Source organism: Natronospira proteinivora (assembly GCF_024170465.1).
GTDB classification, from domain to species: Bacteria; Pseudomonadota; Gammaproteobacteria; order Natronospirales; family Natronospiraceae; genus Natronospira; species Natronospira proteinivora.
This window is the reverse complement of record NZ_JALJYF010000002.1, coordinates 573,522-630,900: the sequence shown is the minus strand read 5'-3', so window position 1 is coordinate 630,900 and position 57,379 is coordinate 573,522. Positions and strand designations below refer to the sequence as shown.

Here is a 57,379-nt window from a genome sequence, read left to right as displayed (position 1 = left end):
TTTCCCCGGGCTTTGCCGATGTGGAAGCTCGGATCCGAAAGCTCGGGGTGCTGGAAAGCAAGATGGCCCTGGGCAGCAGCCGGGGCGGGGTGCGCTCACTGGTGCTCACCGAGGACGGCATGCAAAAGCCCATGCTGGGTCGTTACGAAATAGAGAAGGAGCTGGGCCGGGGTGCCATGGGGGTGGTTTATCTGGGCCGCGATCCCCGGATTGGCCGTACCGTGGCGGTGAAGACCGTGGCCCTGTCGGAAGAGTTTGAAGGCGAGCAGTTGGAGAAGGTTACCGACCGTTTCTTCCGGGAAGCGGAGACCGCGGGCCGTCTGAACCATCCCAGCATTGTCACCATTTACGATGTGGGCGAGGAAGCCGATCTGGCCTACATCGCCATGGATTACCTGGACGGCAGCAGTCTGCAACGTTACACCCGTCCGGGCAAGCTGCTGCCCGTGCCCACGGTGTTCGACATCATCGCCCAGGTGGCCGACGCCCTGCATTACGCCCATGGCCATCATGTGGTTCACCGGGATGTGAAGCCGGGTAACATGATCTATGACCGGCGTACCCGCCGAATCAAGGTGACCGATTTCGGCGTCGCCTGCCTTACCGATGCCAGCAAGACCAAGACCGGCACCATTCTGGGGACACCCTCGTATATGTCACCGGAGCAGGTGCTGGGCAAGAAGGTGGATGGCCGTTCCGATATCTTCTCCCTTGGCGTCACCTTCTATCAGATGCTGCGCGGCGAGTTGCCTTTTGATGGCCAGCCCCTGGCGACGCTGATGTACAAGATCGCCAATGAAAAGCATCCGGATGTCCGCCACCTGCGCCTGGATTTGCCCCCCTGTGTCGGTACCATCATGGACAAGGCCCTGGCCAAGAGGCCGGAAGAGCGTTTCCAGACCGGCGCCGAGATGGCCAAGGCCCTGCGTCAATGCCGCAAACAGCTGGCTGCCAAATCCACTCGGGGCCAGGACAGCAAGGCAGACGGAAGCCGTTGAGTTCTCCGTCCCGCGAAGCCTCTGGTTTTAAGTCTCTCGTAAGATTCAGTCGTGAAGTTAAAACAGAAATCTACATCCTCAGCTGGCTGTAGTTGGAGTGGCCCGGGTATTCGCTAAGAAGCCATGCCCTGAATCTGCCCAATTCCAACATTGATTAGTGTTTCAATGGCTGAACGCCACAATGCAATCCGATCAAAACCCTACGCGGCGATTCAGGCTTTGCCAGCCAGAGGGGGGTGGGCTTCTTTCAAGACTTCACGGCTCGAGCACAGGGTGGAACTGTCCAGGGACGCATGGACCCATCCCTGGGGCTCTGGGCGCGACATCCTTGGCGAGTGGCCTAGCCCTGGCCAGTCCCACCCTGCACTCGATCCTCCTGAATTAAAGCAGTGGAGGGGATGAGCTGGCTTCGGCTTCGTTCGAACTGCTCAAGGTTTAAGGACTGCCCTTAGCCTTCCTTCTCCTCCTCCCGCAAGCGGGCAAAGTAATCCCGGGCGGCTTCCATGACACGGGGTGCCAGCAGGAGCGTTGCGGTCATGGTGGGAATGGCCATCAGGGCATACATGCTGTCGATCAGGCCGAATACCGCCTCCAGCGAGACCACTGCCCCCAGCACCACCAGCAGGGTGTAAAAGTACTTGTAGTAATGCTGGCGTTCAGCTCCGATAAGAAAGCCCAGGCACTTGGCGCCGTAATACCAGAAGGTGAACATGGTGCTGGAAGCGAAAATCAGCACCACAAAGGCAATGATATAGGCGCCCAGGCCATAGGGCAGAACCTCGCCGAAGGCCTGAGCGGTCATGCTCGCCCCGCCCAGGCCTTCCTCTTGCCAGACGCCGGTGACCAGGATCACCAGGGCGGTACAGGTGCAGACGATCAGGGTATCGATCACCGGACCCATCATGGCCACCAGGCCTTCCCGAACCGGTTCACGGGTCTTGGCCGCCCCGTGGGCCATCACCTCGGTGCCGATGCCGGCCTCGTTGGAAAAGGCCCCTCGCATCACCCCGATGGTGATCATGCCCAGCACGCCCCCGCCGATGGATTGGGCGGTGAAGGCGTCCGTGACGATGAAGGCCAGATGGCCGGGCAGTTCCGGCAGATGGGCCGCCAGGACAACGGCGGTCAGCAACAGGTAAACGGCCACCATGGCCGGCACTAGCCGGGCAGCCACATAGCCCACCCGCTTGATGCCGCCGAAGATCACCGAGGCCACAATGGCCGCCACGGTGATGCCGAAGATCAAATCAAAGAGGAAATGGTCATCCGGGTCCACCAGTTCCGCAGGGATAAAGACAACCTCCCGCAGGGTCTCGGTGAGCTGATTGACCTGCACAATGGGTAGGGTGCCGAACAGACCCACCACGCAGAAGAATACTGCCAGCCAATGCCAGCGGGATCCCAGGCCTTCCCGGATGATGTACATGGGGCCGCCCTGGAGCTGACCACGACTGTCTCGGCCCCGGTACATGATGGACAGGGAGCAGGTAAAGAATTTGGTGGCCACCCCCACCACCGCGGTGACCCACATCCAGAACACGGCACCGGGCCCGCCGGTGCCGATGGCCACTGCCACCCCGGCGATATTGCCCAGGCCGAGGGTGCCGGACAGTGCCGCCGACAGGGCCTGGAGATGACTGATGTCGCCGGGATCATCGACGTCGTCGTATTTGCCCCGCAAGATGGCAATGGCATGACCAAAATAGCGATAAGGCCCCATGCGGCTATAGATCAGAAAGAACAGGCCGCCACCCACCACCAGGACGATCAGCGGCGGCCCCCACAGAAAGCCCGCCAAGGATTGCAGTGCCTCACCAAGGGCGTCCATAGCAACGTCTCTCTATCAGTCGGCAAAGCCTTACAGCATAGCATCCAGCCTCGGAGGCTCGTGGTATCTTGGGAGGGTCAGTGAAAAGGATATGCAACGATGCCCGTGATTGACCTGAGAAGCGATACCGTTACCCGCCCGACGCCTGCCATGCGCCGCGCCATGGCCGAGGCCGAGGTGGGGGATGATGTCTACGGCGAGGACCCCACGGTCAGCCGCCTGGAAGCCCTGTCTGCGGAGCGGGCCGGGATGGAGGCCGCGCTCTACCTGCCCTCCGGCACCCAGAGCAATCTGGCCGCCCTGCTGGCCCATTGTGGGCGGGGCGATGAATATATCGTCGGTCACAATGCCCATACCTATCAGTTCGAGGGCGGTGGTGCGGCGGTGTTGGGCGGTATCCAGCCCCAGCCCCTACCTCTGGATGAGCGGGGCTGCCTGGACCTGGAGGCGGTGTCAGCCACTATCAAGCCGGACGATGCCCATTTTGCCCGCAGCCGCCTGCTGTGCCTGGAAAACACCTGGTGGGGCAGGGCTTTGCCCATGGACTACCTGGAGCAGGCGGCCGACAGGGCACGTCAACATGACTTGGCCCTGCACCTGGACGGGGCCCGGGTTTTCAACGCCGCCGTGTACCACAGAGTCTCGCTGGCCGATGTCACCGCCCGCTTCGACAGTGTCTCCATCTGTCTCTCCAAGGGCCTGGGGGCGCCGGTGGGTTCGGTGCTCTGCGGGCACCGTGATTTGATCCGGGATGCCCGGCGGTGGCGAAAGGTATTGGGGGGTGGTATGCGCCAGGCCGGTATCATTGCCGCGGCCGGCATTCACGCCCTCAATCACCACGTGGAACGGCTGGCAGATGACCATGCCCGTGCCGATCGGCTGGCGAAGGCCCTGTCCGCCTATCAGGATCAGCTCCAGGTGCGGGCTACCGGGACCAACATGCTCATGGTCCGCCCCTTGACCATCAGTGGTCCGGCGCTGGCCGAGGCCCTGGCCGCCGAGGGGATTCGAGTCAATCCGGGGCCGGAATTGCGCTTGGTGACGCATCTGGATATTGATGACGATGCGGTTCGCTACGTCCTGGCGGCCTTCGACAAGATCCTGGGCCGGGCGGGCGCCGCGGCATCGGAGGCCTGAATGGTCCCAATGGATTTGCCGCCGGTGGATGATGCCAGCCGCCTGTTCTGCGTGGGACGGAATTTTGCCGACCACGCCCGGGAGATGGGGGCCGAGCGGCCCCGGCATCCGGTGATTTTCCTCAAGCCCGGCTCTGCCCGGGTACCGCCGGGCCCCGTGCGTTTGCCATGCGGCCTGGGCCGGGTGGATTTTGAAGGCGAGCTGACATTGCTGCTGAGCGGGCGGGAAGCGCAGCCCTTCGCGGGGGTGGGATTGGGCGTGGATCTGACCCTGCGCGAGGCTCAATCCCGCCTCAAGCAGGACCGTCTGCCCTGGACAGTGGCCAAGGCCTTCGACGGCAGTGCCCTGTTGGGCCCCTTTATGCCCTGGCCCGCCGACTTGTCAGCCGACCTGAGCAATCTTTGTTTCGAAACCCGTGTCAATGGTGAAAGTCGCCAACAGGGTTACGGCCATGACATGCTGTTTACCCCGGCCGAGTTGATCTCGGCGCTGAGCCGATTCTGGTGTCTCCGGGCGGGGGATGTGCTGTTCACCGGCACCCCGGCCGGCGTTGGCCCCCTGCACCCCGGGGATGTGATAGAACTGGCAATCCGGCAGCCCGAGATGGGCGGAGCGGCCGCAAGCTGGCAGATGGAGAAAGCCTGATGACACCATTGAAAGCCGGGGCCGGTCTGCTGGCCTTTTTGATCCTGTGTTTTTCCGCCGCCGCCTTTGGCAGCCTGTTCCCCCCGGGGGAATGGTACGCGGGCCTGGACAAACCGGTATGGAACCCGCCGGCCTGGTTATTCGGTCCGGTCTGGACCCTGCTCTATACCATGATGGCGGTGGCCGCCTGGCGGGTCTGGTGGCGACGCGGTCTGAAAGCGGCCCGCCTGCCCCTGGCGGTGTTTCTATTTCAGTTGGTGCTGAATGCCCTGTGGTCGGCCATTTTCTTCGGTTTGCAAATGATGGGCTGGGCCTTTTTCCATATCCTGCTGCTGCTGGCCGCCATTACCCTGACCATCCGGTTGTTTTATCGTGAGGATCGCCTGTCCATCTGGCTGCTATTGCCTTACTGGGCGTGGGTGGCCTTTGCCTCCGTACTCAATTTCACGCTCTGGATCATGAACTAGGAGCCAGCCTTGTCTCGACGGGATATTCAATTTGCAGCCAAGGACCAACCCCTGCGGGACGATGTCAGCGAGCTGGGCGCACTGGTGGGAGCCATGCTCAGAGAGCAGGGCGGGGTGGACCTCTATGAGCAAGTGGAAGAGGCGCGCCGGCGTGCCATCCGTCGCCGGGAAGGACATCGGGCGGCCGCCGAACAGCTGGCGGATTCGGTCAGCACCATTGCACCGGACCAGGCGGCGGAACTGATCCGGGCCTTTTCCACCTATTTCCAGACGGTGAACCTGGCCGAACGGGTTCACCGCATCCGTCGCCGCCGGGATTATGAGCGCGAAGACCTGCCCCAGCCCGAGGGGCTTAGGGACAGTCTGGAAAAGTTGCAGGCCGCCGGGGTGGGGCGGGAGGAGATTATCCACGCCCTGGACCGGGTTCAGTTCGTGCCGGTATTTACGGCCCATCCCACCGAATCCATGCGCCGTTCCCTGCTGGAGAAACAGCAGCGGCTGGCCCGGCTGCTGGTAGGGCGGATGGATCCGGAGATGACACCCCGGGAAGACCGTGCCACCAGGGAGAGAATGCGGATGGAGATTACCTCGGCCTGGCAGACCGAGGAGCATCCCAGTGAACGCCCCTCCGTGGCCGATGAAATGGAGCATGTGCTGTTCTATTTCACCGATGTCCTTTACCGCGTCATTCCGCCCTTTTATGAGGCCATGGAGGAAGCGCTCAAGGCGGTCTGGCCCGATGCCTCCCTGCCCGAGCGTCTGCCGCCCCTGGTCCGTTTCGGCTCCTGGGTGGGCGGGGACATGGATGGCAATCCAAACGTCAACGCGGATACGGTGCGAAGCACCCTGGCGGAACATCGGCAGTTGGTGATCCAGTGCTATCAGGGCGAGCTGGACAGCCTCTATCGCCGCCTCAGCCAGAGTGTTTCCCGGGTTGGTGTGGCCGAGCCCTTGAGCAAGCGCGTGGCGGACTACCAAGCCCGTTTTCCCCAGGTGGTGGAGGCCATGCCCGCCCGTCACCGCAGCATGCCCTATCGCGCCATGATCCGCTTCATGCAGGCTCGCCTGGCGGCCAGCGCCCGGGACGAGAGCGGGGCCTATGGAGACCCCGCTGCCTTTGTGGATGACATCCTGCTCATGGTGGACAGCCTGGCGGCCAATCGGGGCGCCCATGCCGGCCTGTTTTCCGTTCGCCGTCTGTATCGCCGGGCCAGTACCTTCGGCTTTCACATGGCGGCGTTGGATATCCGCCAGGATTCCGAGGTGCACCGGCAGGCGGTGGGGGAATACCTGGGCATTGCCGACTGGTCCCAATGGACCCCGGAAAAGCGGGCCAATCACATGCGCCGGTTGATGAGCGAAGGCCTGCCAGCGACGGCTGGCGAGGGGGAGGTCCTCACCCGAACCCTGGCGGTTTTCGAAGCCATTGCCGAAAGCCGCCGCCGTTTTGGCCCCGAAGCCATCGGCACCTACATCATCAGCATGGCGCGTGGACCGGAGGATCTGCTGGCGGCACTGTTTCTGGCCCGTGCCGCCGGTCTGGGCGAGGCCTCCGGTAACGTGCCTCTGGACATCGTGCCCTTGCTGGAAACGGTGCCGGACCTGGAGCGGGGACCGGACATCCTTGCCTCGGTGCTGGGCGACCCGGTTTACGGGGAGCACCTTGCGGCACGGGGGCAGGCTCAGGAAATCATGGTGGGCTATTCCGACAGCAACAAGGAATCGGGGATCGCTGCTTCCCGTTGGGCGGTCCAGAAGGCTCAGGCCCAGCTGGTGGCGGCCGCCGATGCTGCTCAAGTGGAACCGCGCATCTTCCATGGCCGCGGGGGCAGCACCAGCCGGGGCGGGGGCAAAACACCTCAAGCGGTGCTGGCTACACCAGCGGGCAGTGTGCGTGGTCGGCTGCGCGTGACCGAACAGGGCGAGGTGATTAGTGCCAAGTACGGGTTGCGCTCCATTGCCATGCGCACCCTGGAGCAGAATGTGGGCGCTACTCTACGGGCCTCCATTCCCGGTCAGACCCAGGCGGCCAGCAAAAAACAATCTGCCGTCATGGACACCATCGCCTCGGCCAGTCGCAGTGCTTTTCGGGAACTGGTCTATGAGACCCCGGCATTCGAGACCTTCTTTGCTGAAATGACCCCCATTGATGTCATTCAGCGCATGTCCATGGGTTCCCGGCCGGCCAGCCGACGCAAGGGTCAGGGGATTGAGGATCTGCGGGCCATTCCCTGGGTGTTTGCCTGGACCCAGTGCCGGGCCTTGTTGCCCGGCTGGTATGGTCTGGGTGCCGGACTGGCTGCTGCCGAGGCCGAACATGGACAGGACACACTGAACCATATGGTGGCGGAATGGCCCTTTCTTCGAGTGTTGCTATCGGATGTGGAAATGGTCTTGGCCAAGTCCGACATGGCCATTGCCGAGCACTATTCAGCCCTGGTGGATCCGGCACGTCGGCATTTCTTTCAGCGTATTCAGGACGCTCATGCCCAGACCGTGGCCGCTCTGCTCCGGGCCAAGGGTCGCGAGGAATTGCTGGAGGACGACCCGGTTCTGGCCAGGACCATTCGCTTGCGCAATCCTTATGTGGATCCCATGAGCCTGTTGCAAGTGGATCTGCTCAAGCGCTGGCGCGCCGGTGGCCGGGAAGACGAAGGATTGCTGCATGCCCTGATCGCATCGGTGAACGGCATTGCCCAGGGTTTGCAGAATACGGGATGATAGGCCCCATGGCTTTGGGGAAATGCCGGAATAGTACCCGGCCCACGGACGATATTGGAGGCATCATGAATCGAGCAGGACTGGTTTTACTGAGTATGTGTTGCATTTTTCTCTCCGCCTGCGCGGCTGGAGAAGGCAATGGACAGGCAGAGGAAAACGCCATGCAGAATGGTAGCTATGAAATCGAAGAACTGGCCCGCGGTAGCCAGAGCCGGGAATCGGCCGAGCGCATGATGGTGGTGCGTGATGCGGATACTTTTGAGCGAATCTGGGACCTTAGTGATCAACGTGGTGAGCGGCCGGCGGTGGACTTTGACCAGTCCATGGTGGTGGCAATATTCATGGGGGAGCGAAGGACCGGGGGCTATAGCGTCCAGGTGGATGAAGTCAGACAGGACGGTGATGACATCATGGTCCAGGTGATCATGGAAGAGCCCGGTGAAGGGTGTATGACCACACAGGCCATTACACGACCGTTTCAGCTGGTTCTTCTGCCGCAGCTGGACGGCGAGGTCCGCTTTCAAACACAGCAGCAAGCCCTGGATTGCTGAATACACTAAATAGCAACGAGCCGGATGGAGTAAACCCATGGTTCAGAAAGGCGCTTGTCCCGCTTGCGAGGTTGTGCCCAAGGGGCCCAGTGGCAAGGGCAATCTTTATGTCTCACCCCCGGTCCCTCATACGCGGAAGAAGATTATGGTGGCAGCAAAAGCCGCCAGCCTGAGCATGGATGAAAGCATGCCGGGTGTATTGGGCATTCATTTGGATGCCCGCCAATTGGATGATTTGTTACGGCACCTGAATGGAACATTGAGCCGGCCGGAACGGGAGGAATGCAATGCCCTGTTTCTGAATGAGGGCGAAGAGTTGACCCTGTCCGGCTTGCTTCAGGCCCGCCCCCTGGCGGTGATGACGGCCCGTATGGAGGGGGAGTGGCTGGTGCAGCTGATGGAGGACGATCAGCTGTTTGCCCATTTTCATCCCATTGTGGAAATGAACGACCCGGACCGGGTGTTTGCCCATGAGTGCCTATTGCGTGCCAGGGATGATAAAGGCGGCTTGATTTCCCCCGCCAAGATCTTTGCTGCCGCTAACGAAGCCGACCTGATGTTCCATCTGGATCGGGCCGCACGGCTGACGGCCATACGTGATGCCGTACGTTATGATCTGGCAGGCAAGATCTTTATCAACTTCAACCCCACCGCTATCTATGATCCTGCCTTTTGCCTTCAAACCACGGTAAGGGCCACACAGGACGCCGGTATCGATCCCAGCCGATTGGTCTTTGAAGTGATTGAGAGTGAAGAGGTGAGGGATGTGGATCACCTGACCTCCATCCTGGATTTTTATCGCAAGGCGGGTTTCGGTGTTGCCCTGGATGATCTGGGCTCTGGCTATGCTTCATTGAACCTCCTGTCTTCCCTGCGTCCCGACTACGTTAAATTCGACCGGGAGCTGGTGCGGGATATTGATATCAATCCCTACAAACAGAAGGTGTTCATCAAGCTGGCGGAAATGGCTCAGGATTTGGGGGTTTTGACCGTGGCGGAGGGCATTGAATCGGAAACCGAATGGGCATTTCTCCAGGCCCACAATGTGGATTTCGCCCAGGGCTTTCTCTTCTGTAAGCCCGATGCGCCCCCGCAGAAACCCTACAATCCCGCCAGCTGATCTTATTCCCCTGAAAAGCCTGAGGAGACAAGACCTTGAAGGGTGTATTTCTCGATTTCGATACCGTGTCCCATGAGGGCGATATTCAAACCACCGAGCTGGATGCAGTGCTGAGTGATTTTCAGCAGTATCCAGTGAGTACGCCGGAGCAGATTCCAGATCGTATCCAGGATGTGGAGGTGCTTCTGACCAACAAGGTCAAAGTCACCGCTGCCGTCATGGATGCCGCGCCTCGATTGAAGCTGGTCTGCCTGGCAGCCACCGGCTTTGATAATGTGGATATCGACGCGGCCCGGGAACGGGGTATTGCCGTCTGTAATATCGCCGGTTACTGCACCCAGGCGGTGGCCCAGCATGTCTTTGCCTTGATCCTCACCCTGAATCAGAAGCTGGATGGTTACCGACAGCGCATGCGCGCTGGCAACTGGCAGGAGTCGCCCCACTTCACCATGCTGGACTATCCCATCAGTGAACTGTCCGGAAAGTCTTTGGGTATCATTGGTTACGGGGAGTTGGGTGGTGGCGTGGCCCGGATTGCAGAAGCCTTCGGCATGGAGGTGCTGCTGGCCGAACGTCCCGGTCGGGAGGGCCCGCTTCGGCAAGGCCGCCTGCCAGTGGATGATGTGCTTGTACAGTCCGACATTGTCAGCCTGCACTGCCCCCTGACCGAGCATACCCGGAATCTTCTGAATGCCCAGGCCTTTGAGCGCATGCCCCGGCATGCATTGCTGATCAATACCGCCCGGGGCGCAGTGGTGGATGAACAGGCCCTGGCGGATGCCCTGCGCGCCGGGGAGATTGCCGGGGCGGGGGTGGATGTGCTCAGTCAGGAGCCGCCGGTGGATGGCAGTCCTCTGTTGGCGGATGATATCCCCAATCTCATTCTCACGCCCCATGTGGCCTGGGCTGCGGTGGAGGCCCGTCAGCGTGCCCTGGATGAGATGGCCATGAACATCCGCGCCTTTCAGGAAGGCGAATGTCGTAACCGGGTGGTCTAGGGGGGGGGCTTCGCGGTGCCCTAGATCACGTCCTCGGTCTCTTCCAGCAGTGCCTTGACCGTTGTCAGGTTGGCCCGCTTCATGGGGCGGCCGTCGATGGGGCTGCGGGGGGCGTGGCCTTTCTCGTGCATGGCGAATACGGTGATATCCAGGCTGATGTCACCGGCCAGGAAACGGTAAACTGGATACTGATCGTGTTTGCCGTTGGATTGTCGTAATCGACGTTCGTCGATATCGGCGGGAATGCCGCTGTCTATCAGGTGCATATAGACTGCTTCGGGCATCTCGGCGAAGACGTGCAGGCAGACATCCGCATGCAGGGTCGCGCTGCCATCCAGTACCCCGCCCACCAATCGCGGCGAGAAATCCCGCAGCAGATGCATGGCTTCCACGGCTGCGGCACGGAGTTCCCGCAGGCGTTCCGGCTGGGTATCGCCGTGGAAGAGACGAAGGTGTTCATTCAGCGCCGATTCGATCTCCACATTGGTGGGCATGATGCGACGCTGCTGGGCCCGGTCCAGCCCCAACCGTTCCGAGGCTTTGCGCTTGGCCATGAGATAGTCGCGGACCCCTTCCTCGGCCAGGATGCGCGCTGCTTCCTGGGCCATGCGATGGCGAAGTTCCTCGCCCCGTCGGTCAAAACTCGCTTTGGGCATGATTGCCTCTCCATTGCCAAAGGGCCGCTGGCCCTTGTCAATCCGATGGAAGCCCGATTCGGGCGGCCGGATGGCCGATGCAGGTTTTGAAGGGTTTCGACGGTGTTAATGTTTCTCCGCTTTGGACGCTAGGAGAAGGTTTACACTAAACAGGGAGGATGACAATGACCGGGCCCTGATGGGCCCGGCATTGGGTCATTAAGGCTAGAACAGATCTTCGGTACTGACCTCTTCATCATTGTCACTGTCTTCCCGTTCCGGTAACTGATCTTCCGGGAAGAGTTCAAACATGCCATTGGGGTGGTCTGCGCCCACCATCAGGCCGGTTTCCCGGGAAATCCGCACCGATACCAGGCCCGGGGGCTGTTCCCAGCTGGTCTCCGGTTCGCCCAGCAGGGCCAAGCTCATGAATTCCCGCCAGATGGGTAGTGCCGTGCGCCCCCCCGACTCCTGGGGCCCCATGGGCTGGGAACGGTCAAAACCCACCCAGGCGGTGGCCACCAGGTTGCGGTTATAACCACTGAACCAGGCATCCCGGTATTCGTTGGCGGTGCCGGTCTTGCCGGCCAGGTCCGAGCGTCCCAGCTGGCGGGCGCCCCGCCCCGTGCCCTGGCGAATGACATCCTGCAACATGCTGTTGATGAGAAAGGCGTTCTGGGGGGTGATCACCCGTTCCGCCAGCTGCAGCGGTTCCTGCGGCTGGAGCTCGTCATCGAACAGCGAGGGTCGCCAGGTCTCATCCGCCTCCGTGCTGTCATGATCCTGGCTGCCGTTTGCCGCGGTGTTGACCTCGCAGTCCGGGCAGACGGTCTTGGGTTGTGCCTGGTAGATCGTTTCTCCATGGCGGTCATGAATGCTTTCAATAAACCAGGGCTCTACCCGATAGCCGCCGTTGGCGAAGACGGCATAGCCCCGGGTCAGGTCCAGTGGTGTCATCTCACCCGTGCCCAGGGCCAGGGTCAGGTCCCTTGGCAAGGCCTGTTCAGTGAAACCGAAGGCGCGCAGGAAGTCCACGGCGTTACTAATGCCCATGCTGCGCAGGATCCGTACCGACACCAGGTTGCGGGAATGAACCAGTGCCTCCCGCAGGCGGGTAGGGCCGAAGAAACGCCGCGTGTAGTTCACCGGACGCCAGATGGATTCAGTGCCTTCGCCTTCCACCACCGGTGCGTCATTCACCAGGCTGGCCGGCGTGAAGCCGTGGGCCAGGGCGGCGGAATAGATGAAGGGCTTGAGAGCGGAGCCCGGTTGGCGCAGGGCCTGGGCGCCCCGGTTGAACTGGCTGTGGCGGAAGTCGAAGCCACCCGCCAGCGCACGGATAGCGCCGTTGTCGGGGTCGATGGCCACCACGGAGCCTTCAATTTCCGGTACCTGGGACAGGGCCCAGTAATCTTCCTCCTCCTCCAGGAAGACCACATCGCCCACCATCACCACATCCGAGGGTTGCTCTGGCGCCGGGCCTCGACGGTTGCGGTTCACGAAGGGTTCGGCCCATTCCATGGTGGAAAAGGGCACGTTGATCCGTTCCCCGTTGCGGCGAACCGCTTCAGCACCGTCTTCGTCCACATGTACCACCGCCGCCGGGTGCAGGTGGGCAATGCGATAATATTCGGATAGGCGGCTTGCCCAGGCTGAATCATCTTCCAGATCGTCCGGTGCAATCACCTGTCCTGCGGGCCCGCGCCAGCCGTGTCGGCGGTCATACTGGATCAGGCCGTTTCTCAGTGACTCCTGGGCGGCGCTCTGCTGGCTCGCATCCAGGCTGGTGGTGACTTGGTAACCGCCGGTATAGGCTTCCTGTTCCCCGAAACGCTCCACCATCTCCCGGCGTACCATTTCCGCCACAAAGGGGGCGTCCACTTCGATGGTGGCGCTGTGGACACCGGCCGTGACCGGCGCCATGGTGGCTTCGGCATAGGTTTCCTGATCGATCATTCCCAGGGTGTGCATGCGTCCCAGCACATAACCCCGCCGTCCGGTCGCCCGGTCCGGGTTGGCTACAGGATTGTCCCGCGAAGGCGCCTTGGGCAGACCACCAATCATGGCCATTTGGGCCAGGGTCAATTCGTCCACATCAGCGCCGTAATAGATCTCGGCGGCCGCGCCCACCCCGTAAGCCCGTTGTCCCAGGTAGATCTTATTCAGATACAGGGTGAGGATTTCTTCCTTGGTGAACTCCCGTTCAATCTTGAGCGCAAGAAAAATCTCACTGATCTTTCGCACATAGGTGCGATCCCGGGTCAGGAAGAAATTGCGGGCCAGCTGCATGGTGATGGTGCTGCCGCCCTGACTGCGTTCACGGGTACGGACCAAGTTGACGGCGGCCCGAATCAGGCCCTGATAATCGACCCCCGGATGCTCGTAGAAACGATCATCCTCGGCGGCGATGAACGCCTGACGGAGCTGCTCCGGTATTTCATCGTAGCTCAGCGGTTTGCGGTGCTCCTCGCCGAACTCGGCCATCAGTCGCCCGTCCCGGGAATAGATGCGCATGGGCTCCTGGAGGTCTACCTCCCGAAGGCTCTGCACATCCGGCTGGTCGGGCGCCACATAGAGATAGGCGGCAATGATGACGCCGATGCCCACGACGAACATCGTGAAGCCTGCTCCCAGCAGGAACACCAGAATCCTGGAAAACCGTTTCATGCAACTCCCCGGCAAAAAATCAACAATTGGACAATATTTTACGGTGCCCGCCCCGTGAGCGCGACCAGCCCATGGCGAGACTGGGCAGAGCTCCCCGGATTGGGAAAAATGCCCTTTTATTTCATGGGTTTATCGCCAAAGTTAGCAAATGCTCCCAGGCTGGGCCTCTGACGAGCGGACCTCGACCGCCAGTTTTCCGCGCTTCATTCGGACACAAATCCACATTTGATTTGACGCCACGATGATATATAGTTCAATTCATCACTTAATGTTTTGGGCCATGTTCTGCCGCCAAGTTGCCGTCTGAGAAAGGAAAAAAGCAGTGCTTTCAAAGCGACGCTCCAAACCGATGCTTGGGCTCGACGTCTCCACCTCCTCGGTGAAGGTGATTGAACTCAGCCAGACCAAGGCCGGGTACCGCGTGGATCACTATGCGGCAGAGCCCATGCCTCAGAATTCCATCAGCGATAAAGTGATCGTCGATATTGATGCGGCCGGTGATGCCGTCCGCAAGGCGGTGAAGCGCTCCGGGACCCGTTGCAAGCAGGCCGCCGTCGCCATTGGTGGCGCCTCGGTGATCACCAAGATCATCTCACTGCCCGCCAGTCTCAGCGGCAAGGAGCTGGAAGAGCAGGTGGAGCTGCAAGCCGACCAGTATATTCCCTTTCCCCTGGAAGAGGTTTCCTACGACTTTGAAGTGCAGGGCCCTTCCGAGGCGGATCCGGACATGGTGGATATCTTCATTGCCGCCACCCGCACCGAGAATGTGGAGCATCGCCAGGCGGTACTGGAGGCGGCCAATCTGCAAGCCGCCGTGGTGGATATCGAATCCGATGCCCTGGAAAACGCCTGCGGCCTGCTCACCCATCAAATGCCGGATAACGGTCTGGACAAGTCCATTGCCGTGGTGGACTTTGGCGCCACCACCACCACTTTCAGTATTCTTTATGATCGCAAGGTGGCCTATACCCGGGACCAAGCCTTCGGGGGTCGTCAGCTGACCGAGGAAATCATGCGAGCTTATGGCCTCTCCTTCGAGGAAGCCGGCAAGGCCAAGAAGGAAGGGGGGCTGCCCGGCAATTACGAGGGGGAAATCCTGGAGCCATTCGTGGATGATATGGCCCAGCAGATCAACCGTTCCCTGCAATTCTATCTCTCGTCCACCAGTGGCCAGGGTCATTTGGACCAGATCATCGTCTGTGGTGGCTGTGCCGCCATCCCGGGCGTGGACCAGATGATTCAGGAACGCCTGGACGTGCCCACGGTAATCGGCAACCCATTCGGTGAAATGAAGCTTTCGTCCCGGGCTCGGGCGCAGGATGTGGAGAAAGACGCACCTGCCTTGATGATTGCCTGCGGGCTGGCGCTTAGGAGCTTTGACTGATGCCCAGAATCAATCTCCTGCCATGGCGCGAGGAATTGCGCCGGGAGCGGCAGAAAGAATTCGCGATTCAGATGGCCGGTGCCGCCATCCTGGGGGGGCTGATGTTGTTCTATGCCCATTCCACGGTGGGTGGCTGGGTAGACCATCAGGAAGACCGGAACAGCCGTATTCAGGATGAAATTCGGCAACTGGAGCAACAGATCGCGGAGATCGAGGAGCTCCAGGAAACCCGTGAGCGCCTTCTGTCCCGCATGCAGATCATCGAGGAGCTGCAGAAGAGCCGGCCCGATGGCGTTCGACTGTTTGACGATCTCGTCGAATCGCTGCCGTCGGGGGTGTACCTGACCCAGCTCAACCAGAGTGGCGCCAATATTACCATCCGCGGGGTGGCTGAATCCCAGGCCCGGGTTTCTGCCTATCTGCGTTCCATTGATGATGCCGAATGGCTGGATGATCCAGATCTGGATGGTATCCAGCGTAGCCGCCAGAGGGATGGTGATGGACGGGTCTTTGAATTTACGATCCGCGCTCGTCAGGTAACCCCGGGCACGGAGAACGACTGATATGGATCTGAAAAAACTCAATGAGATAGAGCTCTCCGATCTCCGGGATATTGATTTCGCCGATATGGCCGAGTGGCCGGTGGCGGGACGCCTGGCTCTGGTGCTTGTGATCATCGCCGCTGTACTGGCCGGGGGGTATTTCTTTCTGGTCAAGGATCAGATGGAACAGCTGGAGTCTCTGGAGAATCGGGAGCAGGATCTCCGATCGCAGTTTGAATCCCGTCAGGAGCGGGCCGCTAATCTGGATGATTACAGGGCACAACTGGAAGAAATGCGGGAGTCCTTCGGCACCATGCTGCAGCAGTTACCGGGAGAAGCCGAGGTACCGGCGCTGCTCACGGATATCTCCGAGACGGCCGCAGCCAATGGGCTGGAGTCCGATGTCTTCGAGCCTACCGGCGAAATCGAGCGGGATTTCTACGCTGAGCTGCCATATCGGATGCGGCTTTACGGCAGTTATCACGATTTCGGTCAGTTCACTGATGATGTGGCCCGTCTGCCGCGGATCGTCACCCTGCATGACTTCAATATCCGGCCCGAAGACGGAGAGCTGCGGGTAGAGCTGGTGGCCAAGACCTACCGCTACCTGGGTGAAGACGAGGGGGATAACTGATCATGACAGCCATACCCAAGCGACCCCTACGCCCCGCTCATGCCCTGCTTTTGGCTTGTTCAGCCCTGTTGTTGGTGGCCTGTGAGCAGGACATGAGTGACCTGGAAGACTATATCGACGACGTGAATGCACGCCCCGGCGGGGAGATTGACCCCATTCCGCAGATTGAGACCTATGAGGGTTTCAGTTACAGCGTGATGGGGGAGCGTTCCCCCTTCGAGCCGGATGCCAGGCTTCGCCCGGAAACCGATGTGGCGGATGGCGACGGGCCGACCCCCGATTTTGATCGACGCCAGGAATATCTGGAGCAGTATCCCCTGGACAGTCTGCGCATGCAGGGGACTTTGGAAATGGCGGGATCGTTGTTTGCCATTATTCAGGACCCTGAAGGCACGGTCCATCGGGTGACCATTGGCAATCACATTGGCCAGAACCATGGCGAAATCGTTTCCATCAATGAAACTCGAGTGACATTGAAAGAATTGGTTCCGGACGGTGGCGGCGGCTGGAATGAACGTGAAAGCCGCATCAGCCTCAGCGAATGACGGGACAGGAGAGAAAGATCATGGGGATTCAACGCAAAATTGCTAAACACAGCCTCGTCGCCCTCCTGGGACTGGCGCTATTGGTCATGTTCGGCCAGGCCGCCGCCCAGCAGTCCGGCAGTGGTCAGAATCGCCTGGAAGACGTGAGTGTTTCCACCCTCCCGGGAGATCGGGTGGAAATCCGTCTGCGGCTGAGTGAGCCGGCACCGGAACCCCAGGCCTTCACCATTGATGAGCCGGCCCGAATTGTTCTTGACCTGGCCAATACTCGCCTAGGAATACGCGATCGCCGCCACGATATTGGCGTGGGGGCGGTGCGGAATCTGCAGCTGGCCGAAGCTCAGGATCGGACGCGTGTGGTGATCGGGCTTTCCAGCTCTCAGGGATACGATGTTCACACCGAAGGCAACGACATTCATATTCGTGTGGGCGATGCCAGGGGCAGTGATCAACTGGCCGCACCGGATCGTCCTGCCGCTGCGCCCTTCGAGCTGGACGAGGATGCCGAACGCCCTGCCGAGCCCTCCAGTATCCGCGACATCGATTTTCGTCGTGGTGAACAGGGGGAAGGCCGGGTTCTGGTGGAGCTCAGTGACGAGCGGACCCCGATTGATATCGACGAAAGTCGTGAGCGGGTGGTGGTGACCTTCCAGAATGCCGATCTTGCCCGCGAGCTTGAACGGCGTTTGGACGTGCTTGATTTCGCCACCCCGGTGAAAACCATTGATACCCGCCGTAGCGATGACGGGGTGGAAATGGAGATCCGTACCGAGGGCGACTATGAACAACTGGCCTACCAGTCGGAGAATCAGTTCGCCCTGGAATTCCGGCCATTGACCGAACGGGAAGTGGAGGAACGGCGTGAGCAGGAGTATGAGGGTGAGCGGCTGACGCTGAACTTCCAGGACATTGAAACCCGGGCGGTATTGCAGCTGATCGCCGATTTCACCGACCTCAATATCGTTGTCAGTGACAGCGTGACCGGCAACGTCACCCTGCGTCTGCAGAACGTGCCTTGGGACCAGGCTCTGGATATCATCCTTCAGACCCAGGGTCTGGATACCCGTCAGAGCGGCAATGTGATTCTGGTGGCGCCGGCCCAGGAGATTGCTCAGCGTGAGCAGGAGGAGTTGCAGGCCCGTCAGGCCCGTGAGGAATTGATTCCCCTGCGTTCGGAGTTCATTCAGGTCAATTATGCCCGTGCCGCGGATCTGGCGGGGCTGATTCGTTCCGACAGTTCCCAGATGCTCTCCGATCGGGGCAATGTGGCGGTGGATGATCGTACCAATACCTTGTTGTTGCAGGACACCGATGAGCGGCTGGAAGATGTCCGCCGCATGGTGAACCGCCTGGATATCCCGGTTCGCCAGGTTCTGATTGAATCCCGGATCGTCGTGGCCACCAGTGATTTCAACCGAGAGTTGGGGGCCCGTTTCGGTGCTACGCATGCTCGGGAACGGGGTGATGACGGGTTGATGGCCGTGACCGGTTCGGCGGCCGGCAGTGATGTGATGGTTCGCTCCGGTATCAATAACATCCAGGGTGGCGGCGGCCCGCTGCCAGTGGATACCCCAAACCTGGATGATCGGCTCAATGTAAACCTGCCGGTCACCGCACCGGCCGGGCGTTTTTCCATGGCCATTCTGGATTCGGATTACCTGGTGGATTTGGAGCTTTCCGCCCTGCAATCTCAGGGGCGTGGTGAGGTGATTTCCAGCCCACGGGTGATTACCGCCGATCAAAAGGAAGCGGAGATTTCCCAGGGTGTGGAAATCCCCTATCAGTCTGCCCAGGCCGGCACTGGGGCTGGCGCGGTGACCACCGAGTTCAAGGAAGCGGTATTGTCCCTCACCGTGACCCCGCAGATTACACCGGATGAGCGCATCATCATGGATCTGGAAGTCAGTAATGACACCATTGGTGAGGAAGTGCCCAGTGCCACCGGTGGTTTCGTGCCCAGTATCGATACCCGGGTGGTCCGAACCCAGGCGGCCGTGAATAACGGCGAGACCGTGGTTCTGGGGGGCATCTATGAAACCCAGCGCCAGGAAGGTGAATCCCGTGTGCCGCTTTTGGGCGATATTCCGGGTCTGGGCATGCTGTTCCGTTCCACTACGCGCAGTGCCAGCAAGGCGGAGCTTCTCGTATTTGTGACACCGAAGCTGCTGAAAGATGACGCCCGTATTGATTGAAGCACTGACTGAACTGGTATGAAGGCCGTAAACGGCCACTCGGTCTATCACCGAGTGGCCGCTTTTTGCTCATGGAGCCGCCCGTTACCGGACGACGACATTATTGGGGAGTTAAGACGATGAATATCCGACTCATACTGGCAATGATTCTGTCCGTCTCCTTGCTGCTAGTGGCCTGTGGTGACGAAAACACCATCATTAACCCCGGCGGCGGTACCGATAACGGGGGCGATGATAACGGAAATGGTGACGACAACGGTGATGTTGGTAACGGTGACAATGAGGACACACCGTTCATGTTCGGTAGTGGCGAAGGGGATGATTTCCAGGATGGTGTTCTGGGTATGGGCCTTGCCACCATCGCTTCCGGTGGTTCTACGGGTGTCTATGGCCGGGTCCTGGATGAGGATGGCGAGCCGGCTACCGATCGTGATTGGCAGGTCGAGTTTTCTTCATCTTGCCTGAGCAATGATGAGGCTGCCATCAATAGCCCAGTACCGGTGAACGACAACGGGGAGTTTTCGGCTACCTATCAGGCCCAGGGTTGCTTTGGTGAAGATGTGTTGACCGCTCGAGCGGTTTCCACCGGGGCCGAAGGCGCCGAAACAACCCTCAGTGCCAATGCCACCCTCAATATAGAATCCGCTTCACTCGGCACCCTGATCTTTGTGGAGGCCGACCCGGACTTCATCGGTTTGAAGGGCATGGGCAATATGGGGATCCCTGAGAACTCGGCGGTGACCTTCTTGGTTGAGGACGCCAACGGCAATCCGATGCCCGATACGGCTGTGGAGTTTTGGCTGAGCACCACAGTAGGTGGCCTTGAGCTATCGGCCGAGGAAACGGTGACTGATAGCGCCGGACAGGCGACGGTCAACCTGATGTCCGGTACGGCGGCAACGCCGGTGCATGTCAATGCGCGGGTGGTGGAGACCCAGGTTGCTTCGCAATCCTCCGCGGTGACGGTGAGCACCGGCATTGCTGAAGAGCAGGGGGTTTCGATTGCCTTTGAAACCCTTAACCCGCCCGTGGCCGGCTGTGTTGGTGAAGAAGTGGAGGTCAGCTTCCACGCTCGTGACCGCTTCTCCAATCCGGTGGTGGATGGCACCATTGTCCATTTCTCCACCGAGGGTGGTCGGATCGATTCCAGCTGCCAATTGGAAGATGGTAGCTGCTCTGTGACCTGGACCAGCCAGGCACCCATGCCGAGTCGTTCCACGGTATTGGCCTATATGCAGGGCGAGGAAAGTTTTCGGGATCGCACCGGCGATGGCTTGTTCGGTGAAGAAGAAGCCGGCTTCGGGCCTTCCGAGGATGATTATGATTTCAATAACCCGGATGTGGATGAGGATGTAGGCTGGGTTGACACGGGTGAGCCCTACCGCGATGACAATGAAAGCGGCAGTTTCGACCCGGGAGCTGACAGCTTTTTCTGGGATTATTACCAGACTGGTTTTTGGTCCGAGCCCAATGGGGTTTGGGACGGCGCCCTTTGTGGTGCCGGTATTGAGGACGATGGAGATCGTGAGCAATTTAAGAATGATTATTGCGGTTCAGAGAATGCGCCGGTTGGCCGTTCCGGTGTCATGGTTCTGGCAGATAATCTGAATCCGCAGATTGATGCTGACGATGCCTTTACCGTGGGAAGTGGGCCCTTCGAGTTTTCCGTGTCCGATATCAATGGGCAGCCCTTGCCGAATGGGACGGAGGTGAGTTTTGCCCCCGGCTACGGTGAAGTCTTGGGAGAAGACAGTATTACAATTGGGAATACCAATATTGATGGGCCCATTGAACTGTCTTTCAATGTTACCGAGTCGGGCGAAGAGGATCTGGAGGAATGCGAGATTGGCGTGATTCAGGTCACCACGCCTGGGAATAGCTGTAGTGCTGGTTCTCTTGCAGCACACGAGGTCACCGTCTGCGGAAGTGAGAGCTAAGTCCTTTGAGTCCGGAGGCCCTTTCGGGCTTCCGGGCCATTTCAGCCTTTTAGTCCAGGGCAATTCTTATTGATAGATTCTGGGAGCCGGGATATGCCCATCCCCACCCGCATTTTTTTGATCGGCCCCATGGGGGCCGGCAAGTCGTCCATTGGGCGGGAGTTGGCCCGGTCCCTGGGCTATGAGTTTCGGGATACCGATGAGTACCTGCGGGAGCGTACCGGGGTAGATATTGCCACCATCTTCGATTTCGAGGGTGAGGCGGGTTTTCGCAAGCGGGAGACCGATGCGGTGGCGGCGCTTAGCGAGCTGGACCGTGCCGTGATTGCCACCGGCGGTGGCACGGTGGTGACCGAGGAGAACCGTCGCCTGCTGCGTGAACGAGGCTATGTGATTTATCTGCGCACCAGTCTGGATTACCAGCTGGCCCGAACCCGTCAGTCCCGTCATGACCGGCCCATGCTGCATACGGACAACCCGGAGCAGCGGCTGCGAGACCTGGCCGCCGAGCGAGAACCTTACTATCAGGAACTGGCCGACTTCACCGTGGATACCGACGGCCAGTCGGTGAAACAGGTGATGCGTCGGCTCAGTGCCGATCTTCAGCCCCTCGAGTAATTCCTCTCATGCAGACCCTCCATGTGGAACTGGCCGAGCGCCGCTATCCCATTCATGTAGGGCCGGGTCTGCTGAATCAGCCGGAACAGCTTTCCCGGTGGATTGATGCCCCGGCCTTGCTGCTGGTAACCGACAGCCATGTGGCCGAACACTATCTGGCTCCCGTGGAATCAGCCCTGGGGCCCCGCTTGCAAGGGATTCGTGTTCTGCCGCCGGGGGAAGCCCAGAAATCCATGAAGACCCTGGACAGCCTCTTTGACAGTCTGGCTGAAGCCGGCATCGGCCGGGATGGTGCCATTGTCGCCCTGGGCGGCGGCGTGATCGGAGATCTGAGCGGTTTTGCCGCCGCCTGCTGGCAACGGGGCATCGCCTTCTACCAATTGCCCACCACTCTGCTGGCCCAGGTGGATTCCTCCGTGGGGGGCAAGACCGCCATCAACCATACCAGCGGCAAGAATCTGATTGGGGCCTTCCATCAGCCCCGCGCTGTCATTGCCGACAGCACAGTGCTGTCGACGCTACCTGAGCGGGAGTACCGGGCCGGGCTGGCCGAAGTGGTGAAATACGGCTTCATTGCCGATGTGGATTTCCTTGCCTGGCTGGAAGGCCGAATTCCGGCCCTCAATGCTCGGGATGCCGATACCATCGCCGAAACCGTCACTCGTTGCTGTGCCATCAAGGCCCGGGTGGTGGCCGAAGATGAAACCGAGCAGGGGCGGCGGGCGATCCTCAATTTCGGGCATACCTTTGGCCACGCCATTGAAGGCGCCTGCGGCTATGGTGAGTGGTTGCATGGCGAGGCGGTGGCCGCGGGCATGGCCCAGGCACTCGCCTTGTCCTGCCGCCTGGAGAGAATCAGCCAAGGGGACCATGAGCGCGGCCTGGCACTGCTGCGCCAGCTTCATCTGCCGGTAACGCCACCGGCCTTGGATACCAGGACCTGGCTGGAGTGGATGGCCCGTGACAAAAAGGCTACCCGTGAAGGTTTGCGTCTGGTGCTGTTGAGGGGCCTGGGTCGGGCCGAGCTGGTGACAGACGTGCCGACCGAGAGCCTGGAGGCTGTCCTTCAGGCATCCAGTCCTTGAGGGCCGCCACCTTAGCCGGAAATCCTTCTCTCCAGTACAATAGGCCGAATCAATGGTGAGGAGACCTCCGTGTTCAAGCATAAAGCCATTCCCCCCAAAGAGCGTCTGATCTTTGCCCTGGATGTCGCCGATACCGAGGCAGCCCGGGACTTGGTCACGCAACTGGATGACAGTGTTCGCTTCTACAAGATCGGTTTGGAACTGTTCATGGCCGATGGCTTTTTCGAGTTTCTGGACTGGCTGCTTGCCCGGGACCGGAAAGTCTTCGTGGATCTGAAGTTTTTCGATGTACCCGCCACGGTGGCGGCTGCGGTGCGTCAGCTATCCAAGCGGGGCGCGCATTTCTGCACCATTCACGGCAACCAAAGCATCATGGAGGCCGCCGCCGAGGCCCGCTCCGGTCACCTCAAGGTGTTGGCGGTAACCGCGCTGACCAGTCTGGATCGTGGCGACCTGGAGGACATGGGCTTCGATTGTGATGTGGAAGAACTGGTCCTGTCTCGGGCCAGGCGAGCCCTGGAGGCTGGCTGCGATGGTGTGGTGGCTTCAGGCATGGAAGTGGCCCGCATGCGGGAAGCAGTGGATGAACGATTACTGGTGATCACCCCCGGTATCCGCCCAGTGGACAATCGCGGCGGGGATGACCAGAAGCGAGTGGTCACCGTAGAAGAAGCCTTCAACAACGGGGCGGATTACATCGTGGTGGGCCGACCTATACGCAAGGCCGATGATCCCCGGGTCGCCGCCCAAGCCATTCAGGACAGTATTCGTCAGGTATTCGAACAATGAGCAGCGAACTGCAGAACGATCGATTGTTGAAGGCCCTGCTAAGGCAGCCGGTGGACCGTACCCCGGTCTGGATGATGCGACAGGCAGGCCGCTATTTGCCTGAGTACCGCGCCACCCGGGAACGAGCCGGAAGCTTCGTCAAGCTGATGCAGAATCCGGATATGGCCTGCGAGGTCACCTTGCAACCCCTGGAGCGTTTTCCCCTGGATGCGGCCATCTTGTTTTCCGACATCCTCACCATCCCCGATGCCATGGGCCTGGGTCTTTATTTCGTGAAAGGTGAGGGGCCGAAGTTTGAGCGCACCATTGCTTCGGCTCGGGACGTGGACGCTTTACCACGGCCGGATATCGAGGACGAACTGGGCTATGTCCCCGAGGCGGTCCGCCGGATCCGGAAAGCGCTTGATGGCCGCGTGCCCCTGATCGGTTTCAGTGGCAGTCCCTGGACCCTGGCCACTTACATGGTGGAAGGCGGAGCCTCCAAGGACTTTGCCCGCATCAAGGGGATGGCCTGGGAAGATCCGGACAGCCTGGATCGTCTGATGGACCATCTGGTGGCCAGTATCAGCGATTACCTCAATGCTCAGATTCGGGCCGGTGCCCAGGCCATCCAGATCTTTGACACATGGGGTGGTGTGCTGACGCCGACCCATTACCGTCGCTTCTCCCTGGAGCCCATGACCCGGATTCTGGAAAACCTGATCCGCGAGCAGGACGGGCGCCGGGTGCCGGTGATTCTGTTCACCAAAGGCGGCTCCCCTTGGCTGGAGGCCATGGCCGAAACCGGTTGTGATGCCCTGGGTCTGGACTGGACGGTGGACATTGGCGAGGCCCGGCGCCGGGTGGGCGACAAGGTGGCCCTGCAAGGCAATCTGGATCCGGCCGCTTTGAATGCTTCACCGGCCCGCATCCGGGAAGCAGTAGCCGAGATCCTGTCCAGCTACGGCCACGGCAGCGGCCATATCTTCAACCTGGGCCACGGCATCACCCCCCAGATCCCGCCGGAGCATGCCGGCGCCATGATCGATGCGGTGGTTCGCCTCAGCCCCCAGTACCACCAGGGCAGCGGTTGAAGGTTTAAGAGCAAGGCCACTTCTGCGAGGTGCTTTGAACGCCCAAAGAAACGTTGCCATTTCCCATCAAGAGAGGCCGCCGCTCATCTACTCTAGGATTAACTACTTGGGCAGCCCGAACGAAGCCAAAGCCAGTTCACATCCCCGGAAATCGATGCTTAACGGGAAGGAAAAAGGGGGCTCAATGAGCCCCCTTTCTAGTTTACGCTGTCAATTCTTGTATCAGTCGTCTTTCGCATCCGGGTCTTCATCCCGCAGTGCCCGGCGGAGAATCTTCCCCACATTGGTCTTGGGCAGTTCATCGGTGAACGCCACCTTCTTGGGCACCTTGTAGGCCGTCAGGTATTTGCGGCAATACTCGATGATCTGCTCCTCGGTGACAGACTGGTCCTTCTTCACCACCCAGAGTTTCACCACCTCGCCGGATTTTTCATCGGGGATACCGATTGCCGCCACTTCCAGCACCTCGTCCATTTCCGAAACCACATCTTCAATCTCATTGGGATAGACGTTGAAGCCGGATACATTGATCATGTCCTTCTTGCGATCAACGATATAGACAAAGCCCTCTTCGTCAAATTTACCCACATCCCCGGTCTTGAAAAAACCGTCTTCGGTGAAGACCTTCTTGGTCTCCTCCGCTTGATTAAGATACTCCCGCATCACTTGGGGACCGCGCACCGCCAACTCCCCGGTTTCCCCGATGGCGACTGGCTTATCATCTTCATCGAGAATCACCACTTCCGTATTGGGAATGGGCAAGCCAATGCTGCCGTTGAATTCCTTCAAGTTCAGCGGGTTGATGGTCACGGCGGGGGACGTTTCCGTCAGGCCGTAGGCTTCAAGTAGCGGAACACCGGTTGCCTTTTTCCAGCGTTCGGCCACCGAGCGTTGAACCGCCATGCCGCCACCCAGTGCCAGCTTCAGTTTTCTGAAGTCCACTTGATCGATATTGGGATGATTGAGCAGCGCATTGAACAGGGTGTTGACCCCGGTAATGGCGGTAAAGCCGGACTTGCGGATGGTCTTGATGAAAGTGGGAATATCCCGGGGATTGGTGATTAACAGATTTTTGCCACCGGTTCGCATGAACACCATGCAGTTCGCCGTCAGTGAGAAGATATGGTAGAGCGGCAGCGCCGTCACCACGATCTCCCGGCCTTCCTCGATCTCATTGCCCAGCCAGGCCGCCGCCTGCTGCATATTGGCCACCATGTTGCCATGGGTCAGTACCGCACCCTTGGCCAGGCCAGTGGTGCCACCAGTGTATTGCAGAAAGGCCACATCGTCCCGCGTTAGCTCCACGTCGTCCAGGTTCTGCCATTTGCCCTCAGACAGGGCCCGCTCGAAAGTCTGGGCCGAGGGAATATCCCAGTCCGGCACCATCTTTTTCACGTGCTTGACCACGAAGTTCACCAGCGACGACTTGGGAAAACCCAGCATGTCACCCAGGCGGGTAGTGAGCACGGTGCGTACATCGGTCTTGTCCAGCACCTGCTCCAGCGTGCTGCAGAAATTTTCCACGATGACGATGGCCTTGGCGCCGGAATCGGTGAGCTGATGTTCCAGTTCCCGGGCCGTGTACAGCGGATTGACATTCACCACGGTCAGCCCCGCCCGGAGAATGCCGAACAGGGCCACGGGGTATTGCAGGCAATTGGGCATCATCACCGCCACCGGGTCCCCTTTTTGCAGGCCCAACACCTTCTGCAAATAGGCTGCAAAATAACGGCTTTTCTGGTCGAGTTCGGCGTAGGTGAGATTGGCCCCCATATTCTCAAAGGCCGGGAGGTCTCGGTATTTCTGTACGCTTTCCTCGAAGATCTCCTTGATTGACTGATAGGCGTCAACATCCGCCTGTTCGGGAACGCCTTCCGGATATTGTTTGAGCCAGATCTTATCCACCACGCTTTCTCTCCTCGGATTGTGCTGGTCCCGCCGCAGCCAGGTTTGCGCGGCTTAAGTTAAATCAGGCGGCGGGATGTGATTTACCCATGCAGTCAGTAGGGGACGGCAGATGTTTCAGGGGCTTAGGTATAGCATCGGGACCCCGACAGGGGCAAGCACGGTGCTGATGGTGGCTCAGGCACGGCCGCCCCGGTTCAGGCGTCTTGGTAGTCCGGCGCCGGGTGCCCGCTCCAGGGTTTCACTCAGCTGCTTCAAACCAAGGTCGATATCTTCCCCCAGGGGCGTTGCCCCCATGGTTCGAATGGCCTCGCTGTCCTGGGCCGGACCCTTGCCACCCACGAACACCGGCACCGTCATCCGTTTCACCTGCCTGGCCAGGGACGCGCGAAGCTCGGGCTCCATGGGCAGGCTGGATCCCGACAGGACCACCCCATCCGCCTGGGCTTGTTCACAGGCCTGGGGTAGTTCCTCCAGGGGCAGGTTGGCGCCCAGCAGAACAATGTCGAAATTCCGGCTGCTGGCTGCCAGGGCGAACAGCAGCAGGCCGATTTCATGATATTGATCGGGCAGGCAGGCCATGATTAGCCGTTGCCCCCGGGCGTGCTTGGGCCGATGGTGAAAACGGGCGCCCAGCTTGTTGCGAAGATAGGCCCCGAAGAAGTGTTCTTCGGCCACCGTGCCTTCCCCGCTTTCCCAGCGGCGACCAATTTCCTGCAGTAGCGGAACCACCAGCCGGCGAGTCACCACATTGACCGGATACAGGGCCAAGGTCTCATTGTAGGTCTCGTCCAGGGCCGATTCGTCAAAACGGTGGATGGCTGCCAGCATTTGTTTGCGATAGCGTTCCCAGTTGTTGGTCTGGTCTTCGCTCACCGGCTCCTCACTGGCGTTCTCAAGGGCATGGCGGACTTGGCCAATAGACATGCCCCGGTCCAGCAGGCCCAGCACCCGATGAATCAACTCAATGTCATCGCGACTGTAAAGACGGTGTCCTTTCGGGGTCCGTTGGGGTTTGATCAGGCCGTAGCGACGTTCCCAGGCCCTCAGGGTGACGGGGTTAACGCCGGTCATCTGAGAAACGGTTCGGATCGGGACCAATTCATTGGAGGAATTTGCCATCCTGTGTCTAACCCCTTGGGTGAAGAAAATGTATCTTATTATCCATTGTTAATTATCTTAATCTTATATTATACATCCCTGTTACAGGCCGACAATTGCCGAGTACCTAGCAACCATGACTCAGATTCGCGCCATCAGCTTTGACCTGGACGACACCTTGTGGCCAGTGGCACCGGTCATTGAAACGGCCGAGCAGGCGGTCCATGCCTGGTTTCTTCGTCACGGTCCCCCCGTGGCCCGTTGTTTTGATGTGGAAGGCCTGCGCCGGCTCCGTCTCGCGGTGGCGGAAGCACACCCGGAACAGGCTCACGACCTCAGCTTGATGCGTCGTCTGTCATTGCGCCTGGCCTGCCGTCAGGCCGGTGTGGATGAGGACCTGGCCGAGCCCGCCTTTCAGATCTTTTTTGAAGCCCGCAATCGAGTTCAGTGGTATGAGGATGTGGCTGAAGTCATCTCATCGTTGGCAGAGCGTCATACCCTGGTTGCCCTCAGTAATGGCAATGCGGACCTCGCGCTCACCGGTCTGGCCCCCTGGTTCCGCTTTGGTATCTCGGCCATTGAAGCCGGTGCAGCGAAACCCGACCCCCGGATGTTCCACCATGCGGCCCGGCGTCTGGATCTGGCCCCGGCAGAGATACTCCATGTGGGTGACGACCCGCTCCGGGATGTGGCCGGTGCGCGCAGGGCCGGTTGTGCCGCGGTGCTGCTGGATCGCATCGGCGACCGGGGCGTCGATAGTCCCGTCCCGGTGATTCGCAATTTGCGGGCCCTGCCTGCCCTCATCGAAGACGGGACTGCAACACGGTCTGCATGAGATCGATGCGACCGTTACGAAAGCCCGCCTCGCAATAGGCCAGGTAGTAATGCCACATGCGTATAAAACGCTCGTCGAACCCCTGGGCCTTCACGGATGATTCGGCCTGTTTGAAGCGCTGGGCCCAGCAGGCCAGGGTGTGAGCATAATCGCTTCCATGGAACTCACGGTGGGACAGGCTCAGACCGGCCTGTCGGCATTGCTGTTCAAACACCGAGACAGAGGGCAGAATGCCGCCTGGGAAGATGTATTGACGGATAAAGTCCACATCCCGCCGATAGCGTTCGAACTCGGAATCATCAATGGTGATGACCTGCAGGGCCGCCCGACCACCGGGCTTGAGCCGGTCATGCACGGTTTGAAAATAGACCGGCCAATAGGCTTCCCCCACCGCCTCGAACATTTCGATGGAGACGATGTGATCAAACGTCTCACTCACATCCCGGTAGTCCTGAAGGCGAATCTCGATTCTATGCTCAAGGCCGGCCTCACGGACCTTTTCCCGGGCCCAGGCCTGTTGCTCCCGGGACAGGGTCAGGCCGGTGACCCGGCAGCCTCGTTCCCGGGCCGCATGCAGGGCGAATCCACCCCAGCCACAGCCGATCTCGAGAATATGATCACTCTCGGTGGCCCCGCAAAGATCCAGCAGGCGCTCGTATTTTCTCGCCTGCGCCGCGTTCAGGTCCTGCCTGGCGTCGGTAAAATTGGCCGCTGAATAGGTCATGCTTGGATCCAGCCACAGACGGTAGAAGTCGTTACCCAGGTCATAGTGATAGGCAATGTTTCGCCGGCTGCCGCTGCGGTTATTGCGAAGCAGAACCCGCTGCTTGAGCACCTTGAGCCAGCGGAGCATGATCCGTCCTCGCTCCAGGACCCCGAAGCCATCCAGGTTTCGATCCAGGCATTTGAGCAGTGTCGCCAGATCCGGCGTGTTCCATTCGCCCGCCATATAGCCCTCGGCAAAGCCCATATCCCCCCGTTTCAACAGCCTTTTGAGAAAGGATGGATCCTGAATCTGGAGTACCCCGTGAGGTCCATCCTCCGTTCCCGAGAACAGCTGGGGAGGATGGCCCGGGATGTGGATCTCCAGGCTGCCATGGCGCAGATGCCGTGCCGCGCGCAGCAATAATTTCAGGGGCAGGCCGAGACGGGCACCCTTCATCTTTTGTAGTTCGTATCTTGCGGACATGTGGCCGATACCTCCTTCTCCGGGGGACGCGGCTTGGAATGAAAGGGCACACCCCGAAGCCACAGCTTCAGGGCATGCCAGTGAATCAGGGCGATGATCTTGAGTCCCTGAAACGGCACTTTCAGGGACATGGTCAAAAGGCCGCGGTCATTCAGGGGGCGGCGTTTTCCCGACCAGCTGGCAAGCATCTGGGGGGCGTCATCACTGTCCGGGCTGTCCCAGCTTTCCTCGATGCGCAAGAGAAATTGTTCGCCCGGCGGCTGCAGGAAAAAGCGGTAGTGGGCTTCAGGGCCAATAAAAGGGGACACATGAAAAGCCTTGTCGGCCGACCAATGATGAGGCCAGGCGAAGTCGGAATGCTCATCGGCGTTGATCACGTATTGATGCTTTTCCCCGAAGGTATTACGCACTTCCAGAATGACCGCCTGAATCGAGTCATCGTCCCTGTGGCAGAACCAGGCGGACAGGGGGTTGAAGCCATAGCCCAGCACCCGGGGAAAACACAGAACCCGGATCGGGCCGCCGCTGGGTTTGAGACCAGCGCGCCCCAGGCTTGCCTCTGCCCAGTGACGCAGATCGCTGCCATCCCGAGGGCCAAAATCCCGGTCATGAAAAGCGATCAAGTTGAAGCGGTTGCGGGAAAAGAGCCGGCAATGGCTTTCAATGGCGTTCAGCTCATCGATATCGATGAGCAGGCCGAACACCGAATAGTTGAAGCGGTAGGCCCGGGGCACTTTGCGTCGGTGCATGACTCGTCCCGGATAGAGGCTGGAGGCAAGCATCTCAGGCCTCCTTCGCCATTACCGGTGGGGTCGGGGCCGTATCGGCGGGTGTTTGCTCATGGGTGGTGGCTTGCCAGGGTGCCTTGACCCCCATTGCATTGACCACATCAAGTGCGGAGCGGAATCCGTCCTCGTGAAAGCCATAGGCGGTCCAGGCACCGGCGTACCAGATACCGCCCCGCCCTTGAATCTCGCCCAGTCGCTCCTGTGCGGCCACCGCCTTTTGATCAAAGACGGGGTGGTCATAATCGCATTCATACCAGGTCAAGCCGCGGGACGGTGGCCGTGGTGGATTCAGAGTGACGAAGTAGTTTCGCTGACTATTCAGTGCCTGCAATCGATTCATCCAATAACTGACAGACACCCGCTGTTCACCGTCAACGGACGACTCAGCCAGGTAATTCCATGAAGCCCAGACCCGTCGTCGCCGAGGCATGAGCGCCGAGTCACTGTGCAGATAGGCCTTGTTGGGCTGGAATTGAAAAGCCGAGAGGATTCCGTATTCCTCGGCATCCGCATCACTGAGCATGGACAGGCTTTGGTCGGCGTGACTGGCCAGGATGACCTGGTCGAACTCTGCCTCGCCACCGCGATGATCCCGTACCACAACCCCCCGGGGGCTGCGTTCAATCGATTTAACCGTAGTATCCAGCAGAATGTCTTTGCCCAAGGCCTTCACGATTTTCTCCACGTAGTACTGACTGCCCCCCGCCACCGTTTTCCACTGGGGCCGCTCACTCACTTGCAGCAGACCGTGATTGCGAAAAAAACGGAGAAAGCGACTGGCCGGAAAATCTCGTATCCGGCTCATGGGGGCCGACCAGATGGCCGCCGCCATGGGCAGCAGATAGCGCTCACTCAGTTCCCGGGCAAAATCATGCTGGCGCAGGAACTCGCCCAGCGGCTTGTCTTCTCCCGGCGATTGGGCCAGCCAGTCCAACGCGGTTCGGTTGAAGCGAAGGATCTCGCGCAACATCCGCCAATGGCTGGGTCGCAGCAGGTTGGCCGGCTGGGCGAATAGCTTCAGTAGATTGTCTCCGGCGTATTCCAGCCGGCCCTGCCCCAGGGAGGCGGAAAAGGACATATCGCTGTCATGGCTGGCCACGTCCAGGGTCCTGAACAGAGCGCAAAGATGGGGATAGTTGCGTTCATTGAAGACGATGAATCCGGTATCCACGGGAATATCTCGGCCGGCCTCTTTGACGCTCACGGTGTTGCTGTGCCCACCGGCCCGTGGTCCTGCCTCGTAGAGCGTCACCTCATGATCCCGAGTCAGTAACCAAGCGCTGCCCAGACCGGATATACCGCCGCCAATCACCGCGATGCGCATGGTTTGCCTCGCCCTCGGGGAGGGTCAGTGCCAAGAAAGTGTACGAAGGGTATAATATTTGTATAATTTAAGTCCAGTTAAATTTTCAGCCCACGGGCGCCCATGGCTCACAACCATGGTGCGAGCCGGGGCAGCCAGCCGGGCTGGCTCGAGGCGGGGGTGTCAGCTTGGGTCGGTGAGCAGCCCTTTCAGGGCCGACCAGATATTGTCCAGGATGATGGGCTGGGCTTCGGCGGTGGGGTGAATGCCATCCGATTGCATCAGGTCTTCCCGCTCGGCAACACCCTCCAGCACGCGGGGCACCAAGACGATATCATGGTGTTCGGCCAAGTCCTGATACATTTGCGCGAACGCTTCGGTATACCGCCGTCCATAGTTGGGGGGCATGCGCACCCCCACCAGGATGACCCGGGCTTCGGCCGCCAGGGCGGTTTCGATCATGGTGTCGAGATTGCTTCGGGCTTCCTCGATGGGCAGGCCCCGGAGGCCGTCGTTGCCGCCCAGTTGGATGATCACGATGGCCGGTTCGTACTCCGACAGGGCCTCGGGCAGGCGGGCACGACCACTGCGGGTGGTGTCACCACTGATCGCCGCATTGATAACCATGCGATCATGGTCCTGTTCACGCAGACGGTCTTCCAGCAGGCTGACCCAGCCGCTGCCACGATCGAAACCGTAATCGGCGCTCAGACTGTCGCCGATCACCAGAATCGGCCCCTCCGATGCCGTGGCAGACGGGGCGGGCAGGGCCACAAACAGCAGGAGAGCTGCAGTAATGAGCGAAAGTAATCGCGGCATGACCGTCCTCCGGGCGGTGGGAGTGAGCAAAGAGGTTAGCAGTCCCGGTGGGTCGCTGACCATTGTGGATAATGTCAGCCTGAGCGTGCCGGCCGGTGACAGTCTGGCCATTGTTGGTGCCTCAGGGTCGGGCAAAAGTACCTTGCTCGGCCTGTTGGCGGGGCTGGATCTGCCCACCCGGGGGCGAATCGAGCTGGGCGGTGATTGTATTACCGAGCTGGATGAAGATGGCCGGGCGGCGATTCGGGCCCGGCAATTGGGTTTCGTCTTTCAGGCTTTTCACCTCCTGCCCGGTCTGACCGCGTTGGAAAATGTCATGTTGCCGATTGAACTCAACAGTCAGGCCCGGCCCCGGGAACGAGCCCGCTCGGCCCTGGACCGGGTGGGTCTGTCGGCCCGGGCCGATCATTATCCCCGGCAACTGTCCGGCGGTGAGCAGCAACGGGTGGCCATTGCCCGGGCTTTCGCCACGGCGCCCCGCCTGCTGTTTGCCGACGAACCCACCGGCAACCTGGATAATCGGACGGGCGAGAAGATTCGTGACCTGATTTTCGAGATGAACGAGGCTGATGGCACCACCCTGGTGCTGGTCACCCATGATGAGCGCCTGGCTGAGCGTTGCCATCATCGGGTGGCCCTGGAAGATGGCCGTTTGCTGGATGCCGGGGTGCCCGCGTGAGCGGTCGCCGCGAGGGCAGTGCGGCATTGCTGGGTCTGCGTCTGCTGCGGCGGGAATGGCGGGGCGGTGAACTGGCGGTCCTGCTGCTGGCTTTGGTGATTGCCGTCACCGCGATTACCGCGGTGGGCTTTTTCACCGACCGGGTGGGCGCGGCCATGGAGCGTCGGGCGGCCGAAGCCCTGGCGGCCGATGTGGTACTCAGTGATCGTGACGTTCTGCCCGAGCAGTTCGAAGCCGCTGCCATCGAGCGGGGCCTGAGCACGGCCCGCACCATTACCCTGCCTACCGTGGTGGCCAGCGATGCCGCCACCCAACTGGTGGATTTGCGGGCCGTTGAGCCGGCTTATCCCCTGCGCGGGCGAATCCAGGTCAGCGATGCCCCCTTTGAGCCGGCCCGTGACACCAATGAATTCGTGGCGCCCGGCGAGGCCTGGGTGGATGCGCGGGCCATGGCCCGCCTGGACTTGTCACTGGGTGACGAGATTGAAATCGGCGAGACCACTTTCCCGGTGACCCGGGTGGTGGCCTCCCTGCCGGATCAAGGGATCGGCTTTGCCGATGTGGCCCCGGCGGTTCTGATTCATATCGATGCCCTCTCGGCCACCGAGCTGCTGCGCCCGGGCAGCCGCATGACCCACCGCCTGCTGGTGGCCGGCGATCGGGGTCCGGTGGGGGATTGGCGAGACTGGGCTGAGGGACAGCTCAGTGAGGGGCAGCAACTGCGGGATGTGGGCAGCAGCCAACAGCAGATCGGGGCAGCCATCCAGCGAGCCGAGCAGTTCCTGGGTCTGGCGGCCCTGGTCAGTGTGCTGGTGGCCGCGGTGGCGGTGGCGCTTTCGGCGCGGGAATGGGCCCGCCGTCGCCTGGACGCGGTGGCCATCATGAAGACCCTGGGTACGGGTCAGTCCCGAATCATGACCCTGTACATCTCCCAGTTGATTGGTATCGGCCTGCTGGGGGCGGTCCTGGGTATTGCTGTCGGTTGGCTGGCCCAGTGGGGCCTGGTGCACATCCTCGGTACCCTGTTCGGCGAAAGCCTGCCTGCCGCCCAACCCTGGGCGCCGGTGGCCACCGGCCTGGGCACGGCCCTGATTCTGCTGGCGGGCTTTGCCCTGCCACCGCTATTGCGTTTGCGCCGGACGCCCCCGGCCCGGGTGCTGCGCCGGGAACTGGGGCCGCCGCAGCCCAGCAGTGTTCTGGTCTATGGTCTGGCCATCGCCGCCATCGCCAGCTTGGTGATCGGGCAGGCCCGGGATCCCCTACTGGCGGTTACCGTGCTTCTGGGCGGGGCGACCACCCTGGCCATGTTGCTGGGCGGGGGATGGATTCTGGTCACCCTGTTGCGGCGCCTGGGCGGGCGCATGGGCAGTGCCTGGCGCCAGGGCCTGGGCAATCTGGCCCGCTACCCAGGCCGCAGCCTGGCCATGATGACGGCCTTTGGCCTGGGTCTGATGGTGCTCACCTTGCTGACCATCGTCCGGGCGGATCTGCTGGATGGTTGGCGGGCCACCGTGCCCGAGGATGCACCCAATCATTTCCTGATTAATATCCAGCCCGGAGAACGGGACGGCATCCGCGAGGAACTCCAGGCCCTGGGTGTCGACGAGGTTCGTTTCAATGCCCTGGTTCGTGGTCGTCTGGTGGCCATCAACGAGATGGATGTGGATGAGTACGATTTACCCGGCCAGCGGGGCGAGCGTTTTGTCCAGCGGGATGCCAATCTCAGTTGGGCCGCCGAACTGGAGGAGGACAATCGCGTGGTCCAGGGGGATTGGTGGGATGAGTCCCAACACGGTGAGCCCTTGATCTCCCTGGAAGCCGACATCGCCGAAGCCCTGGGCGTAGAGCTGGGGGATCGCCTGAGCTATCGTATTGGCGGCCGTGAGCAGACCTTCACCATTCACAATCTGCGTAGCGTGCGCTGGGATTCCTTCAATACCAATTTCTTTCTCCTGACACCACCGGATGTGCTCTCCGAGAGTGCGGCCACCTTCATCAGCGCGGTTCATATTCCATCCGAGGCTCGCACCGAGCTGGTGGATCTGGTGCGGGCCTATCCCAGTGTCACCATCATTGATGTGGAGAGCATCCTGAACCAGGTCCGCAGCATCATTGACCGGGCGTCGCTGGCGGTGGAATACGTGTTTCTGTTCACCCTGCTGGCCGGGTTGACCGTGTTGTTCGCTGCGGTACAGGCTTCCCGGGATCAGCGCCGCTTTGAAAGCGCCTTGCTGCGTGCGCTTGGCGGGCGCAAGCGTCATGTCTATGCCATGGTCGCCACCGAGTTTGGCGCCGCCGGGGCCCTGGCGGGCTTGCTGGCGGGGCTGGGGGCAACAGTGGCCGGCTGGTTGCTGGCCTGGCAGGTCTTCGAGATCGACTACCAGCCTCCTTTGTGGCTGATTCCGGGTGTCATGCTGATAGGCGCGCTGCTGCTGGCGATTGCGGGCTGGTTCGCTAGTCGTCGTGTGGTGACTCGTTCTCCCCTGATCGTGTTGCGGGAGGAATAAGCTTGAAGCGGCCCATCGGCGACAATCCGGGGACCATCGGCGCTATACTGGGGCCATGACTACATTGGGTGATCCACTTTCCGCCGGCATCGTCATCATTCGGGAAACCGATGCCGGTCGCCGATATCTGCTGTTGCGTGCCTGGAACCACTGGGATTTTCCCAAGGGCAAGGTTGAGGAAGGCGAAACCCCGCTGGAGGCGGCCATCCGTGAGGTGGAGGAGGAAACCACCATCACGGAGCTGGATTTCCATTGGGGGGAGCAATACCGGGAAACCGGTCCTTATAATCGCGGCAAGATTGCTCGCTACTATCTGGCCCGGACCGCCACCGAGAAGGTGGATCTGCCTGTGGTGCCGGAGCTGGGTTGTCCGGAACACAATGAATATCGCTGGGTAACCCTGGAAGAGGCCTGGGACCTGAGCTCCCCGCGGGTGCGTCAAATCCTGCGCTGGGTGGCCCGGGAAACCGGTGACCGCCTGCCCCGTTCCGCCCGCCGCGGGCCGGGTCGCCGACCCCGGCGTGGCCCGCGGCGTCCGCGCAAACCCGATACTCCGGAATCCGGGTAATGCTCGCTGTGCCCATGGGAGGGGCGCCAGCCCTCAGTCTCTGGCCAGGCCCCCGGTGAGGACCAGGCCCAGGGCCTCGTCCACGGAGAGTTTGCAGTGTTCCAGGCGGTCCGCCGGGACCAGTTCGAAATCACCGCCGGGCTGGAAGGGCTTGGGGAAATAGACCGGGACCAGGGCCCGGCCATCGGCGCCGTAGCGCAATGGCTGTCGGTCCACGATCAGGCCGATTCGGCCACCGCCTTCCTGCAGCGGCACGAAGACCACCTCCCTGAACCCGGCCGGCGTATCCGAGCCCAGACGGGAAAAAAAGCGGTGCAGAGTGGTATAGACCCTGCCCAGCAGCGGCAGGCGGCTAACGCGGCGGCCGACCCAACGGCCCATCAAGGGCCCCACCCAGCTAGCCGCCAGCACCCCCGCCAAGAGAATCAGCAACAGCCCGCTGAGCAGTCCCATGCCCGGCCAGTACCAGCCTGGCGGCAGCCAGTCCGCCAGCAGCCCGCCCATGATGGACTCGGCCGCCCGCAGAAACAGGGCCAGGACATAAAGGATCAGACCCAGTGGCAGCAGGGTGATCAGGCCCAGAAGAAAATGGCGTCCCAATGATTTCAGTAATGATCGCATGACCCTGTCTTAACCCAGATCGTCTTTTTTCACGGACATACCGGCGGTGAGCGCCATGCGCATGGCGTCTTCCATGGAGATATCCACCGGACGAACCCGCTCCCTCGGCAGAAACAAGGTGTAGCCCCCCACTTGGTAACTCATGGGCATGTAGACCGCGACGCGGTCCTCGCCGCCGATGCCGTCCGGCAAGCCACTGAAATCCTCCCGGGTAACAAAACCGATCAATTCAACGTCAGGGTCCGGGCTTGGTTGAACCATGACCACCTTGTTGAATTGGGTTTTGCGGTCGCCGGCGATGAATTGCATCAGATCCCGGAAGGCTCCGTAGACTGTCTTCACCAAAGGGATGCGATCCATGATCGCTCCGCCCAGGCCAAACAGCTGACGAATAGGTTCAGTGCGGGTGAGCAGCCCCACGGCGAATACCAGTAGGATGGCCAGCACCACACCGGTACCCGGCATGTAATACTCATCCGGAATGACCCATCGGACCAGCCAGCCCAGACCGCTTTCCGCAGTGAAAATCAGCCACAAGGCCAGCCATATGGTGACCACCGCCGGCACCAATGCGGCCAGGCCGGCCAGAAAGATGCGCCCCAGATTCCCCATGCTCAACTCCCAACTTCACGGCTTGCCCTGCCGGAATAAATCCCACAGGGTGTTGAAGTGGCAACAATAACAAAAAGCACGGACCAGAATATGAAAACAGTCATCCTTTGGTTCCGCCGGGATCTGCGTCTGGCGGACAATCCGGCATTGCGCGCGGCGGTGGAAGAAGCCGAGCGTGTGATTCCGGTCTATCTCCATGCCCCGGAAGAAGAGGCCCAATGGGCCCCGGGTGGGGCCAGTTGCTGGTGGCTGCATGCAAGCCTCCAGGCCCTGTCCCAGGACCTGGCGGCCAAGCAAAGCCGTCTGATCATTCGCCGGGGCCAGTCCAGTCTTTCCCTGCTGCGAGAATTGATTGATGAGACCGGTGCCGAGGGGGTTTACTGGAATCGCCTTTACGAGCCCTTGATCGTGGAGCGGGATCGGTCCGTTAAAGCCGCCTTGCGTGAGCAAGGCGTGAACGCCAAAAGTTTCCGCGCCCATCTATTGCGTGAGCCTTGGGAGATGCGCACCGGCAAGGGCGAGCCCTATCGGGTCTTCACTCCCTTCTGGCGGACCCTGGCCAAGCAAGGGGATCCACCCCAGCCTCTCCGCCAACCGCCCACTTTGCGACCGCCCGGGCAATGGCCGTCCAGGCAGACCGTGGCAGAGCTGGGCCTGCTGCTCCGGCCCCGCTGGGATCGCAAACTGCACGATCTATGGCAGCCGGGGGAAGCCGGTGCCGCCCTGGCCCTGGACCATTTCCTGGATGGCGCCATGGCGGTTTACAAGGACGGCCGTGATTTGCCCGCCGAGTCGGACACGGCCCGGCTTTCCCCCCATCTGCATTTCGGCGAGATCAGCCCCCACCAGGCCTGGCATCGCGCCCGGGCCCGAATGGCCGGACAAGCCCGCCTGAGCGAGGGCGGCGAGGCCTGGTTACGCCAACTGGCCTGGCGGGAGTTCGCCCATCATGTCTTGTTCGAATTTCCCCACAGCTCGGATGAGCCCCTATACGAGCGCTGGGCGGGCTTCCCCTGGCGGGAGGGTTACCAGCCCCTGTTGCGGGCCTGGCAGCGGGGCGAGACGGGCTTTCCCATCGTCGATGCCGGCATGCGCGAGCTCTGGGCCACCGGCTATATGCACAACCGGGTACGCATGATCGCCGCCTCCCTGCTGGTGAAGAATATCCGCGCCCCCTGGCAGGAAGGGGCCCGCTGGTTCTGGGACACCCTGGTGGATGCGGATCTGGCCAATAACAGCATGGGCTGGCAATGGTCGGCCGGCTCTGGTGCCGATGCCGCGCCTTATTTCCGCATCTTCAATCCCTGGACCCAGAGCAAGCGCTTCGATCCCCAGGGCCGCTATATCCGCCGCTGGGTGCCCGAACTGGCCGAGTTGCCGGACCGCGACATCCACACCCCCCAGGCGTCGGCCCCGGCCATCCTCGCGGCCGCCGGGATTCAGCTGGGCCGGGATTACCCGGAGCCCATCATCGACTACAAGACCTCCAGGGAAGAGGCCCTCGCCGCTGCCCGCGCCATCCGCCAGTCATGAGTCAATCGGAGCGCGTTGGCAAGTCAATCCGAACCGAAACTACTGCAAGATGGAGGTGCCTACTGAGGCAGTTCGAACGAAGCCAAAGCCAGCTCACCATCTTCACTGCTTTAATCTGGGAGGATTGAGTCGTTGGTATTCCTTTTCAGGATCGTAAAAATCGTGGATGATTTTTTCGAAGCCTCCCAGGGATGGGTCCACGGCGGTCCTGAAAAGGAATACCAACGACTCAAGCCGTGAAGCCCTGAAAGCAGTCCACTCCCTCCAGCTGGCAAAGCCCAAATCGCCTCGTAGGGTTCTGAACCTGACAGCATTAGATCATTGAGCCAATAGAACCTTGAACCGTGTTCGCATTGGGTAGATTCGAAGTGTTATTGCTTAGCAGGCGTCTGGGCTGTTCTAGCTATGGCCAGCTGATGGGGTAGGTTTCTGTTTCAACTTCACGGCTTGATCACATGGTGGAATTTTCCAGGGACGCTGTGAATCCATCCCTGAGACGCTCTGGGCGCGACATCCCTGTCAGGGCCACTCGCCAAGGCCCGTACGCACTCGCAGCCCCACCCCAGCTTCCTCTCGACTACGTTGCGACTCGCTTATGTAGCACGGTGGCTACACGGCGCTCCTCGCGCCTTGCGAGAGAAAGCCGGGGTGGGGCTGCGAGCGCGTACGGACCTTGGCGAGTGGCCTAGCCCTGGAAAATCCCACCATGTGCTCAATCCTCCAGTTGGAAAGCGGTGGAGGCGGTTAGTTGGCTTTGGCTTCGTTTGAGTTGCTCAAGTAGCTGGACTTGGGGGCTGTTACTCATGAGGGTTTCGGCACAAAAAAACCGGAGCCCGCTGCCGGGCTCCGGTTCATTGTGTTTACGGCCAAGAGCCGGCCGAAAACGTTTAGCGGCGATCCAGGGACAAGTAATCCCGGGGCCCTTCGCCCACGTACAGCTGACGGGGGCGGCCGATGCGCATGGCCGGATCGTTGACCATCTCCATCCAATGGGCCGTCCAGCCCACGGTGCGGGCAATGGCAAACATCACCGTGAACATGCTCACCGGAATGCCCAGGGCCTTGTAGATGATCCCGGAATAGAAATCCACATTGGGGTAGAGCTTCTTCTCCACGAAGTAATCGTCGTTCAGGGCGATGTGCTCCAGCTCCATGGCCAGTTCCAGCAAGGGATCGTTCTCCTTGCCCAAGCGCTTCAAGACCTTGTAGCACATCTCCCGGATGATCTTGGCGCGGGGGTCGTAATTCTTGTAGACCCGGTGGCCGAAGCCCATCAGCCGGAAGGGATCGTCCTTGTCCTTGGCGCGCGCAATGTACTCAGGGATGTTTTTCACATCGCCGATCTGATTGAGCATGGCCAGCACGGCTTCATTGGCACCACCATGGGCCGGGCCCCAAAGGGCGGTGACGCCGGAGGCGATGGCCGCATAGGGATTGGTGCCGGTGCTGCCGGCCAGGCGCACGGTGGAAGTGGACGCATTCTGCTCGTGATCAGCGTGCAGGATGAACAGCAGATCCAAAGCCTCGGCCGCCACCGGATCCGGGGAATAGGCCTCCGCCGGTACCGAGAAGAACATATGCAGCAGGTTGGAACAGTAGCCCAGATGGTTCTGCGGATACATAAAGGGCTGGCCGATGGAATGCTTGTAGGCCGCCGCCGCAATGGTGGGCATCTTGGCGATGATGCGATGGGCGAAGGTATCCCGCTGCCCCGGGTCCCGCATGGCGTTCTCGTCGTGATAGAAAGCCGACAGGGAACCCACCACCCCAGTCATCATGGCCATGGGGTGGGCATCGTAATGAAAGCCATTGAAGAACCGCAGCAGCGATTCATTGATCATGGTGTGGTAGAGGATGGAATTCTTGAACGTTTCCAGTTCTTCCCGCTTGGGCAGTTCGCCGTACATGAGCAGATAGGAGACTTCCAGGAAGCTGGAGTGCTCGGCGAGCTGCTCAATGGGATAGCCTCGGTACAGAAGCTGGCCCTTCTCACCGTCGATGAAGGTGATGGCGCTCTTGCAGCTGGCGGTGGAGGTAAAGCCCGGGTCGAAGGTGAAGATGCCTTCGGACTTGTAGAGCTGCCCGATGTCCACGGTGGACGGACCCAAAGTACCCTCGCGAATGGGCAGTTCGGTGCCGCCTTCCTTGCCCGGCATGCCAAGCTTGCAGGTCTTGTCACTCATGATGTTGTCTCGCTTCTGTGGAAACCTGTTATCACGGTCGCCGCCCGGCGGGCCCCCTGGCCCGGCCTGCCTTTACACGAGATGCGCATTCGTTCGCAGCGCTGAGCGTTGTCGCTCGCAGCGGCGTGTCGGCCGTGGCCTGACATCCCGTGAAATATGGACATGCGGACGATCGAAACCGGCGGGCACCAGGACCTGGCACCCTGAACCGGGCGCCCGATTATAGGCCAGATGGAGCGGGAATGACAGACGGGTGGGGACAGGCCGGCACGCCCAAGGGGCGTACCGGCCGGCAAGGGGATGTTAGGCGCTCTTGCGACCGTACTTGCGACGGAACTTGTCCACTCGGCCCGCAGTGTCCATGATTTTCTGCTTGCCCGTGAAGAAGGGATGGCAGGCAGAGCACACTTCCACCTGCAGGTCCTTGCCCAGAGTGGAGCGGGTGGTGAATTGATTCCCGCAGCTGCAGGTCACGTTGACTTCGGCGTATTCCGGATGGATCTGCGCTTTCATGGCGTTGCTATCCCGACTGCTGTCGGCCCGGCGGGTTTGCCTGGCCGCTGAAATTTGGAAACGCGAAATTGTAAAGCCCTGGGGGCTCTACGGCAAGTCCTGTGTCCGATTTTCCCGCGTCTGTGTCCCTATTCCGTGCCTTCGATCTTTATGTTTTTCATGTTGCATGAGGAAAAGTTGCTAAGCCACCGTCCCGAAAGGGCTTTCTCGTCTTTCCACAGTATCTGTGGATAAGTCTGTGGAGAAAATGGGGCCAAGTCGCTCCCGGGCCTTTGTTATCGGCTTCTTTATTGGATCGGCCAAGAAATGGCCATTCATTTTTTATTCAGTAAAAACAGAAACTTAAGGATTATCTAAAGTGTGATTCCATGCCCGGGGACGGATCAGGCAGGGCTCGGCCTTGCTCGTGATTTCATGTGAATAAATCCCTTGACAGCGGCGTTTCTGTGTCGGCGGTCGAGGGAATCAGTGGCTCCTGTCGGCCTGTATCTGCCACCGCCCGTCGGGTTCGATGCTCAGGGTCAGGTTAATGGGGTGGCAGCAGACCGAACAGTCTTCCACCCATTCGCCGGCTTCCGACTCCGGCTCCAGCTGGATCTCGATGCTCTCAAAACACCAGGGGCAGGTGATGGCGGGGGAGGACAGTTCCTCCATCAGGCCGCCTCCGGCAGGAATCGCGCCTGCAGTTCATTGAGAAAATTCAGGCCCCGGGCGCTGGGCCGCCACTGTTCACCGGCCTGCTGCATCAGTCCTTCCCGTTGCAGCTGGCGCAGGGCGGGGCGAATGCGCTCGGCGTCAAGTGCGGTGAGCCGTTCAAAATGCCCCTCGGAGAAGCCTTCCACCAGGCGCAGGGCATTGAGCATGTATTCAAAGACCCGGTTCTCCGGGGTCAGGGCGTGGCGGCTGACCTCGGCTTCGCCCTGGGTGGTCAGGGCCATGAAGCGCTGGGGAATCCGATGCTTTCGGTTTCGCCAGACCTGACCGTCATTCAGGCTGTGCTTGCCGTGGGCGCCTGCGCCGATGGCCAGATAATCACCGAATCGCCAATAGTTGAGGTTGTGCCGGCAGGCCTGCCCGGGCCGGGCCCAGGCCGAAATTTCGTAGCGGCCCAGTCCCGCCCGTTCAAGGCCTTCTCCACAGCGTTCCTGCATGGCCCAGCGCTGGTCCTCGTCCGGCAGCTCGGGCGGGCGGCTGTGAAAGGCCGTGTTGGGCTCCAGGGTCAGCTCATAGTGGGAGATATGATCCGGATCGAGGGCGAGGGCGGTCTCCACATCCGCCAGGGCCTGGTCCTCGGATTGGTCGGGCAGGCCGAACATGAGATCCAGGTTGAGCCGCTCAAAGCCGGCTTCCCGGGCCATGCGGGCTGCTTCCCGGGCCTGGTCGCTGTCGTGGATGCGGCCGATGGCCTTCAAGGCCCGGTCATCAAAACTTTGCACCCCGATGGAAAGCCGATTCACCCCGGCGGCGCGATAGTCCCTGAATCGTTCGGCCTCGGCGCTGCCGGGATTGGACTCCAGAGTGATTTCCACATCCGGGGCCAGTCCCACCGTCTGCTCGGCATGCTCAAGTACCTCGCCGATGGCCCGGGCCGAGAACAGGCTGGGGGTGCCGCCGCCGATGAAGACCGTCTCAATCACCCGTCCCTGGGCATAGGCCGCTTCCCGGTCCATATCCGCCTTGAGGGCGGTGACGTAATCCGCCTCCGGGATGGGGCCGGTCAGGGCATGGGAGTTGAAGTCGCAATAGGGGCACTTCTTCTCACACCAGGGCAGGTGGATGTAGAGCCCCAGCGGCACGTGGCCGAACGGGGTGCTCGATTGTGGAATCTGGTGGGGCATGTGTCCTCAGCCCTGCTTGAGGGCCAGCAGGGCTTGCTGCATTTGCGCCAGGGCCTGGCCTCGATGGCTGATGCGGTTTTTCTCCGCCTTGGGCAGCTCGGCGGCGGTCCGCTGATCGCCATCCGGTATGAAGATCGGGTCATAGCCGAAGCCGCCCTCCCCCCGGGGTCCTTCGGCGATATGCCCGGTCCACTCCCCCATGGCGATCAGGGGCAGGGGATCATCCATTCGACGCAGACAGACCATGAGACAGACAAAACGGGCCCGGCGTTCCGGCCCCTTTCGATCCGCCAGGGACTTGAGCAGCTTATCCACATTATCCTGGTCGCTGGCATCGGGCCCGGCGTATCGGGCCGAGCGCACCCCCGGCTCACCCTCCAGGGCGTCCACACACAGGCCGGAGTCATCCGCCAGGCAAGTCCGGCCGCTGTAGGCGGCGGCATTGCGGGCCTTGATCAGGGCGTTCTCCACGAAGGTATTGGCGGTCTCCTTCGCCTCCGGGGTGTTGAAGTCCCGCTGGGAAATGACATTGATCCCCATCTCGGCGAGGATTTCACCCATCTCCGCCGATTTGCCCGGATTGTTGCTGGCCAGAACCAGTTCAGACAAAGCCATACGCGCCTCCCTCAGTCCTGCTTCAGGCTCGCCAGCTGATGGGCCTGGAGTTCCTTGATGCCTATCTCCGCCAGCCGCAGCATTTCGTCCAGTTCATCCCGCCGGAAGGCATGGCCCTCGGCGGTACCCTGGACTTCGATAAAGGCGCCGGCTTCGTTCATTACCACATTAAGGTCGGTTTCGGCGCCCGAGTCCTCCGGGTAATCCAAATCCAGTACCGCCTGGCCGTCAACAATACCGGTGGAGACCGCCGCTACCTGGCCGTGCATGGGGTCCTTCTTGATAACGCCGTCGGCCAGCAGGCCGTTGATGGCATCCTTCAAAGCCACCCAGGCGCCGGTGATGGCTGCCGTGCGCGTGCCGCCATCGGCCTGAAGGACATCGCAGTCCAGCACAATGGCCCGCTCGCCCAGGGCATCCAGGTCCATTACCGCCCGCAGGGATCGGCCGATCAAGCGCTGGATTTCCAGGGTCCGGCCGCCCTGCTTGCCACGGGCCGCTTCTCGGTCGCTGCGGCTGCCTGTGGCGCGGGGCAGCATGCCGTACTCGGCGGTGACCCAGCCCTTGCCACTGCCGCGCAGAAAGCCGGGCACACGCTCACTGACGCTGGCGGTGCAAATCACGCGGGTATTGCCGAACTCGCTAAGCACCGAGCCCTCGGCGTGCATTGTGAAATGCCGGGTCAAACGGATCTCGCGCAACTGTTCCGCACTGCGGCCGTCATGTCGCATTCGATAACTCCTTGGGTTTGAAACAGTGATGATCTATGGAAGATTGGCGCCGGCTTATTCCGGGGCCAACCAGCGCACCGCCACGGCGGTGATGTTATCGCTGTCGGGAGCCGCGTTTTTCGCAGCCTGTTCGGCCAGGGCCGTGAGACCGGCATCCAGATCCTTAGCCTCGCAAAGGGTGCGGGCGGCGGCCTCCATGTCCAATGCGCCCCAGAAGCCATCACTGCAGAGCAGCACGATATCCCGGGGCCGCAGGCTCAGGCGTCGCCGCAGCCTCAGGGCCGGCTCGCCTTCAGGGCCGCCCAGACAGGAATCCACATAATGACGCATGGGATGGCTCAAGGCCTCCTCGTCATTGATCTGGCCCCGGTTGAGCAGTTCATCCACCACGCTGTGATCCCGGCTGCGTCGGCGGATGCGCCCGTCCCGGAAAAGATAGGCCCGACTGTCCCCGGCATGGATCCAGCGAACCTTGCCGTTATTGATCAGGGCCAGCACCCCGGTGGTCCCGGGGGCCTTTTCCTGGCTCACTCCCTCGGCCAGCTCGGCGACTTTGCGGTGGGCCCGGTGCATGGCGTGTTCGAGGAACTTCACCGGGGCCCGCAGGAGCTTGCCGGAGGATTTGAAGGCCGCCGACCAGGCGCGCACCGCCGTCTCCGCCGCCAGCGCCCCGTCCGAATGACCGCCCATGCCGTCGGCCACGCCCAGCATGACCGTCTTGTCTCCCACCATCAGGGTGAGCCGGTCCTGGTTGTTCTGGCGATCGCCGGTCAAGGTGATATCGGCGGTCTCGATTTCCAAAGCTGGGCTCCCCGGCCGCGAAGTGCATGGAGCCGTCGGCCCCTCTCGCGTATAATGCACGGTTCTCTGACTAAACGGCGCGTATTCTAACAGCACCGGCGCCCCGGCGCGGGCATCGGCGATCAGGGCGTCGTCCTTCGGCCAGGAATTTCCGCATGACCAACAGCATGACCGGCTTTGCCCGGAGCGAGACTCAGACCGATGCCGGCGTGTTGGTCTGGGAGTTGCGCTCGGTCAATCATCGTTACCTGGAAATGAATTTCCGCCTGCCCGAGGCTGTGCGGGCCGCCGAGCCCCAGTGTCGGGCGGCGGTGGAAGCGGTCCTTCGCCGGGGCAAACTGGATGCCAGTTTGCGTCTGGAACAGCCCGAGGAGGGCAGCCGGGGGCTGGCCCTGGATCAGGCCACCGCCGATGACTTGAGTCATGCCCTGGCGGCCCTGGCCGAGCGCCTGCCCACTGCCCGCGCGCCCAGTCTGGGCGAACTGATACAGTGGCCGGGATTGGTCCGCCGACCGTCGCCGGATCCGCAAGCCCTGCGCCGGGATGCCCTGGCCGGTCTGGAGTCGGCCCTGGGCGAACTCGCCGCCTACCGGGCCCGGGAAGGGGCCCGCACCCGGGAGATGCTTTTGGCCCGCTGCCGGACCATCGCCACGGTGGTGGCCCAGGTTCGCGAACGGGTGCCCCAGGTACTGGCCGGCCTGCGGGACAAATACCGTAGCCGCCTGGCCGAGCTGGACCTGGAAGTGGACGAAGGCCGGCTGGAGCAGGAGCTGGCCATGGTGGCCCAGAAGCTGGATGTGGATGAAGAACTGGACCGCCTGGAAAGCCATGTGGCCGAGGTGGAAGATGCCCTGGAGCGGGACGAGGCCATCGGGCGCCGACTGGATTTCCTGATGCAGGAATTCAACCGGGAGGCCAATACCCTGGGTTCCAAGAGCCAGGACAGTGAAACCACCGCCGCGGCGGTGGAACTCAAGGTGGCCATCGAACAGATGCGCGAACAAATTCAGAATGTGGAATGAGTGAGGCGATGGAAAGGGGTAATCTCTGGGTAGTCAGCGCGCCTTCCGGGGCCGGCAAAACCAGCCTGGTTCGGGAACTGGTGGCCCATGAGCCGCGTCTGAGCTTTTCCATCTCCTACACCACCCGCCCGCCCCGCGAAGGGGAAGTGAACGGCCGGGATTATGTCTTCGTGGATGAAGACCGCTTCGTGGCCATGATCGATGCCGGCGAGTTTCTCGAGCATGCCCAGGTCTTTGGCAATCGCTACGGCACCGCCCGGGGCCAGGTGGACCGGGAATTGGCCGAGGGTCATGACGTCTTGCTGGAAATTGACTGGCAAGGGGCCCGCCAGGTCCGGACAATGATGCCGGAGGGGCGCAGCATCTTTGTACTGCCCCCGAGCCGGGAGGAGCTGGAACGTCGCCTGCGGGGGCGTGGCACCGACAGTGACGGGGTGATTGAGCGTCGCCTGCGTGAGGCCCACGCCGAATTGCTGCAATGGTCGGAGTTCGACTATGCGGTGATCAACGATGATTTCCACCGCGCCCTGGCCGATATGCAGCGGATCGTCGCCGGCGAAGGCAGCAATTTGAAGGCCAGTCGGCCCGCCGTGGGGGAACTGGCCGAGCGGTTGCTGGCCGAAACCCCGGAATAAGGGTTTTATCGATGGCGCCCCATGGGCGTCTGAACTAAACTTTTCACCATCAGACAATGTCTTAGGGAATAGAGTTATGGCACGTGTAACCATTGAAGATTGCATCGAGAAATGCACCAACCAGTTCGAGTTGGTGCTGGTGGCCACTAAGCGGGCGCGCAAGCTGGAACGGGGTGCCGATCCCCTGGTTCCCTTGGAAAATGACAAGCCCACCGTGGTGGCGCTGCGCGAGATCGCCGAGGGTTTGGTGAACAAGGAATCCCTGGAGGCTGAAGAGGCCCGCGAGGCCCAGGAAGCCATGGCTGCCGAAGCCGCTGCCGCAGCGGAACAGGCCAGCCGCTCGGCCGGTACCGGCGAACAGGGCGAGTCCGACGCCAGTCACTGAGTTGCCCCAATACTGAGTTGCCAAAGGGTAACGCCGGGAGTTCCTAGATGGGAGAGGTCGCCACCAAATATGCCAAGAGCCGCCGGGCCCGGCGGGCGGTGGGGATCGACGAACTTCTGGCCAAACTGGCCGCTTACCTTCCCGAAGCCCAGGTGGAGTCGGTGGAGCAGGCCTTTTGTTTCGGCGCTGAGGCCCATGAGGGTCAGCGTCGCCTGAGCGGGGAACCCTATATCTCCCATCCGGTGGCAGTGGCCGGCATTCTGTCCGAACTGCGGATGGACTATAAAACCCTCATTGCCGCCATCCTGCACGACGTCATTGAGGATACCCCCACCGCCAAGGATGATATCGCTGAGCGTTTCGGCGAGGACGTGGCCCAATTGGTGGACGGTGTCAGCAAGCTGACCCAGATCCGTTTTCGTTCCAAGGCCGAAGCCCAGGCGGAAAACTTCCGCAAGATGCTTCTGGCCATGGTGGAGGATATCCGGGTCATCCTGGTCAAGTTGGCGGACCGTCTCCACAATATGCGCACCCTGGGGGTCATGCCCCCGGCCAAACGGCGTCGCATTGCCCGGGAAACCTTGGAGATCTATGCCCCCATCGCGGGGCGTCTGGGTATCAACAGTATTCGCCTTGAGCTGGAAGACCTTGGCTTCAAGTCACTCTATCCCACCCGCTACCGGGTCATCAGCCGGCATCTGCGCCGGGCACGCGGGCACCAGAAGGAAATCTTCCGGCGGATTGACAATGCCTTTGCCGAAGCGCTGAACGTGTATGGCATCCATGCCCGGGTGGAGAGCCGGGAGAAGCACATCTACAGCGTTTACCAGAAGATGCTGAAAAAACGGCTGTCCCTGAATGATGTGCTGGATGTCTATGGCTTTCGCGTGACAGTGGATTCGGTGGATATCTGTTACCGGGTGCTGGGTCTGGTACATGGTGTTTTCAAGCCGGTGCCTGGTCGCTTCAAGGACTATATCGCCATCCCCAAGGCCAACGGCTATCAGTCCCTGCATACCACCCTGTTTGGTCCTCACGGCGTGCCCATCGAGGTTCAGATTCGAACCGAGGACATGGACCGTATCGCCGAGACCGGTATTGCCGCCCATTGGCTGTACAAGTCCAGTGAGACGAACGACGATTCCGGTCCCGACGAGATTCGGGCCCGGGAGTGGCTCAAGGGCGTTTTGGAAATGCAGAAGGGCTCCGGCAACTCCATGGAGTTTCTGGAGAACGTCAAGGTGGATCTCTTCCCCGACGAGGTATATGTCTTCACTCCCAAGGGGGATATCCGCCGTCTGCCCCGGGGGGCTACTGCCGTGGACTTTGCCTATGCGGTCCATACCGACGTGGGGAATGCCTGCGTGGCGGTCAAGATCGACCGCCGACTGGCGCCCCTGCGTACCCGGCTGGTCAATGGCCAGACCGTGGAAATCATAACCGCAGACAATGCCCGCCCCAATCCGGCCTGGCTTAATTTCGTGGTCAGCGCCAAGGCGCGCACCGCCATTCGCCACTACCTCAAGAATGTTCACCATGAGGATGCGGTGGAGATGGGGCGCCGCCTGCTGGAGCGTGCCCTGGATCAGCTCAATGTGAAGCTGCGCAAGGTGCCCCAATCCCAGATTGCCGTGCTACTGGAAGAGTTCCAGCTGGATGAGATTGAAGATCTCTACGAACAGATCGGTTTGGGACAACGCATGGCGCCCATCATCGCTCGCCGCCTGGTGGTGGACGAGACCGAAGATGGTGAGGGTGACGGTGGTACACCACTGACCATCAGTGGTACCGAGGGCATGGTGGTGAATCTGGCTCGTTGCTGCTATCCCATTCCCGGGGATCCCATTGTGGGTTACCTGAGCCAGGGGCGGGGCATCATGGTTCACCGGGATGATTGTTCCAACCTGCAGGAATACCGCAACGATCCCGACAAGTGGATCGAGGTTCAGTGGGAGAAGGATCTGGCCCGGGAATTCTCCGTGGATGTGCGGGTGGATGTGGAGAACAAGCGCGGCGTATTGGCCCGCATGGCTGCTACCATGTCCGAGCAGGGATCCAATATTGAGCACGTGAATGTCCAGGAGCGGGATGGCACCTATACCACCCTCCAGTTCGTGTTCAATGTGCGCGATCGCAAGCACTTGGCCAACATCATGCGCTCCATCCGTGCCATGCCCGAAACCCTCCGCGTCAACCGTACCCGTTCCTGAACAGTCCCCCTTCCTCAAGCTGTGCTAGGAGAATACCGGCGGTACTTGCACAAACAGGCCACATTTCAGACACTGAGCACTGTTCAAATATCCAGTAACGCTCAATCAGCCAGACGAGGAAGCCTCATGTCGCGCCAACCCGTGCACTCCGATCAGGCCCCCGATGCCATCGGGCCCTATTCCCAGGCCATTCGTGCCGGCAATACTGTTTACCTCTCCGGCCAGATTCCCCTGGACCCGGCCAGTGGCATGCTCATCGAAGGCGACATCCGGGCCCAGATCCATCGGGTCTTCGATAACCTCAGCGCCGTCTGCCAGGCCGCCGGCGGCAGCCTGGCCGATGTGGTGAAACTGCAGATATATCTCACCGATCTCTCTCATTTCGCCACTGTCAACGAGCTCATGCAGGAATATTTCAGCCAACCCTATCCCGCCCGGGCCGCCCTGGGCGTTGCCCAGCTGCCCAAGGGCGCCGAGGTGGAAATGGACGGGGTCATGGTCCTGGATCAATAAGGCGTTCCCATGGCCCAGCGTGAGTCGGCCGATCCCGTCCCGACGGAAAGCGATCTGACCTATCTCAAGGGGGTCGGCCCGCGCCTGGCTGAAAAGCTGGAGCGCCTGGGTATTTTTCGCATCCAGGATCTGCTGTTTCACCTACCCCTGCGCTGGGAGGACCGGACCCGGGTGATTCCCATCGGCCAGCTGCGGCATGGCGACCGGGCCGTGATTGAAGGCCGGGTGCAGCATGCTGAAACGGTCTATCGCCGCCGTCGCAGTCTGCTGGTCTCGATTTCCGATGGCAGCGGAGCGCTGGTCCTGCGTTTCTTTCACTTCTCCCGGGCCCAGGTGGAGCGCTTGAAACGCGGTGCTCATTTGCGCTGCTTCGGCGAGGCTCGACGGGGGCGCAACAGCCTGGAGATGGTGCATCCCGAGTACCGACAGGTGGAGCCCGGCAGCCCGGTGGAAGAGGCCCTGACCCCCATCTATCCCACCACCGAGGGGCTCAATCAGAATCGCCTGCGGGATCTCATCACCCAGGCCCTGGCCTATATCCGAAAGCACCCCGAACAGCTCCAGGATCTGCTGCCGGCCGATTACCTGCCAAAGGCGCTGGCCATGGATCTTTATCAGGCCCTGGAGGCTTTGCACCGGCCGTCGCCGGACGTCTCGGTGACCCGCTTGCTGGAAGAGGACTATCCGCCCCGGCGACGGTTGGCTTTTGAGGAACTGCTGGCCCATCGCCTGAGCCTGCGTCTCGCCCGGGCCCACTTCCGTGACGACAAGGCCCGTGCCCTCAAGGGAGATGGTCATCTGGTCAAGGCTTTCTTGGCGGGCCTGGATTTTCGGCTCACCGGTGCCCAGGAGCGGGTCACCCGGGAAGTATTTCAGGATATTGAATCAACCGCTCCCATGTTGCGACTGGTTCAGGGGGATGTAGGTTCGGGCAAGACGGTGGTGGCCGTGCTGGCCGCCTTGCGGGCGGTGGAGTCCGGTGGCCAGGTGGCGGTAATGGCCCCCACCGAGATTCTGGCCGAACAGCATTTCCAGAACTTTCGGGAATGGCTGGCCCCCCTGGGGGTTCGGGTGGGCTGGTTTTCCGGTAAGCAGGCGGCGGCCGAGAAGCGCTGGTCCTTGAAGGCCCTGGCCCATGGCGAGTTGCAGGTGGCGGTGGGGACCCATGCCCTCTTCCAGGACCAGGTGCGTTTCAAGGACTTGGCCCTGGCGGTGGTGGACGAGCAGCATCGTTTCGGGGTCCATCAGCGCTTGGCCTTGCGGGAGAAGGGATCGGAAAACGGCCATCGCCCCCATCAGCTGATCATGACCGCCACGCCCATTCCCCGGACCCTGGCCATGACCGCCTATGCCGACCTGGATGTCTCCCTGATCGATGAATTGCCACCGGGCCGTACCCCGGTGAAAACCGTCGCCCTGCCGGAATCCCGCCGCAGTGATGTGGTCGCCCGGGTAGCCGAGGCCTGTGCCGACGGCCGGCAGGTCTATTGGGTTTGCCCCTTGGTGGAGGAATCGGAAGTGCTGCAGTGCCAGGCCGCCGAAGAGAGTGCCGAGCAACTGGCCGAGGCCCTGCCGGATATTCGGGTGGGCCTGATCCATGGGCGCATGAAGGCGGCCGACAAGGAGTCGGTGATGGCCGCTTTCAAGTCGGGCGAGATTCAGCTGCTGGTGGCCACTACCGTGATCGAGGTGGGGGTTGATGTCCCCAATGCCAGTCTCATGATTCTGGAAAACGCCGAACATCTGGGTCTGTCCCAGCTCCATCAGTTGCGTGGCCGGGTCGGCCGGGGCCGTGAAGCCAGTAGTTGCGTGCTGCTCTATCGCGCCCCGCTCAATGAAGTGGCGCGGGCCCGACTGGAAATCATGCGCGAGACCAATGACGGCTTCCAGATCGCCCGTCGTGACCTGGAACTGCGGGGGCCTGGCGAAGTGTTGGGCACCCGCCAGACGGGTGCCGCGGAGCTGCGTATCGCTGATCTCATGCGGGACAATGACCTGCTTGGTCCAGTGGCCCAGGCGGCTGATCCCCTTTTGGCGCGGGAGCCCGAGCTGGCTCGGGCTCTCATGCAGCGCTGGGTGGGGGAGGCCAGCCAGTATGTCAGTGTCTAGCCATGCAGCCCCTAACTATCGTCCGAATCGCCGGTTGCCGGCTCGGCCTGTCTGATGCAGTTTCGTCCCTGGGCCTTGGCCTGATAGAGCGCCTCGTCGGCGGCTCGTAGCAGGCTGGTCGAGGTGCCACCTCGATGGGGACAGACAGTGGCGGTGCCAATGGAAATGGTCACCACGCGCTCCACCGGCGAGGCATCATGGGGCAGCGCCAATGACAGAATGGTCTGGCGAAGGCGTTCGGCAATGCTGGCGGCGGCTACCGCATCCGTATCCGGCAGCAACACCACAAATTCTTCCCCGCCATAACGAATCAGGCTATCCACCGGCCGCAGGTCCGGGTTCAGGGCCTGGACAATCCGCTTGAGGCAGTTGTCACCTTCCACATGACCGTGGACATCGTTGTATTCCTTGAAATGGTCGATATCCATCATCAGCAAGCTCATGGGCGCCTGCCGTGCCCGGCAATCTTCCCAGTTGTCTCGCAAGCGGCTGCGCAGGACGTGGCGGTTGCCGGCGCCCGTGAGGCCATCCTGGGAAGCCTGGGTGGTGAGCTTCCGATTGGCGGCCTCCAACGCGGCGGTACGCTCCTGAACCAGGGCTTGCAGATAGGCCCGCTGGCGGCGGGCGCGGAGAAGGCCCAGGGCAAACAGGCCGCCCAGGCCGGCGGCAACAGCCGCCACCAAACTGAGCGGGAACCAGAGGGTCTCCCGGAAGGGCGGTTCCACTTCCAGCACAATGGTTGCGGTCTCCTCGCTCCAGATACCGTTTTCATTGGCGGCCATGATTTCCAGGCGGTGTCGACCTCCCTGTAGATGGGCCAGGTGCAGGGTGCGGCGATTGCCCACATCCACCCAGGGCGCCTCTTCGTCCAGTCGATAGCGAAATTGCATACGTTCCGGGGCAATGAAGCTCAGGCCGGTAAAGCGAATCTCCACTTCCCGACGCTGTGCGGGAATGGAAATGGGTCCTTCCAGGCCCTGTGTTTCCCCGGCAACCCGGATTTCCTCAATATGTACCGGTGGCGGGCGGAGGTTGCGCTCCATGCGGCCCGGTTCCAGCAGCACGATGCCATCAACCGTGGGGAACCAGTAGCGGCCCTGGCTATCCCTTATGCCGGCCGGCTGTCCCCCACCATTGGTTTCGGCCACCAGCATACCGTCCTTGACACCCAGCAGCTCCACCACTGCCTGATCCTGCTCACCCCGGATTACAGCCATCAGGGCTTCGCGTGAGACGCGGCTGATACCCTGATTGCCGCTTAAGAGCAGGTCATCGTTATCGGTACGCAGAATGCGGGAGACCACCATTTCCTGCAGGCCCTGCTCTCGACCCAAGCCATGCAGATCTTCCCCGTCCCAGAACTGAAGGCCGGAGCCGTAGGTCCCGATCCAGACGCCATCTTCATCCGGAAGGATTTCACGTACACGCACGTCCACCAGCCGTGAATCGTCGCTAAGTGGCTTGATGGTTAACGACGTTGCCAGACGGTCCTCTGCTTGCTCGGGCAGACTGGCAAGGTAAGCGCCCTGGGTCGTGGCCAGCCACAGCGTCTGATCATGAAGGGTGATCTGCTGGATGAAATGATCCGAGCTGCCCGCTATCCGGCGAGCATGATTGGCTTCGGGTTGGTAGAGGAACAGGCCCTGGTTGCTACCCAGCCAGATACGGCCGTCATCGGATTGAGTCAGGGCGGTGACCACGATATTGTCATCCAGGCTTGCTTCATCCCCCGAACTGTCCGCCAGGGCCAACTGTTGAAAATCCCCCCCGTTTTGGCGACGAAAAACGCCACCGCCATAGGTGCCGGCCCACAGCGTACCGTCTGAATCCATCAACAAGCTGTAGACGCAGCTGTTGTCCAGGCCTTCTTCCTCGGCCAGAGACGCCAGGACTTCTCCATCCCGAAAGCGATGTACCCCGGAACAAACACCACCCAGCCAGAGATCCCCATCTTTGCCTTCAATAATGGGAAGAATGGAATGATTGATAGCACTGCGTTCACCGCCATAGGCAATGATCTCTCCATTGCGCAGGCGATTCAGGCCACCCCCGTCGGTGCCGATCCAGAGACTGCCTTCCGGTCCCTGGAAAAAATCACTGATATTGTGATTGCTCAGCCCCTGGTCACGGGTCAGTAGTTGATGGCCGTGTTCATTCATGCGCCCCACACCGCGGCCCTGGATGCCGGCCCAGATGTTTTTCTCGCTATCCTGGTGCAGGGCCCGGATGGAAGCGCTGTCCGAAGCAGGCCATTGCCACCCGGTGGCCGAGACCGTTGGCGCATCGGTGTCGGCATCCATGTCCACCCGATAAAGGCCGGCATCGCCCCCCGCCCAAAGAGTGTCTCCGGATGCCAGCAGACTGTAGACCGCCATATACCCCAAGGCGGAAGGGGCAATTTGCCGGAAGCCATCCTCCTGCTGAACAAACAGCCCGGCTAGCCCGCCTGCCGCCAAGCGGTTCTCGGGGCCGAAACGGGCCAGTTTCATGATGGCGCTGTCGGTAGGCAGGCCATTGTCCTGCTGCCTCAGCCGACCCTGGCTGAGGTGAAACAATCCGTTGTTGGCCCCAATCCAGGCTTCGTCCAGGTCTCCCTTGATGTGAGACAAGGGCCAGTTCATCTCGTCGCCGTTCAGCTCAACGGCCTGAGCCGATTCCCCGTCGAAGAAAGCCAAGCCTCGCAGCTCACCACTGATCCAGAAGCCTTGTTCGTTATCGCCGATGATTCGAAGACGACGGCCGGGCAGGGCGTCATCTTCAAGGCGCTCAAAACGTTGGCCGTCGAAACGAATCAGTCCGTCATAGGTGGCCAGCCAAAGGTATCCTTGCGGACCCAGGGTCAAGCCATTGACAGAATTCTGGGGCAGTCCGTCCTGGCTGGTCCAGATTTCGTGGATGTATTGATCCACGTCGCGTGCCGGGTCCAGGGCTTCGCTCGGTGCAGCGAGACTGTAGATGAGCGGAAGCATCAGCATTGCCCACCACCGTCCAGACTGAATACCCGCTGTCCACACTACATCCCTTCCTTTCCGGATCCGGTCCGGGCTGATCCTTGCTTGGACTTCATTTCACCATGAAGCATTGTACCGACACGATGCTACAATATCGCCCGCCATGAGTACCCCCAGCCGACAGCCTGAAACCCAAACCCGCGCGACCTGGTTGAGCCCCGATCAGGTGGCCGAATCTGATCGGCCCCGTAACTGGCCCTGGCTGGTGGAGGCTGGTTCCCTGACTGGGCGTCTGGAAGCCAGCCTGGGTGCCCCCGTGGAAGTGGAAAGACTCAGCGAAGTCAGCGATGGTGACGGCGCCCTGCGGCGGGAGGTTCGCCTATATGCCGCGGGCAGACCGCTGATCTACGCGGTCAGCCACATCCCCGCCGCCTTGCTGGATCGCCTGGAATGGGTGAGTTCTCTGGGAGACCAGCCCCTGGGTACCCGACTCTTTTCCGATGCCACGGCGAGTCGGGAAGATCTCTGCGTGGCGCGCCTGGCCGCTGACGATCCCCTGGTCCGGCGGGCGTGTGACGGCCTGGATCGGCAGCCGTCGTCCCTGTGGGCACGGCGTTCTCGATTGGTGGTGGGTGGTCAGGCCATGGTGATTGTGGAATGTTTTCTGCAGGGAGAGGCGGAATGAGTCCACGCCCCTCGCAACGTTTGATGCGGCAGCTTAAACGGTTGCGCCGCAGTCATTTCGTTCAGGCGCAATTGCCGGCGGCTCGCGACCGGGTGGGTCACTACATTCGCCTGATGCGAATCGACCGACCCATCGGCACCTTCCTGCTGCTATGGCCCACCCTTTGGGCCCTGTGGCTGGCCGGTGAAGGACAACCCGACCCCCATGTGTTTGTGGTCTTTGTACTGGGGGTTTTTGTCATGCGTGCCGCCGGCTGCGTCATGAATGACTTTGCCGACCGCCATATCGACGGACATGTAAAACGCACCAAGGACCGGCCCCTGGCCACCGGTGCTATCCAGGCCTGGGAAGCCATCATGCTGTTCGTGGTGCTGGGGCTGCTGGCCTTTGGCCTGGTGCTCACCACCAATGTGCTGACCATTCAGCTGGCCTTTGTCGGCATCTTCCTGGCTGCCACCTATCCCTTCATGAAGCGTTATACCTATCTGCCCCAGGGCTATCTGGGTATCGCTTTCGGCTGGGCGGCGCCCATGGTCTGGGCGGCTCAGACCGGTGGGCTGAGTGAACTGGCCTGGCTGGTGTTTATCGCCGTGGTGTTGTGGGCCCTGGCCTATGACACCATCTACGGCATGGTGGACCGTGACGATGATCTCAAGGTCGGCGTCAAGTCAGCGGCCATCCTGTTCGGGGACCTGGACCGGCTCATCATCGGTCTGATCCAGGCGGCCTTTCTATGGACCCTCTATCTCATCGGCCAGCAGGCGGAGTTGAGCGCGGCCTATTACTGGGGCCTGGCCTTCGCCGCCGTCAACATGATCTGGCAACAGATGCTCATCTATCGCCGCCGCCGGGACGACTGCTTCCGTGCCTTCCTTTCCAACAACTGGGCTGGCTTTTTCATCTTCGCCGGCATCCTCCTGCACTACACCTTTACTTTGTGATTGAGCGTTAGATGGATTTGAAAAACGAACACGAAGGGAAATATTGCTGGTGACCCTGCATCCGTAGGAGCGGATTTATCCGCGATCGGGTCTCGGCGGGTGTAGAGGGTTGGTTTATTGGAACACGGAGATCACGGAGAACCACGGAGGGCACGGAGTGGATGAATGGGAGTTTGTGGGAGCGGCGTCCGCCGCGATTGCCAGAGGGTTTGCCCTTTGAT

The 57,379-nt window shown here is 61.0% G+C and carries 50 protein-coding genes (1 of these 50 running past the window's edge); 31 read left to right on the top strand and 19 right to left on the bottom strand.

The window, feature by feature from the left end:
• Positions 1-998, top strand: the 3' portion of a protein-coding gene (locus J2T60_RS09990) for a CHASE2 domain-containing serine/threonine-protein kinase (protein ID WP_253449308.1). 1,468 nt of this gene lie to the left of the window's left edge; the window shows 998 of its 2,466 coding nt (coding positions 1,469-2,466); its start codon lies off the left edge, out of view; its stop codon occupies positions 996-998.
• 448 nt (positions 999-1,446) lie between these two features.
• Here J2T60_RS09990 and J2T60_RS09985 read toward each other — a convergent pair whose 3' ends face one another.
• On the bottom strand, positions 1,447-2,826 hold the full coding sequence (locus tag J2T60_RS09985; RefSeq protein WP_253449305.1) for an alanine/glycine:cation symporter family protein: 1,380 nt from the start codon (positions 2,824-2,826) through the stop codon (positions 1,447-1,449).
• A 99-nt stretch (positions 2,827-2,925) separates the two neighbouring features.
• Between J2T60_RS09985 and ltaE the strand changes: the two genes are divergently transcribed.
• From ltaE to J2T60_RS09950, 7 genes are all read left to right on the top strand, one after another.
• Positions 2,926-3,963, top strand: coding sequence for a low-specificity L-threonine aldolase (ltaE, locus tag J2T60_RS09980; protein WP_253449302.1), 1,038 nt, complete (start codon positions 2,926-2,928; stop codon positions 3,961-3,963).
• A complete protein-coding gene (locus J2T60_RS09975; RefSeq protein ID WP_253449299.1) occupies positions 3,964-4,608 on the top strand; it encodes a fumarylacetoacetate hydrolase family protein in 645 nt (214 codons plus the stop codon).
• Positions 4,608-5,075 (top strand): TspO/MBR family protein, encoded by a 468-nt coding sequence (locus J2T60_RS09970; protein WP_253449296.1) that lies wholly within the window; start codon positions 4,608-4,610, stop codon positions 5,073-5,075. The genes J2T60_RS09975 and J2T60_RS09970 overlap by 1 nt, the downstream gene beginning before the upstream one ends.
• Positions 5,076-5,084: 9 nt before the next feature.
• Positions 5,085-7,796 carry a phosphoenolpyruvate carboxylase gene (gene ppc / locus J2T60_RS09965; RefSeq protein WP_253449293.1) on the top strand — a complete coding sequence of 904 codons (2,712 nt, stop codon included), beginning with the start codon at positions 5,085-5,087 and terminating at the stop codon, positions 7,794-7,796.
• A 65-nt stretch (positions 7,797-7,861) separates the two neighbouring features.
• Positions 7,862-8,347: a protease complex subunit PrcB family protein gene (locus J2T60_RS09960; RefSeq protein ID WP_253449291.1), complete on the top strand. Its 486-nt coding sequence runs from the start codon at positions 7,862-7,864 to the stop codon at positions 8,345-8,347.
• Between the two features lie 37 nt (positions 8,348-8,384).
• Entirely contained in the window at positions 8,385-9,467 is a 1,083-nt protein-coding gene (locus J2T60_RS09955; protein ID WP_253449288.1) for an EAL domain-containing protein, read from the top strand.
• A 35-nt stretch (positions 9,468-9,502) separates the two neighbouring features.
• Entirely contained in the window at positions 9,503-10,465 is a 963-nt protein-coding gene (locus J2T60_RS09950; RefSeq protein WP_253449285.1) for a 2-hydroxyacid dehydrogenase, read from the top strand.
• A gap of 20 nt (positions 10,466-10,485) precedes the next feature.
• Here J2T60_RS09950 and J2T60_RS09945 read toward each other — a convergent pair whose 3' ends face one another.
• On the bottom strand, positions 10,486-11,121 hold the full coding sequence (locus J2T60_RS09945; RefSeq protein WP_253449282.1) for a hypothetical protein: 636 nt from the start codon (positions 11,119-11,121) through the stop codon (positions 10,486-10,488).
• 204 nt (positions 11,122-11,325) lie between these two features.
• The gene (locus J2T60_RS09940) at positions 11,326-13,767 is read right to left on the bottom strand and encodes a penicillin-binding protein 1A (RefSeq protein WP_253449279.1); all 2,442 of its coding nucleotides are present in this window, start codon (positions 13,765-13,767) and stop codon (positions 11,326-11,328) included.
• 349 nt (positions 13,768-14,116) lie between these two features.
• On the opposite strand from J2T60_RS09940, the gene J2T60_RS09935 reads away from it, so the two are divergent.
• From J2T60_RS09935 to hemE, 10 genes are all read left to right on the top strand, one after another.
• The gene (locus tag J2T60_RS09935) at positions 14,117-15,151 is read left to right on the top strand and encodes a pilus assembly protein PilM (RefSeq protein ID WP_253450813.1); all 1,035 of its coding nucleotides are present in this window, start codon (positions 14,117-14,119) and stop codon (positions 15,149-15,151) included.
• A complete protein-coding gene (locus J2T60_RS09930; RefSeq protein ID WP_253449276.1) occupies positions 15,151-15,714 on the top strand; it encodes a PilN domain-containing protein in 564 nt (187 codons plus the stop codon). Before J2T60_RS09935 ends, J2T60_RS09930 begins: the two co-directional genes overlap by 1 nt.
• Before the next feature lies 1 nt (position 15,715).
• Positions 15,716-16,327, top strand: coding sequence for a type IV pilus inner membrane component PilO (locus tag J2T60_RS09925; RefSeq protein WP_253449273.1), 612 nt, complete (start codon positions 15,716-15,718; stop codon positions 16,325-16,327).
• A gap of 2 nt (positions 16,328-16,329) precedes the next feature.
• Positions 16,330-16,872, top strand: a complete 543-nt coding sequence (locus J2T60_RS09920) for a pilus assembly protein PilP (RefSeq protein ID WP_253449270.1) — start codon at positions 16,330-16,332, stop codon at positions 16,870-16,872.
• 20 nt (positions 16,873-16,892) lie between these two features.
• Positions 16,893-19,064: a type IV pilus secretin PilQ gene (locus J2T60_RS09915; protein ID WP_253449267.1), complete on the top strand. Its 2,172-nt coding sequence runs from the start codon at positions 16,893-16,895 to the stop codon at positions 19,062-19,064.
• A 119-nt stretch (positions 19,065-19,183) separates the two neighbouring features.
• Entirely contained in the window at positions 19,184-21,001 is a 1,818-nt protein-coding gene (locus J2T60_RS09910) for an Ig-like domain-containing protein (protein ID WP_253449263.1), read from the top strand.
• A 93-nt stretch (positions 21,002-21,094) separates the two neighbouring features.
• Positions 21,095-21,619 (top strand): shikimate kinase, encoded by a 525-nt coding sequence (locus J2T60_RS09905; protein ID WP_253449259.1) that lies wholly within the window; start codon positions 21,095-21,097, stop codon positions 21,617-21,619.
• A gap of 8 nt (positions 21,620-21,627) precedes the next feature.
• Positions 21,628-22,704, top strand: coding sequence for a 3-dehydroquinate synthase (aroB, locus tag J2T60_RS09900; RefSeq protein ID WP_253449256.1), 1,077 nt, complete (start codon positions 21,628-21,630; stop codon positions 22,702-22,704).
• A gap of 69 nt (positions 22,705-22,773) precedes the next feature.
• Positions 22,774-23,493 carry an orotidine-5'-phosphate decarboxylase gene (pyrF, locus tag J2T60_RS09895; RefSeq protein ID WP_253449253.1) on the top strand — a complete coding sequence of 240 codons (720 nt, stop codon included), beginning with the start codon at positions 22,774-22,776 and terminating at the stop codon, positions 23,491-23,493.
• The gene (gene hemE / locus J2T60_RS09890; RefSeq protein WP_253449250.1) at positions 23,490-24,566 is read left to right on the top strand and encodes a uroporphyrinogen decarboxylase; all 1,077 of its coding nucleotides are present in this window, start codon (positions 23,490-23,492) and stop codon (positions 24,564-24,566) included. The genes pyrF and hemE overlap by 4 nt, the downstream gene beginning before the upstream one ends.
• Before the next feature lie 222 nt (positions 24,567-24,788).
• Here the strand turns inward: hemE and J2T60_RS09885 are convergent, their stop codons facing one another.
• Both J2T60_RS09885 and J2T60_RS09880 read right to left on the bottom strand, forming a co-directional pair.
• Positions 24,789-26,471, bottom strand: a complete 1,683-nt coding sequence (locus tag J2T60_RS09885; RefSeq protein ID WP_366518316.1) for an AMP-binding protein — start codon at positions 26,469-26,471, stop codon at positions 24,789-24,791.
• A gap of 177 nt (positions 26,472-26,648) precedes the next feature.
• Positions 26,649-27,593 (bottom strand): MerR family transcriptional regulator, encoded by a 945-nt coding sequence (locus J2T60_RS09880; RefSeq protein ID WP_253449244.1) that lies wholly within the window; start codon positions 27,591-27,593, stop codon positions 26,649-26,651.
• Between the two features lie 115 nt (positions 27,594-27,708).
• On the opposite strand from J2T60_RS09880, the gene J2T60_RS09875 reads away from it, so the two are divergent.
• A complete protein-coding gene (locus J2T60_RS09875) occupies positions 27,709-28,407 on the top strand; it encodes an HAD-IA family hydrolase (protein ID WP_253449241.1) in 699 nt (232 codons plus the stop codon).
• On the opposite strand, the gene J2T60_RS09870 is transcribed toward J2T60_RS09875, so the two are convergent.
• From J2T60_RS09870 to J2T60_RS09855, 4 genes are all read right to left on the bottom strand, one after another.
• The gene (locus J2T60_RS09870) at positions 28,373-29,596 is read right to left on the bottom strand and encodes an SAM-dependent methyltransferase (protein ID WP_253449238.1); all 1,224 of its coding nucleotides are present in this window, start codon (positions 29,594-29,596) and stop codon (positions 28,373-28,375) included. The two genes, J2T60_RS09875 and J2T60_RS09870, sit on opposite strands and share 35 nt — an antisense overlap.
• A complete protein-coding gene (locus tag J2T60_RS09865) occupies positions 29,566-30,378 on the bottom strand; it encodes a DUF1365 domain-containing protein (protein WP_253449235.1) in 813 nt (270 codons plus the stop codon). The genes J2T60_RS09870 and J2T60_RS09865 overlap by 31 nt, the downstream gene beginning before the upstream one ends.
• Before the next feature lies 1 nt (position 30,379).
• Complete coding sequence (locus J2T60_RS09860; protein WP_253449218.1) at positions 30,380-31,708, bottom strand: NAD(P)/FAD-dependent oxidoreductase; 1,329 nt, start codon at positions 31,706-31,708, stop codon at positions 30,380-30,382.
• A gap of 162 nt (positions 31,709-31,870) precedes the next feature.
• The gene (locus J2T60_RS09855) at positions 31,871-32,506 is read right to left on the bottom strand and encodes an arylesterase (protein WP_253449215.1); all 636 of its coding nucleotides are present in this window, start codon (positions 32,504-32,506) and stop codon (positions 31,871-31,873) included.
• Here J2T60_RS09855 and J2T60_RS09850 point away from each other — a divergent pair.
• Genes J2T60_RS09850 through J2T60_RS09840 form a run of 3 tightly spaced genes read left to right on the top strand, consistent with a single transcriptional unit; the run spans position 32,484 to position 36,260 of the window.
• Positions 32,484-33,185, top strand: coding sequence for an ABC transporter ATP-binding protein (locus tag J2T60_RS09850; RefSeq protein ID WP_253449212.1), 702 nt, complete (start codon positions 32,484-32,486; stop codon positions 33,183-33,185). The genes J2T60_RS09855 and J2T60_RS09850 overlap by 23 nt on opposite strands.
• Entirely contained in the window at positions 33,182-35,692 is a 2,511-nt protein-coding gene (locus J2T60_RS13420) for an ABC transporter permease (RefSeq protein WP_253449209.1), read from the top strand. The genes J2T60_RS09850 and J2T60_RS13420 overlap by 4 nt, the downstream gene beginning before the upstream one ends.
• Before the next feature lie 55 nt (positions 35,693-35,747).
• The gene (locus J2T60_RS09840; protein ID WP_253449207.1) at positions 35,748-36,260 is read left to right on the top strand and encodes an NUDIX domain-containing protein; all 513 of its coding nucleotides are present in this window, start codon (positions 35,748-35,750) and stop codon (positions 36,258-36,260) included.
• Positions 36,261-36,293: 33 nt separating this feature from the next.
• Here the strand turns inward: J2T60_RS09840 and J2T60_RS09835 are convergent, their stop codons facing one another.
• Both J2T60_RS09835 and J2T60_RS09830 read right to left on the bottom strand, forming a co-directional pair.
• Positions 36,294-36,881: a DUF502 domain-containing protein gene (locus J2T60_RS09835; RefSeq protein ID WP_253449204.1), complete on the bottom strand. Its 588-nt coding sequence runs from the start codon at positions 36,879-36,881 to the stop codon at positions 36,294-36,296.
• A 9-nt stretch (positions 36,882-36,890) separates the two neighbouring features.
• Positions 36,891-37,493 carry a DUF502 domain-containing protein gene (locus tag J2T60_RS09830; RefSeq protein WP_253449201.1) on the bottom strand — a complete coding sequence of 201 codons (603 nt, stop codon included), beginning with the start codon at positions 37,491-37,493 and terminating at the stop codon, positions 36,891-36,893.
• Positions 37,494-37,583: 90 nt separating this feature from the next.
• On the opposite strand from J2T60_RS09830, the gene J2T60_RS09825 reads away from it, so the two are divergent.
• Positions 37,584-39,026: a cryptochrome/photolyase family protein gene (locus J2T60_RS09825; protein ID WP_253449197.1), complete on the top strand. Its 1,443-nt coding sequence runs from the start codon at positions 37,584-37,586 to the stop codon at positions 39,024-39,026.
• A gap of 887 nt (positions 39,027-39,913) precedes the next feature.
• Here J2T60_RS09825 and J2T60_RS09820 read toward each other — a convergent pair.
• The 7 genes from J2T60_RS09820 to J2T60_RS09790 form a co-directional block, all read right to left on the bottom strand.
• Positions 39,914-41,209, bottom strand: coding sequence for a citrate synthase (locus J2T60_RS09820; RefSeq protein WP_253449183.1), 1,296 nt, complete (start codon positions 41,207-41,209; stop codon positions 39,914-39,916).
• A 303-nt stretch (positions 41,210-41,512) separates the two neighbouring features.
• Positions 41,513-41,722, bottom strand: a complete 210-nt coding sequence (gene rpmE, locus J2T60_RS09815) for a 50S ribosomal protein L31 (RefSeq protein WP_253449180.1) — start codon at positions 41,720-41,722, stop codon at positions 41,513-41,515.
• Between the two features lie 465 nt (positions 41,723-42,187).
• On the bottom strand, positions 42,188-42,376 hold the full coding sequence (locus J2T60_RS09810) for a zinc ribbon domain-containing protein (RefSeq protein ID WP_253449177.1): 189 nt from the start codon (positions 42,374-42,376) through the stop codon (positions 42,188-42,190).
• Positions 42,376-43,560, bottom strand: coding sequence for a radical SAM family heme chaperone HemW (gene hemW, locus J2T60_RS09805; protein WP_253449163.1), 1,185 nt, complete (start codon positions 43,558-43,560; stop codon positions 42,376-42,378). The genes J2T60_RS09810 and hemW overlap by 1 nt, the downstream gene beginning before the upstream one ends.
• A 6-nt stretch (positions 43,561-43,566) precedes the next feature.
• Positions 43,567-44,175, bottom strand: a complete 609-nt coding sequence (gene rdgB / locus J2T60_RS09800; RefSeq protein WP_253449161.1) for an RdgB/HAM1 family non-canonical purine NTP pyrophosphatase — start codon at positions 44,173-44,175, stop codon at positions 43,567-43,569.
• Positions 44,176-44,186: 11 nt separating this feature from the next.
• The gene (gene rph / locus J2T60_RS09795; RefSeq protein WP_253449158.1) at positions 44,187-44,906 is read right to left on the bottom strand and encodes a ribonuclease PH; all 720 of its coding nucleotides are present in this window, start codon (positions 44,904-44,906) and stop codon (positions 44,187-44,189) included.
• A gap of 54 nt (positions 44,907-44,960) precedes the next feature.
• Positions 44,961-45,707 carry a PP2C family protein-serine/threonine phosphatase gene (locus tag J2T60_RS09790; RefSeq protein ID WP_253449155.1) on the bottom strand — a complete coding sequence of 249 codons (747 nt, stop codon included), beginning with the start codon at positions 45,705-45,707 and terminating at the stop codon, positions 44,961-44,963.
• Positions 45,708-45,862: 155 nt separating this feature from the next.
• Here J2T60_RS09790 and J2T60_RS09785 point away from each other — a divergent pair, with 155 nt between their 5' ends.
• The 6 genes from J2T60_RS09785 (at position 45,863) to recG (ending at position 52,581) form a co-directional block, all read left to right on the top strand.
• Positions 45,863-46,729, top strand: a complete 867-nt coding sequence (locus tag J2T60_RS09785) for a YicC/YloC family endoribonuclease (protein WP_253449152.1) — start codon at positions 45,863-45,865, stop codon at positions 46,727-46,729.
• Positions 46,726-47,364 carry a guanylate kinase gene (gmk, locus tag J2T60_RS09780; protein WP_253449149.1) on the top strand — a complete coding sequence of 213 codons (639 nt, stop codon included), beginning with the start codon at positions 46,726-46,728 and terminating at the stop codon, positions 47,362-47,364. The genes J2T60_RS09785 and gmk overlap by 4 nt, the downstream gene beginning before the upstream one ends.
• Before the next feature lie 76 nt (positions 47,365-47,440).
• A complete protein-coding gene (rpoZ, locus tag J2T60_RS09775) occupies positions 47,441-47,749 on the top strand; it encodes a DNA-directed RNA polymerase subunit omega (RefSeq protein WP_253449147.1) in 309 nt (102 codons plus the stop codon).
• Between the two features lie 47 nt (positions 47,750-47,796).
• Entirely contained in the window at positions 47,797-49,959 is a 2,163-nt protein-coding gene (gene spoT, locus J2T60_RS09770; RefSeq protein WP_253449144.1) for a bifunctional GTP diphosphokinase/guanosine-3',5'-bis pyrophosphate 3'-pyrophosphohydrolase, read from the top strand.
• Between the two features lie 126 nt (positions 49,960-50,085).
• On the top strand, positions 50,086-50,472 hold the full coding sequence (gene ridA, locus J2T60_RS09765) for a deaminase RidA (protein ID WP_253449141.1): 387 nt from the start codon (positions 50,086-50,088) through the stop codon (positions 50,470-50,472).
• 9 nt (positions 50,473-50,481) lie between these two features.
• A complete protein-coding gene (gene recG / locus J2T60_RS09760) occupies positions 50,482-52,581 on the top strand; it encodes an ATP-dependent DNA helicase RecG (protein WP_253449138.1) in 2,100 nt (699 codons plus the stop codon).
• An 11-nt stretch (positions 52,582-52,592) separates the two neighbouring features.
• On the opposite strand, the gene J2T60_RS09755 is transcribed toward recG, so the two are convergent.
• On the bottom strand, positions 52,593-55,556 hold the full coding sequence (locus J2T60_RS09755; RefSeq protein WP_253449135.1) for a ligand-binding sensor domain-containing diguanylate cyclase: 2,964 nt from the start codon (positions 55,554-55,556) through the stop codon (positions 52,593-52,595).
• Between the two features lie 139 nt (positions 55,557-55,695).
• Here J2T60_RS09755 and J2T60_RS09750 point away from each other — a divergent pair, with 139 nt between their 5' ends.
• Both J2T60_RS09750 and ubiA read left to right on the top strand, forming a co-directional pair.
• Positions 55,696-56,217: a chorismate--pyruvate lyase family protein gene (locus J2T60_RS09750; protein WP_253449132.1), complete on the top strand. Its 522-nt coding sequence runs from the start codon at positions 55,696-55,698 to the stop codon at positions 56,215-56,217.
• Between the two features lie 23 nt (positions 56,218-56,240).
• On the top strand, positions 56,241-57,158 hold the full coding sequence (gene ubiA / locus J2T60_RS09745) for a 4-hydroxybenzoate octaprenyltransferase (protein WP_253450810.1): 918 nt from the start codon (positions 56,241-56,243) through the stop codon (positions 57,156-57,158).
• The last annotated feature ends 221 nt before the right edge of the window (positions 57,159-57,379 follow it).

What these genes read in the sequence shown, in the direction of transcription:
- J2T60_RS09840 (WP_253449207.1), top strand. Translation starts at nt 35,748, where the DNA reads ATGACTACATTGGGTGATCCACTTTCCGCCGGCATCGTCATCATTCGG.
- spoT (WP_253449144.1), top strand. Translation starts at nt 47,797, where the DNA reads ATGGGAGAGGTCGCCACCAAATATGCCAAGAGCCGCCGGGCCCGGCGG.
- J2T60_RS09750 (WP_253449132.1), top strand. Translation starts at nt 55,696, where the DNA reads ATGAGTACCCCCAGCCGACAGCCTGAAACCCAAACCCGCGCGACCTGG.
- J2T60_RS09905 (WP_253449259.1), top strand. Translation starts at nt 21,095, where the DNA reads ATGCCCATCCCCACCCGCATTTTTTTGATCGGCCCCATGGGGGCCGGC.
- J2T60_RS09985 (WP_253449305.1), bottom strand. Translation starts at nt 2,826, where the DNA reads ATGGACGCCCTTGGTGAGGCACTGCAATCCTTGGCGGGCTTTCTGTGG.
- rdgB (WP_253449161.1), bottom strand. Translation starts at nt 44,175, where the DNA reads ATGGCTTTGTCTGAACTGGTTCTGGCCAGCAACAATCCGGGCAAATCG.
- rpmE (WP_253449180.1), bottom strand. Translation starts at nt 41,722, where the DNA reads ATGAAAGCGCAGATCCATCCGGAATACGCCGAAGTCAACGTGACCTGC.
- J2T60_RS09945 (WP_253449282.1), bottom strand. Translation starts at nt 11,121, where the DNA reads ATGCCCAAAGCGAGTTTTGACCGACGGGGCGAGGAACTTCGCCATCGC.
- J2T60_RS09930 (WP_253449276.1), top strand. Translation starts at nt 15,151, where the DNA reads ATGCCCAGAATCAATCTCCTGCCATGGCGCGAGGAATTGCGCCGGGAG.
- J2T60_RS09825 (WP_253449197.1), top strand. Translation starts at nt 37,584, where the DNA reads ATGAAAACAGTCATCCTTTGGTTCCGCCGGGATCTGCGTCTGGCGGAC.
- J2T60_RS09870 (WP_253449238.1), bottom strand. Translation starts at nt 29,596, where the DNA reads ATGTCCGCAAGATACGAACTACAAAAGATGAAGGGTGCCCGTCTCGGC.
- aroB (WP_253449256.1), top strand. Translation starts at nt 21,628, where the DNA reads ATGCAGACCCTCCATGTGGAACTGGCCGAGCGCCGCTATCCCATTCAT.
- J2T60_RS09820 (WP_253449183.1), bottom strand. Translation starts at nt 41,209, where the DNA reads ATGAGTGACAAGACCTGCAAGCTTGGCATGCCGGGCAAGGAAGGCGGC.
- ltaE (WP_253449302.1), top strand. Translation starts at nt 2,926, where the DNA reads ATGCCCGTGATTGACCTGAGAAGCGATACCGTTACCCGCCCGACGCCT.
- J2T60_RS09850 (WP_253449212.1), top strand. Translation starts at nt 32,484, where the DNA reads ATGAGCGAAAGTAATCGCGGCATGACCGTCCTCCGGGCGGTGGGAGTG.
- J2T60_RS09880 (WP_253449244.1), bottom strand. Translation starts at nt 27,593, where the DNA reads ATGGCAAATTCCTCCAATGAATTGGTCCCGATCCGAACCGTTTCTCAG.
- J2T60_RS09785 (WP_253449152.1), top strand. Translation starts at nt 45,863, where the DNA reads ATGACCAACAGCATGACCGGCTTTGCCCGGAGCGAGACTCAGACCGAT.
- J2T60_RS09940 (WP_253449279.1), bottom strand. Translation starts at nt 13,767, where the DNA reads ATGAAACGGTTTTCCAGGATTCTGGTGTTCCTGCTGGGAGCAGGCTTC.
- J2T60_RS09860 (WP_253449218.1), bottom strand. Translation starts at nt 31,708, where the DNA reads ATGCGCATCGCGGTGATTGGCGGCGGTATATCCGGTCTGGGCAGCGCT.
- ridA (WP_253449141.1), top strand. Translation starts at nt 50,086, where the DNA reads ATGTCGCGCCAACCCGTGCACTCCGATCAGGCCCCCGATGCCATCGGG.
- J2T60_RS09935 (WP_253450813.1), top strand. Translation starts at nt 14,117, where the DNA reads ATGCTTGGGCTCGACGTCTCCACCTCCTCGGTGAAGGTGATTGAACTC.
- J2T60_RS09810 (WP_253449177.1), bottom strand. Translation starts at nt 42,376, where the DNA reads ATGGAGGAACTGTCCTCCCCCGCCATCACCTGCCCCTGGTGTTTTGAG.
- rph (WP_253449158.1), bottom strand. Translation starts at nt 44,906, where the DNA reads ATGCGACATGACGGCCGCAGTGCGGAACAGTTGCGCGAGATCCGTTTG.
- J2T60_RS09910 (WP_253449263.1), top strand. Translation starts at nt 19,184, where the DNA reads ATGAATATCCGACTCATACTGGCAATGATTCTGTCCGTCTCCTTGCTG.
- ubiA (WP_253450810.1), top strand. Translation starts at nt 56,241, where the DNA reads ATGCGGCAGCTTAAACGGTTGCGCCGCAGTCATTTCGTTCAGGCGCAA.
- J2T60_RS09920 (WP_253449270.1), top strand. Translation starts at nt 16,330, where the DNA reads ATGACAGCCATACCCAAGCGACCCCTACGCCCCGCTCATGCCCTGCTT.
- J2T60_RS09915 (WP_253449267.1), top strand. Translation starts at nt 16,893, where the DNA reads ATGGGGATTCAACGCAAAATTGCTAAACACAGCCTCGTCGCCCTCCTG.
- hemW (WP_253449163.1), bottom strand. Translation starts at nt 43,560, where the DNA reads ATGCCCCACCAGATTCCACAATCGAGCACCCCGTTCGGCCACGTGCCG.
- rpoZ (WP_253449147.1), top strand. Translation starts at nt 47,441, where the DNA reads ATGGCACGTGTAACCATTGAAGATTGCATCGAGAAATGCACCAACCAG.
- J2T60_RS09925 (WP_253449273.1), top strand. Translation starts at nt 15,716, where the DNA reads ATGGATCTGAAAAAACTCAATGAGATAGAGCTCTCCGATCTCCGGGAT.
- J2T60_RS09855 (WP_253449215.1), bottom strand. Translation starts at nt 32,506, where the DNA reads ATGCCGCGATTACTTTCGCTCATTACTGCAGCTCTCCTGCTGTTTGTG.
- J2T60_RS09865 (WP_253449235.1), bottom strand. Translation starts at nt 30,378, where the DNA reads ATGCTTGCCTCCAGCCTCTATCCGGGACGAGTCATGCACCGACGCAAA.
- gmk (WP_253449149.1), top strand. Translation starts at nt 46,726, where the DNA reads ATGAGTGAGGCGATGGAAAGGGGTAATCTCTGGGTAGTCAGCGCGCCT.
- J2T60_RS09975 (WP_253449299.1), top strand. Translation starts at nt 3,964, where the DNA reads ATGGTCCCAATGGATTTGCCGCCGGTGGATGATGCCAGCCGCCTGTTC.
- J2T60_RS09970 (WP_253449296.1), top strand. Translation starts at nt 4,608, where the DNA reads ATGACACCATTGAAAGCCGGGGCCGGTCTGCTGGCCTTTTTGATCCTG.
- J2T60_RS09960 (WP_253449291.1), top strand. Translation starts at nt 7,862, where the DNA reads ATGAATCGAGCAGGACTGGTTTTACTGAGTATGTGTTGCATTTTTCTC.
- J2T60_RS09835 (WP_253449204.1), bottom strand. Translation starts at nt 36,881, where the DNA reads ATGCGATCATTACTGAAATCATTGGGACGCCATTTTCTTCTGGGCCTG.
- J2T60_RS09875 (WP_253449241.1), top strand. Translation starts at nt 27,709, where the DNA reads ATGACTCAGATTCGCGCCATCAGCTTTGACCTGGACGACACCTTGTGG.
- recG (WP_253449138.1), top strand. Translation starts at nt 50,482, where the DNA reads ATGGCCCAGCGTGAGTCGGCCGATCCCGTCCCGACGGAAAGCGATCTG.
- hemE (WP_253449250.1), top strand. Translation starts at nt 23,490, where the DNA reads ATGAGCAGCGAACTGCAGAACGATCGATTGTTGAAGGCCCTGCTAAGG.
- J2T60_RS09755 (WP_253449135.1), bottom strand. Translation starts at nt 55,556, where the DNA reads ATGCTGATGCTTCCGCTCATCTACAGTCTCGCTGCACCGAGCGAAGCC.
- J2T60_RS09830 (WP_253449201.1), bottom strand. Translation starts at nt 37,493, where the DNA reads ATGGGGAATCTGGGGCGCATCTTTCTGGCCGGCCTGGCCGCATTGGTG.
- J2T60_RS09955 (WP_253449288.1), top strand. Translation starts at nt 8,385, where the DNA reads ATGGTTCAGAAAGGCGCTTGTCCCGCTTGCGAGGTTGTGCCCAAGGGG.